We start from the raw sequence: 52,986 nt of genomic DNA, 5'->3' as shown, positions 1-52,986 counted from the left end.
AACTTGCACGTACGGTTTGGGACAGGGGAAAAGACGGAGGCGCACATGCCAAAGTTTTACCTATTGTCATCAAATGGTGTAGCGGTCGCAACTTTTACGATCGCAATCAACCGCCCACGAACCAATCAAGCTGGTGAACGAGAAGCTGACTTCATTAATATTGTAGCATGGCAGAAGCTTGCAGATCTATGTGCATCTTACCTACGAAAGGGTAGGCAAGCTGCTATTGAAGGAAGGCTTCAGACAAGATCTTATGATAACAAAGAGGGAAAGCGAGTTTTCGTTACTGAGGTGGTTGCTGAGAATGTTCAGTTCTTAGGTGGTAGAAGAGAACAGGACAACCCTACTTCGAATAACGGCGGAAATCCTGGTTCAGGATCTTCTGATAGCGGGTTCGATCCATTCGAAAATGGGAAACCAATTAACATTTCAGACGTCGACTTGCCATTTTGAGCAATGAACCAATGGGGCGAATGTGGTGAGAGAGTCAGTTTTTACTTAGACAACCACATTTAAAGCAGCATAAGCTACTTCATTTCAGCCCTGACAGGGGGCTCTTTTTGCACATCCCCCTGTCGATAGGGATGTGGGAAGGGTGCTGTAACCATGAAAAATCAGAAACAAATGAGTGCGAATGAAATGCTCCAAGATTTTGTTCAAGAGGCAATACAGATCTACGATGTTGAAAGTATTACAAATGACTTTTTAACTATTACCGACCTACCTCGATTTTTCAACAGGGATTATATCCAGTCAAATTTTTCTCTGTTTATTACGATTGATAGTGAAGAGGAGTCATACGAGAGCATGGATTCAAAGTTTGTTCTCTTTCATGAAGAAAAGCCAGTATGGTCGTGTGATTTTCGAGATCTGATTCTGGACAATGGAAAAATGTATGGTGGTTGGAAAGAATCAGGCTTACTTGCACTATTCCAGGCAATCAAGACTTTTGAGTAAGCAATAAATAAGACGAATATGTTCGTTTCCCCCTGAGCCTTCAGGGGGATTAATTATTGTTGAGGCGGGATGATGATGGATTTTGTAAAAGATCGCACTCTACAGGCTAATCAAAAGGTAAAAGTGTACCTGAACTTGAACATGATGGGCCGTTTTTCGATTCAAGACTACAAGTCCGGATTAGTGGTAGGATACGCAGATTCTGTTTTGCTAAAGGATGTTGAAATGAAAATTAGCTTAAGTGGACAAAAAAGAGCTCGTGATGAAAAAAGGCGAAATGTACATGCCGTGGCGGTTGGGAATTTCATTTCTGCCGATATCGATCGTCCGGAAGATCTAAAGAACCGTGGGTACTATAACCCGTTTATGGTAGACACCTTTGTAGATGAAGAGACCCAGCAACCAATTTTCATGGCCGGTATGGTTTATTGCGGGGAGAGACGTATTTTTTATAGAAGAGCTGGTGCCCTTATTGAAAATGAGCAGTTGGTCATTGGGCTTTAACTTTCCAACGATCGGGATCATAAGTTTTATTAAAACAATCATCCATAAATATTGATTTAATTGTGGCCTCAGCTAGGAAAAAAGCGGGGGCCTTTTATATTTGTGGCGTTAACAAAGTTGATTTAGTTTCGAACTCGAACCTGATCGAGTATCGGCAGCTGAACGCATTTATACAGCTGCTCAAAGAGCAAAATGGAAGCCGGGCCAACCTAAGGATGAGCATGCCCGAGCCAGCACTTGGTCGCATGTCACCTCTTTGACGAGCTCTTTCATATCCCCGACATCACGCGAAAGAACAGATCCTTGGCAGGCCACGTGGAGCAATAATGTCTTCTTGGTTTAAATTCCAAATTACTCTATAATTGGGACATCCATTTCATCAGATACTTGGAGGATGTACGACTATGCGGAAATTTTTAGTAACGATCCTAGCTATGATTCTGGCGTGTCTTAGCCTTGCTGGTGTATCCGCACAAGGAGCAGGCGAACCTAACCAGCAGCTGTACCCACTGAGAAAACCTACCGGGGATCAATGGGCTTTGAGTGATCGTAAGGGCAAGATTCATGCGAGATTTACCTTGCCAAAAAACGGTACGATACAGGAATTCAAAGATGGCCTCGGCCGTGTAAGGAGCATAAGAAAATGGGGGGTGATCGACCATACTGGCAAGCTCATTGTTCCCTATAAATACACCTATATTTCCAGTTTCTCCGAAGGGCTTGCAAGCTTTAAGATAGGGGAAAGCAGCGGGGTGATCAACCGGGCAGGGAAAGAAGTCATCCCTCCAAAGTTTGAACGTATAGATGGTTTCCGTTTTGGACGATCAGCTGCTTCTGTGAATAAAAAATGGGGACTCATCGGCACGAAGGGGAATTGGATCGTGCAGCCTACCTTCGATTACGTAGGCTACATTCCCGAACGCCAGCAGTATTCCAATGATCCGATCCTCATCAAGCATGGTCCTTACTACGGATATATGGATGCGAAAGGAACCATATTGGTCCCCCCTAAGTATGTCTTGGCGAGAGAATTTTCTGATGGATTGGCCGCCGTCCAAGAAAAGGACAAGCAGATTGGATTTATCAACAGCAAAGGCGAGTACATCATCGCACCGATCTATTATTTTACCGTTCCCTTCAAGAATGGAATAGCCTATGCATCGAGCTGGAAAGCGGACGGAAAATCGCTTGGAGGAGGATTGATCAATAAAAAAGGCGAATGGATCATCCCGCCAGGCGAATTTACTCCTTTTGGAGGATCATCGGATGTAGAGGAAGGCATTTTCAGCTACTACACTTATAAAGAAGACGCATCAGCTTACGCGGGTGCTGTTACTCTGACAGGAGAGGTCATTCTCGAACCGAAATACTCAGCTATAGGCAGATTTTATAACGGTATTGCCATGGTTCGCCTGCACGACGGCAGGGAGGGCTTTATCAATCGCAAGGGAGAGTATCTTGTAAACCCGCGTTATTTTGGTACCTATCAAAGTCCGTATGGCTCTCTTGTGGATCGTAACGGTCTGTATGCCATCAATTGGGGTCTCGATGGCTATTTGGATTATACCGGGAAGCTGGTCATCCCGCCCTATCGATAAAATATAGATGAAGGAGCCTTTCGCGTCACTAGAGTCGGTGTGTAGCTGCTGATGAGCACAGTTTTCGTCCTGATGGTCATGAAGCCGTTATAAACTCCTCCATTGGTTAACGAACGTTCTAGAAATCTCTATATTGATATAGTGATAAAATCCTCATCATAATAATATGATGAGGATTTTTTTAATTCTACCTCTATTATTTCATCCATAATCCGTTAACTTTGTAGTAGTTGATCCAATGCCATAAGAAATTATGAGCTGCCGCAATTCCCAACTTGTAATCCGTTACTCTGTCTCTAATTTTCGCGCTGTAAAGCTTAACGCAAATATCGTTCATTAAAACGTAGGATACTCGGCTGAATCATGATTTAATACGATATCGGTGAGACCTAACTCTTTGAGTGCGTGAGCAATATGGTGATCTATGACCATGAATTTATCTAAGTGGGCCGCGGCAAGCAGCTGAGAGATGAAAAAGATATTTCCGCCTTTAATCTTCATTGCCGGGGTAAGTAAAGGCTGAATTTCACTAAGCGTATTACTTTTGATGTTTTTTATATAGTACAAATTTTTTGGTTTTTTGAAAATCATCATCGATAGCTTTATTGATTAATGGGCGATTTGCAGGAAAGGTATCTAAGTTTGTTTTAAGGCTGTCTTTTAATTGATCTGGTGTTAGTGTATCTAAGCAATCAAATACAGTAACGGACAGTTCTTTGGTTTGGTCGTCATGCTCTTTTGTATTATCTAAGAATGGTTTGTCTTGTGCCAAAGCATTCAAGAACAGTTCGACCAAGTGGTTCACTGTTGCCGAAAAAGGAGGGTGGTCTGTTTTCAAATACTGACCGGTGGGTATAGGGGGCTTTCCAATCAAGTGAACGTGTTTCCCTTGAGATGGACCAGTTTGATACCACTCATAATTGTTTCCATCGGTCACCCCAAAATAAGGGGCGCGAATTTGTAGCGCATACGACTCAGCCTGACCTACGGCAGTGTGGAGATCCTGAGAGGATGTCTTAACCTCGATCAATACCCAAGGACGTTTCTCGATATGATCCGAGATGTAACAAACGATATCTCCCCATTTGACAGTAGAACCCATTTGGATTGGTACTCGCCCATATGGTGAGATGAGTTCCTTTGGCCATCCAAATCTTTGGATTAAATAAGGGATTACCAAGTTTTCTGCAATTTGAATTTCGTTCACGTTCATCACTCCTTGTGGTTCTATTATACGTGAACATGCACAAATTTTCTGATTGGAACCCAACTACCTGAGCGTTTATAGGATGAATGAATTAGGACGACGTGCTACTATTAGACTAAAAGATTTGGCAAGGTGTGGTATGAATATGACAGTAAATTACAGACAGTTTGCTCTGGAAGTATTGAATAGAACTAAGTATCACAGTGATGAAGAAGAGATCCAAAAATTAGAGCAACAGATGCAGCTTATTTCAGAACACGGCATGGATGATTTGAATCAAGTATTGCTGAGTAACGCAAGAGGTAGTAGTCGTAAGGTGCTGGATTTCATAGCTGAACATAACTTTGCTGCCGATCTAATCCGTTTTGATCCCGAAAGTACTTTACTGTACGAACCATCGTGCTATTCATCTCGTCCTACTGATTTTGTGAGATGTCATGCCAGCTCATTAGGTTTTATGCAAATGAAGCGGCTAAACGAAAGTGAATCAGATAATCGACGAAAGAAAATGCTGGATCGACTTGTGACTAATTTTCAGAGCATACCAGTTGGTAAATTCATTGTGTTGAATTTATCTGAGGATTTCAAAGAAGTGGAAGTCCAGCCACTAACAAACTTCATTGCATCGTCTGTTCAAAGCGCTGTTGATCGTGAGACATTGTACTATCCTACCGAGGAAGACCCTATTGCAACGTTTTCCTTTTACCCTCCAAACAGGCTTCAATTAAAGCATCTAACCCTTGCAGCTGCATCGGACTCTGAGTTTGTAGATATTACTGGGGTAGCGGAGACACAAGTAAAGGCGAGCCTGGAAAAAGCTGCGGGTGCCTTTGAATGGGACAATTCCCATCAAAGGATAAATTTGATAGTTATGGAAGCGGAAAACTACGAGGATATTGATATATCTCAGGCAGTATTTGGAACTGAGATATATGTAATTCAAGGATCTACAGTTCAACCTGGCAGAGATGCTGATGGTTTTTTTCATGATCCTAGTTACTGCAATAGATTGTGTGGAGTGATCGCTCTAAGAAGAGTGGATGGTGGACTCATTACGAGTTATAGGAAGACCCTGTTTATCAATGAACGATTCTTACCAATGGTAGATCAAGTCAGGCAAATGGTCGATATCGAAGAAGTGATTACCACTAACGATTGGCCGTAGTAAGTGTTGTTAGCTTACATCGTTGGATTCGATATTAAAATACGCGCTTACTCCCTTCTTCGTAAAGTTGGAAAAAATATGAGTTGTATTTATTTAAAATGCTCTTAAGGGTGATGCAAATGATCAAAAACCTAACGATCTTTGATAAATATACTGAGACGGAAAATAATGCTACAAAAGCTCTGATTGACTTATTACGTCACTCTGAGGTCCTGCTTACCGAGCTATTCATCAATCAATTCTTAGGAATTAACCAATTGAATCAAGGTGCTGTGCTTTCGCGATCGTATGATATTCAAGTCGGCAGACAACTCACGCACAAATCCGGAATAGGCTGCGTTATTGCTATCAGTGACGAATCTAAGAATAAAGAAAATAAGCGAGTTAAAAACCAGAGAGAGAAGGAAACGATTCCTGATGCATTAATCCAACTCAATAATGTGACTCTCTTGGTTGAAGCTAAAATAGGTGGGGGCAAAGTCGATACGCAGCAACTCAAGGATCACCAGAAGAAATTTGCACAAGATGAAGTGATCCTGGCTCCAATCTTTGTATCGTGGCAAAAGATTCATGCCTTTTTTGAGGACATAGTATCCTCCAACCAACCTTGGAACGAACTTACTCAATTTTTACTACAGCAATTCCTTGCCTACTGTGAACACATGGGATTCACATATGTGAAAAAAGAAAGCTACATACTAACTCATTTTATTAACCGGCCCAGAGTTTTGGAGGTCCTCGTGGAAGCGGATCAATACCTGAAAAGCTTCAGTGATGTTCATCGTAATGAACCAATTACCGATTGTTTCGGTTACACAATTATTAAGGATAGAAGCGAAGATCATCTATCTACAACTCGCAAGTTTTTTACATCAACTCTATTTAATAAAGGCACCTACGTCCTGCATTTACTTGCGGAGGAAAAGGCCACAGAATTGCAATCGCAAGTTGATTCCGTGTTTAAAGGAAATCAAAAGAAGAATAAGAACGCGCCTAGGGAGGTCCACATTCATATGGATCTAGTACAAGAGTTCGCACAGATTAAGCCATACATTGATATCGCCTATCAAGATAGAAGGCAATCTATCGGCATGTAATCGTTCACGCTATAGGAAAAAGTTGCTTGATTACCTTCCAGCTCATTACTTTTCCTGCTATAATAAACCACATATTCACACTTTTTGTTTTACCTTTTTAGAGCAGAAGCTCCTGCTCAGTAATTCCGATTATTCGGGACATGTAGACACAAGCCTGTAGGCTAGAATGGACTTTCCGTCTTTTCTATGCCTACAGGCTTTTTTTGTTGAAAAGGAGGCGTGGAGACGATATTAAGCGTGTAATAGCTGTTCAATCAACAACCTGACAATTGAATTTAGGTTGAAACATTATGCTGGGGAATCATTACTCCTCAGCTTTTCTATTTCAAGGAGGAATGTTTTATGCCGTACTTCAGCTTCGAGTATAAGGTATCTCAGCGAACGATCGATCGTGCATATGAAGACAATCCAATTGGAACGAATGCTGATGGTACGATTGATTACTACCAATCAGTAATGGGCCAATGGGACTCATTCGCAGGTCGTAATATAGGTACGCTAGACCAGGCTGTACTCGTATTTCAAACTGATTTCCCAACCATATATCGAGAAGAAGAGACGCGTCTCGTTAACCAGGATACTGGTGAAGTCTACGAATTGGTGGGAAAAGCGATGAAATCTGAAAAAAACATCGCTGCTCGTATCATAAGCGAGAATAGTACCGCCAAGCATGTTCAGGAAATTTGCGAAAGAGTGAGTCTATGGCCCGATCGAATAGCGGGCACTCATTACGGATGTATTGTAGTGCGTTTCACAAAACATAACGTGCAGCCTGGAAGTGGTTTGCACTTCAAAAAGGATGAGATCTTAACTGTTAACCCTAGAAACTGGGATAACCGGACAGAAGAAACATTCATGTATGCGGGTAAACCAATCGAACTGTCGGCTGTGGAATTTGTTGCTGATCAGCGTATCCCCGCTCATTTGAAAGTCAGCAAATAGCGTAACTCAGGAGGGACGTCTTATGAACATTCTTTTAAGAGAAGCAGTCGATTTGCTTAACAAAACTCGGTTAGGTTATCGAACCGATGACCGTTTATACCCCGTATTCTCATGCATTAAAAGAAAAGCTTATCTTACGGTTAATGGCGATTCCGATGCAAGCTTTTGTGTCCCAACCTTTAAAGATTGGCGCGATAATACGTTTTGCGTTTACCGGCCAGAAGATCTAACACAATGCAACTACAACGACATTGACGAAGCTACACGTGATTGGTAGCTTTCAACAGATGGAACAGCAATTCTTCAATACAGTAGCGCGGGCAGGGGGCATATTTATCATATCCCCCTGTCGAAACGGGCTGTGGAGAGGGGCTTCACGTTGTATTCCATTCGGAAGTTCTGAATGATAGCGTGTATGAGGAGCAGTACATGTCGATTTCAATGTGAATTCACGGAACTAATAAGACCAATACCATGACATTTCATCAAACTGGGGAAGCATCCGCTCCCCAGTTTTTATTTGGATTACCATATTTTGTAGGAGTGAAGTAATGTGGTTGAGTTGAGATGCCAGTTTTGCGAGTCCGAACATGAGCCAGAAGAAGCAGAGATAGATCCATTACAACAAGGCTTCTGGTGTCAGTTCTGTGATGGTTATACGTATTTTGAAAATGATAGAGAGGACAGGCATCGATTTACACTCATCTTAGAGGATAAGAAAGAAAGCAACCCTATACCATCCTCCTCGATCCATGTTTCCTTTAATAAGAGAATCTCACCGCTTCGTTACGCCGGAGGCAAAAGCAAAGTCATTCCTTACGTTTTTTCCAAACTCCAATCCAATTCAACTAGAACTTTGGTATCACCGTTTTCAGGTGGAGCAAGTGTTGAACTAGCGTTATTGGATTCCGGGGTAATCGAGCACCTGATTCTGAATGATCTTGACTTTGGTGTATACGCATTATTCTGGACAGTCTTACACGCTCCAGACGAGCTGTACTATCGTTTGCAGCATGCTAATCCGTCTCACAAGGATTACTTTCAGGCACAAGGTATCGTCAAATCAGATTATCTCTCGTGCAACATGATAGACGCAGCCTGGTCCATGCTACTGGTGAATCGATTAGCATATTCCGGAATTTACAGTGCGAATCCTTTGGGTGGCCGAAATGGGAATAAAGCAGATCTTCTCTCGCGCTGGAACCCCATCGACTTGCAGAAACGGATGAAACGTATCCACCAGATGGGTGATAAAATAACCCTTCACAATATGGATGCTTGCACACTAATCGAGGAGGAATATTGGAGACCTCATACGACCATTTTTCTGGATCCACCGTATGTCAAAAAAGGTAAGCAGCTGTATCGCTGTTATTACCATAAGGATGATCATATCCAATTGAATCTTCTTTTGGACAGCTTATATCACGGAATGCCAGGTGCAGATATTATCCTGATGTATGATAATGACCCATTAATTGAAGAGATCTATATGTATCCGACTGTTGAAAAAGTTGGAAGAGTATATTCTATATAGGGGGAGGCGCCGTTGTTGCTTAATATCAAAAGTGTTATAATGGTGCCAATCGGAAATGAAGCAGTTTGATGTTGAATTTTATTATGATGCCTCAGAAAGAAGTCCTGTTGCCGATTGGATCGATGATTTAGGTGCCAATGATCACAAGAAAAACGAGAGAATCCTACTCCAGAGAATCCGGCACATGTTCAACTTAGTTCAAACTTTCGGATCTGCTTTATCATTGCCAGATGGAAGAAAATTGACTGGTGTTGCAGAACCGCCAATTTGGGAGATTAGAATTAAGACTCAAAATTACTACCGTATATTTTGGACTCTTTGGCAAGGAAATGCTCTGATGCTGCATTGGATTCAAAAAGATACAGATAAAACACCACCTCGTGACATCGCGAAAGCACAAAGTAATTATTGGGACTGGGTGCGTCGTTTTGGCATATGAGTAAAAAATGTTAGAGGGTGTGTTTCGATGAGAAAGAAGATCTCATGGAATGATAAGAAAGCAGAAATGGACTCGCGATTTACTCAAGAGGAACTTGAGCTAATGGAGTACAAGGAGCACATCGCGAAAATCATCGTGGCCAACCGTTTGGAGCGGAATTGGTCGCAAGCTGAATTAGCACAAAAAGCTGGTTTGCATCAATCTCAAATCGCACGCATTGAAAACGGCGAACAACTTCCAAATTCACAGACGCTTGGTAAAATCGCGAAAGCTTTTCAACTGTCAGTTGGGTTTGTTCCCATTGACGAAGAAGCTGCGACATCAGCGCAATATGCTTAATTATTAAAGGCACACGTCACTTCATTGTGAGTGTGCCTTTTCGTTACTCCAGACAAAGAGCGGTTTCCTCTTATCGTATGACAAGAAAAAGTAACCATGGTAAAATGTGTTCATAGTTATTGTTTTTGCAGTACCTTTTTGAAGGCAAAGCAACCTTGCCAGTCTACCGAACGAATTCGGTTAACATGATTCGACCAGATGGTCGCATGAGGGGTTTATTCCGTCATGCCTCCAGCTGGTCGTTTTTTTGTGGCCGGAGAAATGTTAAAGGAGGAGAAGGAAATAACCGGTTAATCATGAAACCATTAATGTACAAAGATGTGGAGGTCACAGCATGGAAAAGAATCCTGTAGAAGATAAGGACCTGGAAAGTCGTGAATCGGATCTCTATCACAGCTTGCTCATCAGTATTGCAGAGCGATTTGACCCCGCTCTCGATACGGTTAGAACCGCTTTTTACGAACAGCATCTTCGCTCATTTGTTCTGGAGCTGTTGGTTGCCCCTTTCAAGAACGTTGCTGTTCTAGTGAAGTCAGCAAAAGCGAAAGGGATACTCACGGTAGCTACGGTAATTGGCGGAGGGTATATTCTTACGACGATCGACACCATCAAAGACTTTGTGTTAACTCATAAGATTGGTGTTGGGCTCACGGTATTCTTTCTCTGGTATGGAGTTAGTGCATTTCTGCATTTCCTCAACATGGCCAAACTCGATCGAAAAGACGTGTTTCATATCGTCGCGTTTCGAGCACTACGGAAAGCCGAATACAATCTCTTTGAACCGTTTGTTAAGCAGAAAACCCAAATTGATATGCAGGCCGTTGTTCAGTGGTTCTATAAGGAGCTAAGAAACAATCACTTAAGCGACGAACTACATAATGTCCGAAAAGAAAGGGACAGCTATTTAGAGAGCTTGGTGCAGCTCAATGAAGAATTAACCAGCACTCTTATGAAAGCCAAAGAAGAAGACAATAAGTTTCTTCAAAGGACAGACTATTTATACGGGATTATTGAGGGCATTAGTCGTAATATTGCTCGAATATCCAATAACCTCTTTAACATCAAATCTCTTAACTTTATCGCTCCCTTTACCCTATATCGTCTAGAAGAGAATGTACTAACCTATGTAGATGAAGATGGAACTTCTGGAAACTCACCTCTTTCAATCGACATAACAGATGAGGCAAACCAGAGCTACTCTGCGGTCATGGCAGTAAAATCACCAAGTTGTTTTGCTCAAGTTGATGCTGGGCCTTTACAAAGTCGTAAGATTGCTTCTTTCTTTATTAAATTGCCAACGGGCAATAATTATGTGGTGAACTTCCATATGGATTCTGCCAATCTTTTCTTCCAAGAAGACGTAGGCCGTAGTATAATAAACTTGTGGTCCATCTATGAAGTAGTCGAAGCACACTGCCTGCTGATGGACAAGCTGTTAACGGATTCGTCTTTGAACCGGAAGGGAGAGATCAGGCATGAATACGGCCCTGAAGCCAAATAGTATAAAGTTGCCTCACTACAAGGAAACCCTTGCGAAAGAAGCACAACGTAATTTGGAATTCTTCCAAGAACGTGAAAAGCGTGCAGCTGAGATCATGGCAAGAGCAGGATTATCTGTAAAATCGAGCAAATAAACTGTATAGAATATACAAAAGAGACCTAGGATCCTATTGATCTTGGTCTCTTTTTTTTGTTCTTTTCATTATTTCTTCCGCGCGACGCAGAACATCATCATAGAATTGTTGGTTTCTCTTACTCTCAGCTCTAAGGAGCTCAGAATAATGAGTGAGCTGGGGTTTTGAAGGAAATTGAATGACTTTCTTCTTATTCTTCATAGAATCGAACCTCCTCCTGCTACCAGTATTACCAAGGAAGTAGTGAAAGAGACATGTTACTAGCAAAACTTTGAGAAATAGGATTACTCAAATTCATCGGATGCATCAGAGTAAGTGAATTACTGCCTTTTGAGCGAATGAACCATATTTTCACTTTTTTACATAAGTGGTATACTATAAGTGTTCAAGCATTTTGATTCCTTTTTTGATGAACTTTGTCTTTTATTCCGGGAGTTCTCGGATCACTATGAATCGACCAGTTGGGTCGCAGATGGTTTCTTTCATCATGCAACCTAACCTGGTCGATTTTTTTTGTCTGCGAATGTTCCTAAAAGAACGAATGTATTTAAAAAGGGATCCGGATTCTGTAGAAAATCACGAATGGAAAGAAAGGATGGATGCTCGATGTGGACATTCGAAGCGAAGCAGCTATGCAGTGGTTGTGGTGCAGAATTCTCCCTTATGTATTACCGTGATAACGGGAGCTATTCCTATGTCACAGATCCATGTGAATGTAAGGTTTCATTTACACCTTCCCAAGGTGTACCGAGCCTCTCCCAGTGGATGGAGCATATGGAACGCAGCTCCCTTCTCCCCGAGACCATTGCTGAATTCGTCTTGCGAAAGGATCACATTAGTTTGGTACCCGGGATGATTTCAATCACGTATCAAGATCGTTATGGCAATGCTTATCAAGCATTCTCTGAACGTACAGAGTACCTGGATCCAGATGAAGACTGCATTATGATTCGTTTCTCCAGTCCAGGCTGTGAGGACGACGTTGAAGCTGTAGAACAAATTGAGGAGGCTCTTTTAGCCCTCACTGCTTATTGCGCTACTCATCACGCAGCGTAATGAAGGAATATTCCTTTTCATGCCCAACGACGGGGCAGCAAGTATCCACTCCCCGTCGTGAGAGGGAGTGGTAAGGAGAGAATATCATGAAACTGATGAACGTTAATGAATATGAAGAACTTCCAACAGAAGCCGCAAAGCACAATGCGAGAGAATGGTACAGGTATAACATTCAACCTAATAGGTATGATTGGAGCATTATCACAGAGATGTTCCAAGATGAATTGGTTGATGCTGGTTACCTGGAAACGAAAGTCAGTTGGAGCCTAAGTTATTGCCAAGGGGATGGAGTGGCCTTTTACGGCAAAATGTCCTTCAGGCAATTAGATTCACTCATTGCCCGCTTATCGAATGGTAACAAAGAAATGAGGCATCTTTGGTTCAAGAAAATTAAGAAGTGGAGTGACTATTGCTCCATTGATATTCGGATTGAAAGAAATGCATTTGGGCACCGCTATTCCCACTTCAATACCATGGATGTTTCTGCTGATACAGCGGTGTATGGGCTCAACAAGGCGCAAGAGAACAATCTCATTCGTTTTGCTACTTGGCTTGAGGCTGTTGTGCAAAATGATGTGCGAAGTATATCCAGACAACTGGAACAGCTAGGTTACAAGGAAATCGAATATATCAAATCTGATCCCTTCATCGCAGAAGAGCTTATGGCCGGAGGATATTACTTTAACGCAGATGGCCGGACTTCAATCGCTGTTTAACCGGCAGTCTTTAATGGTTGCACGGTATTAAGTAGAATGCGAGTTGCGGTGTTGATCATGAAAGAGTACCTCTCGATTTGAGTGGTACTCTTTTTACATTTTTATTGGGAGCGTGCACATCGTGGAGTATTATTGGGTGTTTATTAAAAATGGAATGTACCTAGTTATGTCAGACGAAGAATTAGGGGATGGTGAGACTTTAATTCGCTTTCCCTTAGAAGAAGATGGATTTGAGCTCGTTTGGGATAGTGCCTTCACTAAAGTTGAGGCAGAACGATACGCTAGGGAGTTTTACTGTGCACGGAAGTTTGAAGCCATTCCGGTCCCCATCACTTTAAAAGAAGCATGTGCTTTCATCAACGAACATCATCGTCACCACGTAGCTCCACAGGGCCACAAGTTTTCATTGGCCATTGGGGATGGTCATGATGTTATTGGAGTTGCGATCGCAGGCAGGCCAGTATCGCGGTATCAAGACGATGGGACGACCTTGGAAATAACCAGATGCTGCGTGAAAACTCAATACCGGAATCGGCACGTATGCAGTCAGTTATATGCAGCTGTCCGAAGGATCGCCAAGGAAATGGGGTACCATCGAGTCATCACTTATACGTTAGAGAGTGAGTCCGGGGGCTCTTTAAAAGCTTGTGGCTTTCACTTGAAAGGGATAAGTGATGGTGGTAGTTGGAACAGCCGATCTCGAAAGCGAGTCGATAAACATCCGGTAGGGGAAAAGAAAGTATGGGAAATGCAAATTAGTTTGTAATCCCGAGACGATAGTGGAGCCACTTTTATCGAACGTCGGAATGTATAATTGTGGTAAATTGGATAGTATAGAAGGTTCATATTAGGAATAAAGACCATTACTGAGCAAATAGATAAAATGAGTTATAGAAGGAATGGTGACCATGTTTTTCTGTAGAACTGAAAAGAAACGTGAAGAGCTCATAAAACTTTACGACATCAGTCCTGTTTCTCACGTTAAACTGTTGAATGGCCAAGTTAAGAGAAGTTGCACGGGAGACCAGCTGACTGGCAGTTACTATTGCTTTTCATACAAGGAAAAGGGAACCGATAAATACAGTACTTTTTTATGCGGAGTTCACGCGGCTGAGCACTTTTTGGATTTACTCAAACTCCCTATGATACCAATGTTTAATCCATTGTCATCCGCATCTTCCACGAGTGGCCAAACCTCTGTGGGGACGTTTTCAGGTTCGAAGAGTTCTCAATCTAGAAAATGGCACCCAGCTGCCGAGCAGTTATATACAGCAATCAATCTATTGATTGTTTGTTGGGATACCGTTCCAGGAAATGCGTTGAAAGACATCAAAGAAAAGGTAGAAAAGTACCATTATAAAGAACCTTTCCCATCTCATGTAAAAGGAATCAATAAAGTCATTTCGTATGATTCAAAAGGAAGAACTCTTCAGCAGATGATCGATGAATTAAGAGGTCAGGGGAACAGCGTTCGAAATTTCCGCTTTAATCTTCTGAATGATATTCTTGCGAATGAAAAAATTGAATCACTCTATGAGTAATGCATGCTGAATTAGGAAGGCACTAGCAGCCTTCGCTAGGGAGGATACATGAAACAGTTATCTAAATTAGAGGTTAATAGCGTAGTTTCCTATATAGGGGTAAGCGATGGTTACCTGGGGAATTTTTCATATGCATCTCATGCTGATTTCTATCCATCCTATTGCGGGCTGGATATTGATCCGTACGCCTATTCAGGTACCACTAGGGAACGGTTTATCGCCATTCTGTCCAGTCAAGATGGAAGAGACCAAGTGAAAATATTACACGGTGTTATTGAAAAGTACCTGCGGTGTACGCCATACGTGGTGGTGCGGGCCATGCATGGCAGTTCTTTAGCGGACAAGCCACCACACCGATGTGTGAGCTGGGCTGGAAGTCGATGGGGGTTCTGGAGCTCACCGCGTTGCCTAGCATCGATGAAGAGCTTTGGGTTCCTATGATCAAGGAGACTGACGTTCTACTAGTAAATGGCGGTGACCCCTTGTATCTGTGTTACTGGATGCGGCAGTCCGGACTGGCAGACCTCTTGCCGTCGCTGAACTTAGTCTATGTGGGACTGAGTGCCGGGAGCATGGTGATGGCACCTAACATCGGGAATTTCTTCGTTGGGTGGACTCCACCCAACGGTGGCGATGAAACGCTAAGACTGGTTGATTTTGCAATATTTCCGCATCTGGATCACGAGATGCTGCCGAGAAACACCATGGCTGATGCAGAGAGATGGGCCGCCGGGATGCAAGGTCCAGCGTATGCGATTGATGATCAGACCGCCATCAAAGTGATCGACGGAGCGGTCGAAGTTGTCTCCGAAGGGCATTGGAAACTGTTTTCGCCCTGATATTACTCCGCTGTTTACATATAATTGGTGGAACCTTAGTGGTAATTATTACGGTCGGTTTAGAGGTGCGTTAGTCGAAAGTAAATGTTGATTACTTTATTAAGCTAAACGGGTACGATAGCTCAATAACAAGAGGCAGTCTACGACTTTATTTTCCAAGTCTTCAGACTGCCTTTCATAATAGTGAAGTTTAGTCTAATACTTATTTCTTAGGATCTGCCGATGCTCTACTCCTAAAAACCGCGTCAAATCAACGACTCCAGTCTAAGACTTCATTTTCATACGACATTAGTGGGGGCGGGTTGCTACGTACATTCTGACCTAATGTCACTGATCGTTAAAAGTTCGCATAACTCCAGTTCAGCGTATAATTTGTAGCAGGGGAGCCTTAGGCATTTGCCTCGGTTGCAGCTGAATGGAAAGGTTTGTATTGCCTTCTTACCGAAAATGTAAGGATGACCCATTGCTCAAAATGGTCAATTGACAGTAAAGGATTACACCTGCTACTAATGGGTTTTTTAAAGGGGCGCTAATGGCTTATCAAATTTTGTTATCCTCAGATCATACTCTGAGTCTTTTGGAATTAATTCAAATTCTGGTTTGAAGTGGGACAGCACAGGCATTCCATTGTAATAATCCTTTATTTCTGCAATCCTTACGATGAATTTATTTTCGTATTCTCCCACTACGATCTTCATTTCTTTTCTATCGACTATCAATCCATTATCTTTTAGTTCCTTTTGAAGCTCTTCAACTGTTTGATCACTGGTTTCCTTTTGTACAATTTTGATCGATTCAGTTTTATTCTCTATTTTTTTCTCAATTGTAGTGTTCTTTTCAATGATTTCAATGTGCTTTACATTAAAAAATAGTGAGTATGACATGAGACTAAAAGAGATAAAGGGGAGTAATAAAAGAATAAAGATGACCAAATACCAATTTCCCAGGTATTCTTGAAGCTTTTCGAAGGGTTCAGAAAGCCTTTTTTTATTTACATCTAGCACAATAATTAATGCGCTGCATACAATCGCAATGATGCCTACGATGGAGAGCTTAATATCAAGATAACCATAAAAGCCAATCAGCAGTATCAGCCAACAAAAAATGTGAAGTGTCGCATGGTTCATGATAGTCTTAAGCCCTGAAGAGCTACCTAATTTACTCCATAATCTTTGAATTACGTAGGCAATGAAAACTGTAGCAAATCCAGTCCAATAATAGATACTGGCTGTATCAATTACTTTATTAAAGGTTACTTCAATAAATTCCCTAGGAATATTAAAATGTTTATACGTTGTAAATAATCTAAAATAGGTTATTACATAACCAGCTACTGAGAGTATCGCAAGTATTAGAGTGGCATCGAGAAGGGAAGGTAGCTTGAATTTTCTTTTGCTACTTGAACTGGTTTTGTTAAGGTGGTTCATTTTCTTTAACTCACTCCGATCAATTCGAAAGGATATGGGAAAGCGATAAATACGGGTTTACTTGTAGTGTTAAATCTTTCCCATTAACTTTCGTAGCTTTATGATGGCTGGTACTCACTTATCATTCCTCGGATGATTGCACCCGTTATCTACAAGACTATTTATGACTCATTGCTCTCTGGGTTAACACGGGATCTGTACCTATTTATTAGAATTCAGACCCGAATGAATGTAGAAATTTGTGTTCTGACAGGTTTAATAGAAACATTCTCAACCATTTTTTGATCAGAGATTAACCTTTGTTGGATAATTAGTCTTGAAGCTCCTTAAGTAATTCATCCACGCTAATCCCCAACTTAGCAGCCAATTTGCTATACTTGCCTGAAGGTTGTACATCTTTTTTCTCGTAATCAAATTTTTGCATTGACCAGTCCACACGAGCTTGGTCCGGATCAGCATAAAACTTACGAGTAGTCTCAGCAGAAGAATGTCCTAGTACTTGAGCGGTTAGATACATATCCTCATAGGTATTATAGTGGTTGGTCCCGAATGTACGCCTGAAAACGTGAGGAGTAATTTTCGTATCAATCTTGCTACGTTTACGATATTTTTCAAGCATTTGCCTGACAGTCCTTGCATCTATTCTTTTCTTTTGGAGGGAAAGGAATAATGCGTTCTCATGACCTTTGGTGACGCTTTCTTGTTGCTTTCTGGCCTCAATATAATCGGAGATATCTTCAACAATTCGAGATGGGAGTGTAATTAATTCTTCTTTCCCACCTTTACGCAGAACTTTTATTTGTTCCTTTTGGAGGTAGATGTCACCTACATCTAGTTGAATTAGCTCACTAACACGTATTCCGGTATACGCCAACAAAAGAGACATAATATAATCGCGCATACGAAGCTTTTCGTGATAGGCCATTTGATGTTCGCCTTTAACCTCGATGTCATCCATAATCGTTTGGAAGAAGCGCGTCATTTCATCAGGAGTGAGTCTGTCATTGATGGTAGCTTTCTTCTTCACGCTTATTTCTATATTAGGAGTAACATCCCTGGAAATAAGCTTTTTCTTAAATAAATAAGAAAAAAATTGGCGTAATGTGGCTAATTTTCTTGACCTACTGCTATTTTCGTTGGTAATTATTTTAGAAACTACTTTATTTTTTGTAGTATAGGTAAGGGTATAAGACTTGAGATGATCGAAAAAGTCACGAATATCATTCTCTTCTAATTTGTCCAAGTCGGTAGGGAGTAAGGCAATCGTGTTATCCCGGTCGCACTTACTGGAGGAGAGTAAGAATTCAAAGAACATGAGGATATCTTTTGCGTACTCAAACCTAGTTTGAAGTTGTTTTGTATCTTCAATGCTTCTAAAGAAGTCCATCACAAATTCAGGGAGGCGCAGCAACTTTTGGCGAAGTTTTTCCTCGATGGCCAGTTCGATGTTTTTCTTCAAGAGGGAAACACCATCCTTTATAATCAGAACAAACGTTCGTAATTATTCCGAAAATGAAGTTTTTCGGAATTGTTAAACTTAGTATGATTTAAATGAAAATCTATAAGAGAAGGGGAATAGACAAGCTATTTTTTACTTTTATTTTTCTCTTTTGCACCTGAGGATGGAGGTAAGTTGAGTCGAACCATCGCCCATACCTGCATTAAGCACAATATTAGTAAAGCAATGAGGAAAAAAGTGAGCTCTTGAATTTCGGGTGCACGTTCGATGTTAACGTAACCACCAATGGATGTAGCACATAAAAGCCAGGAGATTATTCGGTATCTATAATCAAATGCACCTAATATAGCATTACCAAAATTGATTATAATCAACAAAATAAATACACTCCGTATAGGGCCATCTATCGTAAATGTACCTGACTCTAAAAAACCCGTTTCAAAAACCTTTACTGAAGACATGTACAATGAGATCAGCATACCAGCTGCAAAATTAAGATACACAGTATGAAACGATACAATTTCCACACTAAATCTATCTCTATCATTCGTTCTTGAAAAATTGAAATGCTCACGCCTTAATGTGAATACAACAAACACAAGTCCAAGCAATGTGGCAAAAATTGCAGCATAACCTAAAAAGATTGATACTATCATCGAGATAACATCTTGATTGATTGTCTTCATCTTTTTCCTCCATATTCGTTACCTGCGGACTGCGAATGTTTGTTCTTACCAAATATTCTACCATACTTTTCTAATTCCGTCACCAACTATTCCGAAAAGTTATCTTTTCGGAATAGTTGGTTGGGGATTGTATTCCCCTTTTAATAAAAAACGCCTCAGTACAACTACACAAAATTGCTTCCTTAATCTGCATCGCTGAGACACAATTAGCTTAATAAAGTGCACAAAAATAGCCCCCGATCTTAACTGGCAAAGAAAAAGACGACACCACTATAAGTGATGCCGACAGAGTTGATAAAACCCTCTTTTTCAAACCAGTCCCTCCTTTGCATATATTTAGCGGCAACTGGTAATTATCATTTACTTAACTACGTTCTTGCCAACAGTGTTGCTACCAACACCGATCGCCTTTTCGTTTCTTCTTCAATATTATTGCGCAACCATACTTTTACTGCAGCTATATCCAGCTAAAGAATGGTTGCTGTAGGAATAATCACCTGGAAAGACTGTTTTCTCCATGATTACCGTCCCATTAGGCAACATCCGATACGGAATCAGATTTATATAAGCATTGTCCCTGAGTCTTGTATTGTTTTGAATGTGTAGAATGTCGCCCTGCGAATCCATGATGGCGAGAGATCCACCCAAATTGTGATCTAAGGTAAAGAGCAAATTTCCATCAGGAAGTACACTATACAAAGCGGCAATATCAATTTGTTTCATCCATTTTACTTTTCCAGTTTCCGCTTCCAAAGCGTATACTTTTGCATTCTCCAACTTTGTAGTACGATTTCTGACAAAGTACATTGTCTTTTCATCGTTTGATAAAGCAAGGAAATTTCTATCCATCAGACTAATTCTTTTGGAGAAGGACAAATCGCTATCTTGCAGATCCACTTCCCATTTTTTTGTCCCATCTGGATTCAATGCAATCATACCTTCGTACGTACCAAAATATATCGTGTGATCTTTCGCTATTAGAGGCTCTCCTTCTGTTGGCATACCGTACTCCGAATCAATCATGTACTCCCAAAGGATCTTTCCGTCCTTTGCCACTGCACGTAACGCTGAAGCTGCCCATTCTTGAATTCCTATCGATTTGTGTTTTTGGTGAACTCGAATGAACGACCATTGCTCGGCTTCTTGTGGGGGTACCGCCAGCAAAACGCGTATTTACAACGTTAAGGAGTTTTGAACACAAAAAAAGCCAGTTTTCACAAGGTAGACTTTCAGGGCTATTGGCATTAAGAAGCAAAAGAAATCCGGATCAATCTGGACTCTACTGTGTATGTGAGTGTACACATACCCCCGATCCACTCTTTTACTCCCGGAAACATTCAAGGTGCATCGTCTCCTTTATATCGGAGAATCCGCCGGTGTACGTAATCGTATGATGAATCACGAGAAACTTCCAGATTGGAAGAAGCAAGTCCGTCCAGGAATAACAAGTACAAGGGTTATGTTCAGACTTAAAAACTTCCGGATATAATTAAACGTCCTTTTGAACATAATAATTTTAACGAAAGAACTATTGGCAAAATAATTGTAGAGGAGTTCCTTAATTTCAATGGTTACGAATATATTGATTGCATTTGTTATTCCGTGGATTTTTGGTTATTGGCTTTATAAAAATGAGCCGATAATTGTACTAACAATTGCACCATTTTCAGCCGTGATCTCGTACGTTATGAATTGTGCTGGATTTTATTTTGGTTTATGGGATATATACCCCTTCGGTCAGGAACAAGACTTCTCAGGCTTACCATTTGATTTGGGGAGTTTCGCAGTGATTGGCTGTTTTTTTGTCAAACTGGCTAGAGAGAGGAAAAGAAATATTGTGTTTTTAATGGTAGGTTTTACAGGCCTTCTCACGGGGATTGAGTTGATATGGCTTGCTCTCGGAAGAATTCACTACCACACTGGTTGGAATATATACTGGACTACACTCTCCTACTTCCTATCAGTGTTAGTCGGTTATCGATATTACCAGTTATTGAAAAAACACGGTGTCTTATAGGTTCCACAGGGTTGAATTGCACTATCTCCCTCTCACAGTTCCGAAAAGATGGTGTGATGCCTCGGTCATAGGTAGATTCATTGCGAATACTTCCATGGGCATGATGGAGTCCCATAATGTTTGTTCTAATGAACTTTAATAGAACATCAGTTTCCCTTCTTTACGATGTTTTGTAAGAGGAAATTAGATGCATTTTGATCCAGTCACTCCATCATGGCTATGGTGATAGCAAAAAATCATTGATGGTCTCCTTAATCATCATTACGTTTTACATTTTAATACTGATCTTCTAAATACCCATCAAAAAGAAGACCTAGATAGTAAGAAAATCATTCGACTACTGCTTCTCCGTGGACTCATTTTCTTCATACCATGGGTTTATATGAACCAGTACCTCATCTACATCTTTGTGATATTCCATTATTCTCTGTTTAATTAGCCGACTAATATCATGACCTTCCTTAACGGTCAGTGCTCCTGAAACACTTGCTCGCACGTCCACAAGAATATAATGTCCGTGTTCTCTAGCTCGTAAACGATCAATTCTCATCACTTCTGGAACTGAGAAAATCAACTCGGTAAATTCCTGTATCTTCGATGAATCAACTGTTTTCTCCATAAGAGTGTCAATTGATTCTCTCCCCATTTTGTATGCCAGTTTTAATACGATCAGAGAAACAACAATGCCTGCAAACGGGTCACCATATGCTAATAAAGGTATATTCTTAAGTTCACCAATATAACCAAGACCAATCCCTATAACCGCTGCTTGAGAGGCATAAACATCAGCAAGGTGGTCATAAGCAGTAGCAATTAACCCTTTACTATTTTGCTCTTTTCCGATTTTTATAGTGTATTTAAACAAAATTTGTTTCCAAATTAATGAAACCAAGGCAGCGATCAGTGCAATTACATTTGCTCCCGGAGCAGGGCTAAACAATGTATGTACAGAGTGATAAGCGATTACAATAGCAGCTACTGCGAGTACGACTGCAACGATGCCCGATGCAATCACTTCAGCTTTGCCGTGACCGTAGGGATGTTTTTCATCAGCTGGTTTTTTGGATATTCTCATGGCACTAAACGCAGCAACAGAGGCAAACACGTCACCAGCATTATGTATTCCATCCGCCAATAAAACCTTACTTCCGTAATACAAGCCAACAAAAAGTTTTATCACCGTTAAAATAATGTTGCTAATTAATCCAGCCCATGCAGCGATTATTGCAGAATTTGTTGGTTTTCCCATATCCACTCTCCATACAACCGTAAGGATTATTTCCCATATGTAATGTTTTCCTTTATAGCGCAAAAATATGTAGAGACTTTAATAAAAGACTTACTCCATTTGATCAACCGAGTAATGTTTGGAACAATAAGAAAATGGCAGTGGCTTTGGGTTAATTGGTGCAATGGAACCTTGTTAATCCTCATATAAAACAACAGCTTTTTTTATGTATAGCCAACTATATGCTGTAATCTTAACTCGAAAAGTGAAAGTCCTTATTTATCAAGGGCTTCCACTTTGTTTATTTGTATTCAATGTAAAAAACTGTTCCCAATAGAGTCAGTAACGGAACAAAATCAAGGATTACAATGCTTTTTCACCTGATTGTTTGGGTTTTATAGCATGTCGAAGTTCTAAGTTCCGATTCCTAAAATAAATTCGGAACATCCTTAAATCCTTGTGATTTCAGCTTTTGTGAGATTATTTCCATATTTTTAGGGGTACAGCCGAGATACGTGTAAAAATGGGTCATGGTCTTATTTCCATACCATGACCCATTCTCTTAATCCTGATTACGCCGCCATTTTCCGGCATTCCTCAGCACATTTCCTGCAAGCCTCGGCGCAGCGTTTGCAGTGTTCGTCGTTAAAGCTCTCGCACTCTGCTGCGCATGCTTCGCAAACTTGGGCGCAGAGTTCACAAAGCGCTTTGGCGTAGCTACTTCCCCTTGCCATGAACTGAATAGACAAGAGGCAAAGCTGGGAGCAATCGAAACAAATTTGAATGCACTTTTGCCGATTTTGTGCGTCTGGTTCGCCTACACATGCGGTAGCACAGTGATGGCATTCGACTGCACACTTAAGGCATGCATCGATACAAGATTGGTGAACAGCGTGCAATTCCCTCATCTCCCTCTTCATACAGATCAGGATTAGTATTCCCGACATTAGGATTTTAATCAGGGCATGTAATCAAATAGTGATTGGCCGGTGTATATACAACCAAGTACCTGGTATTATCCGTCATCTCAATCGATGCCGCCGATGCGACAGGAAATGATGATGCCCGAAGACATGAGACGAATGATGGACCTGATGAGACAGCACATGATTACGACAAATGAAATTAAACAAACGGTAGATATCATTAACGAAAGATGTAGGCGTTTAGAAGAGCAAATGAAGCGTATGGAAGGAACAATGATGTAGGTGTACGGCGCCAACATCCGCATTTTGTACGCAGATCTCTATTTGACAGAAAAATTGCCGGTATCTTTTCGCAAAGGACTATCGGCATTACAATTGAGAATCAGTTAACAATTTAACAATCTGGAAAAATTTTGTTCATGAGGACATATAGTGTAACAAACAAGTGGTTCATGATGGAGGAACTTTATGCACCTTATTCAAGACATGTACATAAATTTTCCCTTTATCGGCGCTTTCCTCCTGGGTATCATTGGTGCATTGGAACCATGCCAATTTTCTAATAATCTAGCGACCTTTATGCTTAATCAAAAAGATATCACAACAAAAAAAATACCAAAATCTGAATTCGCAGCTTTTGCTTTTGGCAAAATAACAGTTTACTGGATATTAGGGTTCCTCATCCTAACGTTTGGACAGGGGTTATCGAGTGAGGCCCATCCCTTGTTTGAATGGCCCCATAAGTTACTCGCACCTTTATTTATAGTTGTAGGTTTATATATGCTTAACATCATCCATCTTCCGGGAAAAAGCCCCAAAATTGTATCAGTGTTAATACCAAAACTAGTTAACCAGCTCCAGGAGACAGGCTTTTACCCATTTGGTTTGGGGGTTGCTGTTGCTCTTGCTTTTTGCCCTACCATGTTCTGGTTGTTCTTTGGTCTGTTAGCTCCGACGATGATCTTAAATCCTGTTGGGATATTGTTGCCGCCAATCTTCGGAATCGGTACAGTTGTACCGCTACTGCTTGTCGTTCTTGTTATATCACTTTTAGGTCAGTATTCGTCTTTTGTGCAACGCGCAAAAAAAGGGGGAGCCCTCATTCAACGAGTTACGGGATTCATCTTCATAATAATTGGATTCAACGAGTTAATTGAATACTGGATTTCGTAGCTATAAATATCTTACCTAGAATCAAGAAACTAAGAACGGAAATCGACGACTTCCCCAAGAAATACAGCCCTGTCATAAGCAATCGAGTGGTTATTCTCCGCGAGTAATAAATTCTTTGCATTTGTAGTCGGAAGTCTCGTCGTTCATGACTTTAGAAAAAGCATGAGTGTATTTATTCAATTTCATCATAAATAATACGCAATGACTTCTAGAGAAAATAAAAAACCTTAGTCTAATTGAATATCGGACTAAGGCTGATGTGACTATACAGGTTAAGCTTTTTTCGCAACAGTCAATTTATTACCCAAGCTCTCTTTGATTGACTCCCTGCCTTGTAATGAAAGGGACGGCCAAGCTAAACCTCAGTGTAATCCACGAAGTGATCACGGGTGACATAGATACCCTCTTCCTTCAGGGGCTCGAACACTCTAAATTTGCGTAACTGCTTTCCATAAACATGGATAGTGATAGCGATTTGATCCCCCACTGCCTCAAGGATGTGGCAGTCAGCCGGGGGTAAGAGCTGACCCGTGCACTGTGCATTAACGATCACTGTACCGGTTTTTACGAGTCTCACGACATCTCCAGAGATCACATCAGCCTGAATAAAGTTGGTCACTTTGATTCGGCCAACCAGTACCCCTTCCGCTCCCCATGTGCCGTCGTGATCATGCAGAGGTGTACATTGACCGGGCTGCCAGACCAGTGCCATCACCTCGAATCTATTCTTTGGGTCGACAAAAAGCGTATGACGAGCGTAGATTTCGGCTTTAGGATTCTGTTTCTCTGGTGGAAGCCACGATATCCCGCGGACCAGCTTACCTACAAGTCGTTCAGCTTCGGTAACCAGCTTGTCATCTTCATTGTACTGCTCTACCGCCATGGTCATATCCCTTACAAAGTCATCGAGAACATAGTCGTCCGCCTGATCTGTGACAATGGACAACTGTTCTTCCGAATTAAAATGGACTGGATTTTCCCTATTGTATGCCAAGTTACATACCCTCCCTGACAGAATATGAAACTTGTATTAAGCAAGAAATACGCCAAACAAATCGCATACTTTTTTCAAATGGGTACCCTCCGGTAAAGCTGGGTTTCTCTAGGGAAGAAGCCAGCAGAAGCTGTAATTTCTTGCCGTCAATAAGTAAGGAGTCAGGAAGAGATCCAGGGTATGAATCACTCATTCCAACAGATTTGAATCTCAAATTGAGAGGCCCTCTCAATCTGAAACAACAGTACCGGGGGATGAGTTAACGCCCGGAAACAAACCGTATTCGTTCAGGCGACGGTAAGCCGTGGATCGGCTAATTCCAAGTTCAAGCGCGATTCGGATAATGGCCTTCTCACCAGTTCCGTACAACTTAATCCCCCGTTGAATCTCCCTCCGCTCGATGTCTTTCAGAGGGATTAAGCCAGATACTTTGTCGGGAGTCCTGTGTGAAGGAACAGCATCGAAGACTCTGTTTGGCAGAGAGCTTACCCCAATCAGGGGATCTGAGGACATAGTAATAGCGTATTCGACTACGTTCTCCAATTCGCGAACGTTGCCCGGCCAGTGATATTGCACCAACACCTGTTCCGTCTCCGGGTCGAACGAGACCGTCTGTTTGTCCATCAATCCAGCCTTTTTCAAACGAAAGTAATCCGCGAGCAACAGGATGTCTTCAGGTCGTTCACGAAGAGGCGGAATTTCAATCGGAATCACATTAAGCCGAAAGTACAAGTCTTCACGGAATTCCTTTCGTTCTATAAGCTTCTCCAGATTATGGTGGGTCGCTGCAATGATACGCACCTCTAATCTGGTACTCTTTGTGTCTCCAACACGGGTTACCTCCGACTCCTGGATTACGCGCAGCAATTTAGCTTGCAGACGTAACGACATGTCTCCAATCTCATCCAAGAAGATAGTCCCGCGGTTCGCCAGCTCAAACTTGCCCGGTTTCCCGCCCTTGTGGGCACCAGTAAACGCCCCGGCTGCGTAGCCGAACAACTCGCTTTCCAACAACTCCTCAGGAATGGCGGCGCAGTTAATGGCTATAAACGGTCCTTCCCGCCTCGGACTTCCATCGTGGATCGCCCGTGCAAACAACTCTTTACCTGTACCGCTTTCTCCTCGGATTAAGACCGTTGATTGGCTCACTGCGACACGCTTAGCTCGTTCGACCGTACGAGCCATGGCCGAACTCCGATAAATGATCCGGTCAAAACCGTAAAAGTGCTGTTCTCCGTTGATGTGATTGACCAGTTCATACACCTCTTGGATGTCGCGTAAGCTGGCTACGACACCCTTCACGGAACCTTTCACCCGAATTGGTTGAATATTGCCCAATACGGTAACAGAGCCCTGAGTAGTGGCAACGGTGAACTCACGATTGGTTAATCCCTTCCCATTGTCCAGCACTTCCCGGACGTGAGAGTCAAGGCCAGGTAAATCTGTGATGACAGATGGTAACTTACCAGCTGTCAGCCGGAGAAGCTGTCGCGCGGGTCCATTAAGGTAAGTTACGGAACCTTGCTCGTCTGCCGCCACCAATCCTTCCGTTACCGAATCGGTAACAGCCTGCAGGTAACCCTGGGTATGCAATAGAGCCCCGATGGTTTTCTCCTCTTTCATCTTGCTGGCAATCAGTTCGGAAATCTTGGAGAGAAAGCCTACATAACCATCCAAACCGTACATCAGTCGCTCCCTCTGATTATCCGTAAAGGCAATGAGACCAAGAACTCCAATCGGCTTCTCCCCGAGAATCGGGCTTGCAATATGCGCTGTCTCGTTACAGGAGAAACGAGCTCCGCATCCCTGACAGAACTCATCAACACGTGGATCGGCCAACCGCACAGGCGATCCAGACCTTAACGCATGTCCGAAGGCAGAGTCAGGGTGTACACTCTCCCCAATGCGATGCCAGTATGGGCCAGTCCCTGCGATTCGGACCATCTCATCATTAACTAGTGTGGCCTCCAATTTCAACACATCCGAAACGGCTTCAAGAATTTGCTGAAAGTCTGGCAAGTAACGATTTGTATGATCCATTTAGATTACTCCCTACCAAATAGCGGATCATCTTAACCCGCTGCTACTTATGTTACGTTTACTGTTCCTATACTGATTCGGTTAACAGAAGCATTCTCGACAGATTATGATTAAATACCCCTTGATAAGGATGACGGGCCATTTTCCCAGAAGGTTTCAACGAAATGACTATAACCACACGTACAGTAAAGAAAGCAATTTAAGGTAGGATTACATAGTTCCCTCCTAGAACCCTGTAAACCCCCCGTACAAACGAATAAGAAACACGGTGATATCCGTCATTTTATCCGTGTATAGTAGAACACCAAATAAAACCATCATGGTTCCCCCTATCTTCATAAGCCGATCTGAGTATTTTACAATGGCTTTTACTTTGCTTATGAAGAACGTCATAAGGAAAAACGGGATGGCAAATCCAAGTGTATACGCAAGCGTATAGTATAGAGCGTTTTCTGGATTTGTTACCCCAAGGACAATGATTGCGGATAAAATAGGCCCAACACAAGGGGTCCAACCTGCGGCATAGGTTATTCCTATAACCACTGATCCAAGATAACCCAACGGCCGGTTTTTTAACTCGATCTTCCAACTTTTCATCAAGATTTCCGTTTTGAATAGGCCAACCATTATGAGTCCCAACAAGACTAAAACAATTCCGCCAACTTGCCTTAGTAAATCTTGATAAGCCGAAAACAGGCTACCGAGTAACGAAGTGGATAACCCAAGCGCAAGAAATATAATAGAGAATCCTATGATAAAAAACAGGGTATGGAACATGGCCTGACGTCGGAATACCATCTGCCCTTTTTTTACCTCTTCGGCTGTAATTCCTGTGATGTACGATAAGAAAGATGGATATAGGGGTAGACAGCAGGGTGAAATAAAAGACAGCAAGCCCGCCCCGAACGCAAGTAGTAACGTTATATTTGATTCCACTTCAAACCCTCCAGTATGTACAATCCTCTATCATTCGGAACTAAAGTTTAATTTGATACCTAGTCGTTAACATGAAATTTTACTCCTTCTTTACCTTAAGGTTTTTAACAATTGTGACTATCAATTTAATAACAGGCAATAAGACTAGAAAAGCAAAGAAAAACGCAAGGATAGCTGGGGAAATTTCCTGTCGTCCGGCAAGTATAACTTGGTCCTTTTTGGTTTCAGTGGGAATGGTTTCTCTCTTAACTGTTCCGCTTATCATTGGTTTACTTTGAGCAGATGAGGGATCAGCTTGTAAAGACATTGGCGAAATTAGTTGTAAGAGGGAGACGATGAAAATACATACTATATGAATAAACCTATCCACGATTTTCCCCCTCGTACACCATTTTTGTATGATTACAATATACCTGTCCTGTTTTATGGTAAAATCTTTTGTATTTTGTTATACATAATCGTCTCGGTCATTTCTCCGATATACGTATCACGGATGATCCCATCTTTATCAATAAAAAAAGTGTGTGGAATCGGGCTAATTCTATATAATTGCGTTACGATTCGTTCACTGTCCAACCAGATCGGAAACGTTACCCCAACGGATTGCACAAATGGTTCAACTACGATTGGAGATTCTCCGATATTAATTCCAACGATAACCAACCCCTTATCCTTAAATCGCTGATATTGTCTCTCTAATGCAGGCATCTCCGTTTTACATGGTACACACCAAGATCCCCAAAAATTTAGAACAACTGCTTTCCCCCGATAATCGGAGAGCTTTTTAAATGTGCTATCGTCAAATTGTTTTAGGCTAAAATTTGGCGCAGCTTTTCCAACTTCCGGCCCCTTTTCTTTAAAAACACTAGAGTATACTGCGAATGCAAGCGCAAGTAATAATAAAGCCAAAATTCCGGAACGAACAAATAAACGTACACTTCCCGACATCTTGTTCCTCCTAATTAATTCCTCTTGTATTTCGATTCAACTTGTCTTCTTTCCAGCTAGCCAGAGCGAGAACAATTCCCCCGATAACAATGGCTGTATCTGCGGTGTTAAAAATGGGGTAGTTGATAATACGGAAATCAAAAAAGTCCACAACTTCTCCGTATAAGACCCGGTCAACTACATTCCCAAGCGCCCCTCCAAGAAACAGCCCTAGTCCGAGCTTCTGGATTCGATTTGTGATCTTTTTTGCATAGAAGGATCCTACTAAGACCACTACCACGGCAATGGTTATAAGGAGCCATCTTTGCCCAGCCAATATCCCCCAAGCAGCTCCGGGATTCCGATGGGATGTCAGATGAAATACATCCTGAATAAGCGGAATGCTTTCCCCAAGTTCCATAAAAGTTTTCACAATAAATTTTGCTATTTGATCAACACTAACAGCTACTATCATCCAAAAATAGACCATATGACACCTCATTGTTTTTTTACTCCTACCACTGATTCTGCAGGTGAAGGAAATCTTTCAGAAAACTTCACTAAACTGGAATATACCAGGGAAATATGGCAACCTGCCCTCCTCCCTGGTATAGGTTGTCTATTCCTTTACACGTAACAACCGAAGTCCATTCAAGGTAACAAGTAACGTTGCCCCTAAGTCTGCGAAGATCGCCATCCATAAGGTTAACCAACCGGGAACAATGAATGCCAGCGCGAGGGCTTTTATACCCAGGGCGAACACAATGTTCTGTTTTATGATCCGCAACGTGCTGCGGCTAAGTTTAATCGTAAACGGCAGTTTCGTCAGATCATCTGCCATTAAGGCAATATCTGCCGTTTCCAATGCGGTATCTGTTCCCGCCCCCCCCATCGCAATACCTACGTTGGACGTTGCAAGGGCAGGGGCATCGTTTACACCATCCCCGACCATCGCTACTTTTCCGTGCTCTTTCAACTGCTTGATGGCTTCCAACTTATGCTGCGGCATGAGCTCCGCTTTTACTTCGTGGATGTCTACCTGTTTGCCGATTGCTTCCCCTGTTGCACGGTTGTCGCCTGTAAGCATAACCGTCTTCTCGATACCCAAATCACGTAGTTTGCGAATGACTGCTTTGCTGCTTTCCCGCACTTCATCAGCAACGGCGATTAGCGCCTGAACTTCCTGTTCCGTACCCAGGATCATAACCGTTTTGCCTTGGTGTTGAAGGGTTTGGATCTTGTCCCGTAATCCCTGTTCGATTCCGCCGGGCAGAAGTTCTTCAAACAGGCGGGGACTGCCAATGTAATACAATTGTCCATTAACCGTTGCTTTTGCACCTTTACCAGTAATGGATTGGAAGTCGTCTGCCTTCCATGCCTCGAAATCAACTTTATGGTTATCTGCTTTGCGGACGATCGCAGAAGCAAGAGGATGTTGCGACCATTTTTCGATGGCACCGGATATTGCCAGCAGGTCTTTATCTTCCGGACCTTGAACACGCAAGAAGTCGGTTACTTCCGGCACGCCTTTCGTTAACGTACCCGTTTTATCAAAAGCAATCACTTTCAGTCCGCCGGCTTCTTCGAGGTGTACACCACCCTTAATCAGTACGCCGTTTTTTGCCGCATTCCCGATAGCCGTTACAATGGATACCGGAGTTGAGATCACCAGAGCGCAAGGACAACCGACTACAAGAAGAGCTAATCCGCGATAAATCCAGTCTCCCCACGCCCCGCCAAATAAAAGTGGAGGGACTAGCGCAATACCCAAGGCCAGAATCATAATTCCTGGAGTGTAATATTGGGCGAAGCGATCGACGAACGCTTGGGATGGAGCGCGCTCTGCTTGTGCCTCCTCGACCAAGTGGATAATTTTTGCGATCGTGGTATCTTCTACTCGTTTCGTGATTTCTACTTCCAGTACTCCCTCTTCATTAAGGGTACCGGCAAATACTTCTTCCCCAACTGTTTTTTCAACAGGAACAGATTCGCCGGTAATGGCTGCCTGATTGACGGCCGATCTTCCTTTGATTACGGTACCGTCCATGGCAATTTTCTGTCCCGGTTTGACAATCATGATATCCCCTACTTGGATATCGTCCACGGGTACCTGGATTTCCTGAGTACCTCGACGAATGGTTGCCTCCTTGGGGGCCACATCCATCAAGGAACGGATGGATTGTCGGGCTTTTTCCATCGAGAAGGTTTCGAGTGCTTCACTGACGGCAAACAAGAGTACAACGGTAGCACCTTCACCCCACTCGCCGATTGCCGCTGCGCCAATAATCGCCACAGTCATCAGGGTGTTCATATTGAAATTAAAGCGGACAAGCCCTTTTAATCCTTTTATAAATAACTCATAACCACCAATGAGGACGGATGCCGCATAGAGAAGAACCGACGGAAGACTTCCCTCACCATACTGCTCCCCGAGGAACCAACCTACCACCAAAAGGACTGCGGAGATTGCGGTGAGAATCGTTGATTTCTTTTTCCAGAACGGTTCTTTTTCAATTGCCCGCTGTTGTTTTTCGGGATATACCTTCAGTCCTTCAAAGGAACCTGCTTTTTCCAGTTCTTCGATTGATGTTTCACCATAAACGGTGACCTTGGATGCACCAAAGTTCACTTGCGCGTCTTGAACCTGTGGCAACTGTTTGACGTTCTTTTCAAATATCGACGCGCAGTTGGTGCAAGTAAATCCCTGCACGCGATAAATACTTTTTTTGGCTGCACTATCAGCCATGGTTTTTTCCCTCCTTGTAATGCACCATAGTCAGGTGGATCATCTGTTTTACATGATCATCGTCCAAAGAATAAAAAATCAATTTCCCCTCTTTTCGGTGCCTGGCCAATCCGCTGTTTTTTAACAGCCGCAAATGATGCGAAGTATTGGCAACGGTAGACCCGATAATATTAGCAACGTCACACACACAAAGCTCTTCTTCCTGGCATAAGGCATAAGCGATTTTCATTCTTGTTTCGTCTGCCAATGCCTTAAATATCCTCGCCATCCCTCGTACATCGTTTGTAGCAAGCAACTCTTTTCCGTGGGCAACTTTTTGCTCATCATAGCAGTAAATGTCGCAAGCTTCTTGTGTCATACAACCACCACACATTCCAATCCTCATTTGAGTGTTATTGTAAAACGATGTGAATCAAACAGTCAAGCCAATATTTGAACAAATTGAGTGAATCAATTCAAGTGAAAAATACAAATAATATTCATGGGTTAGTATCTGCATCTACAAAAGGAGATTATGACCGTTGAAAACTGGTAAATGGTTGCTTATCTTGGGGATTGGCATCGTAGTCATCGGGGCTGTGAGTTTGTTGAACAGATCGTTTGAATACGGCTATGTTCCCCCACAGAGTAAAATCCTGACGATTGGAACAGATAAGGTACAAACGCTGTCAACCAAACAGCAGCAGTTTGATGTGTGGGGACGATCTGTGTCACGGGAAGAAGCTGAGGACTTGAAGAAAACATCCGAAGGCCGCAAACTCCTCTCGTCGGATAACGGTGCAATTGAAGTGACCAACGAACTCCTTACTTTGGGACGGGAAGCGTTTTACAAAGAAACGTTTGGTAACGAAGTGTTTCTAACAGACATTCTCGGAATTGTAAATGGTCCGCTCACTCTCTCCAATTTTGCGAAAGCAATTATGGAACTAAAGGGGGAGGGTACCACTAACCTTCGTGTGGAGTTGGCACAGACCGTTACGGTCGGCGGAAAAAACTTTAAGAAAGGAGAAAAGATCGACACCGGGCTCGATGTTCCAAAAGGAGCGTATGCTCCACTAGGTATGCCCGTGAGCTATGCAGAAGGACGACCCAAAGTGGGTATCAGTTGCGCTGCCTGCCATGCAACTGTGGATCGGAAAACGAAAATGGTTGTCGAGGGGGTGCCAAATACGGATTTAAACGCAGGCTTGCTTTTGGCATTAGCAACGAATTCCACAGCGTATTTTACACATGCCCAAATTGACGATCTAAAGAAATATTTGAACAATTTGGATGGGACTGTAAAAGATTCGAAGGGAAAAGAATCTCCTTTACCTAATCCGAAGGTACTAGAAGATGCGGTTGATTCAACCTTCCTGAAATGGGCTCCTGGCAATTTTGATTCAACTATCGATCTCAAAAGTAACCCAAGTCAGATTCCAGATTCGTTTACATCGGGGGATCACCCGTATGGATGGAGCGGTTTTGCAGCTGCAGGCCCATTTAAGGGGTTAAGCGTGTTCAGCAACAATGTTCATGCCCAAAATTCAGATTCCCTCTCACAGTCAGAAATTAGCGGTCCCCTGTTCGGCATCGACAAAGAAGTGTATTTGGGAACGATTTTACGAAACGCAGCCAATCCAAAGTACCGTTTTACTCCCGAACGCGGGATGAAACCATCTCAGTTTTTTGCTGCTGTCGACCCGACACCCGGTGTTCCCGGTGTTAACGAGATGGTAAAACCACCTACGTTTCCAAACGTTTCAGTAATGGCTCCAGATGGGTTGTATCTTAGTTCACCAGGGTATCGTGTGGCGGAACAGGTTAACGGCATGGCTGCATGGCAAAACACGCTTGTACCACCTCAACGACTAGAAAAAGCCCCATCGAAGGAAACGGTTGAAATGGGCACAAACGTATTTCAGCGGGCAGGGTGTATAACGTGTCACGCGGGAAGTGCCTACACGAATCATCGAGTGATCTCAGAAAATGTCATCAGAACCGACCCGTCCCGTGCGAAAGCGTTAAAGAAAACGAAAAAAATATTTGTCGACCCGGTCTTCTATCCACCAAACACGCCCGTGCCGGTACCGCCAGGCTCCCGTACCATTCAAGTTCCTACTCAACATTTAGTAAGGAACAGATTGATCTGGGATTCGCGCACGGCAAATCCCCGGGTGGCTACAAAGTCCCCAGTTTGATCGGACTTTACTGGTCAGCGCCTTATTTGCACGATGGCGGAGTCGCTATTGGACCTAATGTAAACCGTGACGTGGGAATGGGAGGCACATTACTCCGAGGTGTAGAATCAGACCCAACCAACAGCCTACGGGCATTGGTAGATAAGCAGTTGAGAAAAAAAGTAATCATTGCCAATCAAGCTTCGAAGGACCTTCAATTTACACATACAAAAGGTATTGGGCACGAATTTTGGGTTGATGCTTCAACCGGATTTACTCGTGAAGAGCAGGACGCGCTAATCGAATATCTGCTTTCTTTGGACGGCAGGTCTACCCCATAACTGACAATACAAAAAAAGACCGTCTCACAAACGGTCTTTTTTGTCTACCTTGTTCCCAGCGCTTTTTTTACGAAATGAGTGACATCTGCTATATAGTCTTCAACCGAAATATCACGACGATAAATATAACAGTCTTCTACCGCTTGTTCCACCATCGACACGATAAGTCTTGCCGCCAAGCTCGGGTTTAGTAACGAATCCACTGATCCCACGCTTTGCCACTGAGAAAGTACGTGTTCAATCAAGTTATATAATGGTTCAAATAACTTTTCCCACTCTAATGGGTCTTCTACTACTCCTCCACCGTTGTTTAGGATCGCATAAACATCACGATACTCCCCCATTTGATAGCAGGCGGCTGAAATCCCCTTTGAAACCACATCCTCAAAGGTCTGAAGCCCCTCCGTTTCCCTCCGGACAGCGACCAAAACACTTTCCAGCATTTCTTGTGCGAGAGCAATGATCATGGAGTTTTTGGAGGGAAAGTACAAATAAAAGGTTCCCTGGGCCACGCCTGCTCGTTTTACAATTTCAGAAACTTTAGTGGCCTCCAGTCCCTTCTCAGCCAAAACTTCTCGTGCAGCTATCAGTATTTCTTTGCGACGATCATGTTTCATTATGTGTAAGCCCAAACTCCTTTAACATTGACATTACCTCATACGCAGCATCATTTGAATCCCATCTTTCGGTCGTAACGTAATGGAGGGCTCTAGAATCACGGGGTGATCCTTAACCTGTTCCAATTGGAAGCTTTGTGCAATGGTTGTAACAAGCAATACAGCTTCCATCATGGCGAACTGGTTGCCAATACATACCCGAGGTCCTCCGCCGAACGGAAAATATGCGTATTTGGGAAGATGCTTTTCTTCATTATCATCCCACCGCTCTGGCTTAAATGTCAACGGATCCTCAAAATATTGAGGATCATGATGCATAACCCACTGGCTCATGCCTATTTCAGATCCAGCAGGAATGTGGAACCCACCTATCTCACAATCTTGATTAGCCTCCCGGGAGATCCACCAAACAGGTGGTCGAAGCCTCATAACTTCTTTTATCACCTGCTCAACGTATTTTAATCGAGGCAGATCATCAAAAGTGGGTAACCTCCCTTCAAGAACTTGTTTAATTTCCGAAATTACTTTTTGTTCGACGTAAGGATGCTGTGCAAGGAAGTGCCATGTCCAAGACAATGTATTGGCAGTTGTTTCATGGCCTGCCAAAAACAGTGACATGACTTCATCCCGAAGTTGTTTGTCTGTCATGCGTGTACCGTCATCCTCATCATGTGCTTCTATCAACATCGAGAGCAGATCTCCTCGATCCCCGGGAATCGTTCTTCTTTCCCTGATAATGTTATAGATGATCGAGTCAAGCTTTTTAACAGCTGAATGCAGGCGGGTATCACCGGGGGTAGGCAATTTCCCAAGACCCAGCAGACTTAGAATTCGTTTGAACACACTGGTCATCTGGACGTTATATTCCTGCATAAGCGTTTCGATCGAATGACTGATGCTTTCTGACCCTTCACGAAGGTCAACATGAAACAAGGTTTTAGAAACGATTTCCATGGTAAGACGCATCATGTCTTCATGACTATTACGGACCTCATTATTTTTCCAACTGGATATCATTCGTCTGGTAAATTCAACCATAATGTCAGCGTAACCAGCAATTCGCTTGTGGTGAAACGCGGGTTGTGATAGCCGACGCTGTCTCATCCAGAACTCGCCCTCACTGGTAATTAACCCGTTTCCGAGGACAAGACGCATGACTGGATCCCGGTGATATCCTTTCGAGAATATTCGGTTTGTATTCGCTAACACATACTCAATGTGACTGGGGGTGTTGATCAAATAGGTATCCCGATCTTTCTCAATCCTGAGTTTTACAACATCACCATATTCTTTGGCACACATCGATACAAATCCAAGCGGATCACGTCCAAATTCTGCTAAGTTTCCTACTAATGGTGTAGCCTTGGGACCCGGGGGAACAGGATAACTACTCATAATTACCACTCTCCTTGAAATTTATGACTGACTGTCAGTCATAAATTTATTTTATTGGCCATCGTTTGTCAAGAATAATATGGAAATTAAAAAAGAGCGCATGCAAAAACAAAAGCTAGGAGTTCATGACCCCTAGCTGCATTAACGTTCATGATGAAATTTACGAAGTGTTTTCAGTGGATCTTGATCGTAAACATCGTGAGAAAAGGTGCTGTTTACGATTTTCCTCTTACTCTTTCACTCGCATTAATCGTAATCCATTTAACGCTACCAGAAGAGTTGCCCCCATATCCGAAAGGATGGCAATCCAAAGCGTTAACCAACCCGGGATGACTAACAGCAACGCAATGAATTTAATGGCTAGTGCAAAGGTAATGTTTTGCTTAATTATATTCAAAGCTTTTCGACTTAATTTTATAGCGAATGGAAGTTTTCTTAAATCGTCTCCCATCAATGCAACGTCTGCCGTTTCCAGTGCTGTATCTGTACCGGCTCCTCCCATTGCGATCCCAACCGTAGAAGCCGCTAATGCAGGGGCATCATTAACACCGTCTCCAACCATGCCTACGTTGCCGTATTCGGATCTCAACTGTTTAATAAAGTCTAATTTGTCCTGTGGCAACAGTTCTGCCTGAACATCCGATACTCCAACTTGTTCGCCGATGGCATTTGCGGTACCTAAGTTATCGCCGGTAAGCATAATGGTTTTTTTGACTCCAAGTTGATGTAACTTTTGAATGATTTCCTTACTGGATTCCCGGACCTCATCGGCTACCGCAATAACCGCGAGTATCCATTTTTCAGTTCCAACAACCATAGCTGTTTTACCTTGGTTTTGAAGTAACTTAACCAGTTGCTCTTGTTCATTATTGAAATCAACCGTTGGTAATTCTTTAAAGAGCTTTGGATTTCCAATATAATACGTTGTTCCGTTTACAATTCCCTTAATTCCTTTACCTGTGATAGATGAAAAATCATCTACCATTACATCAGAATACGATATTTTTTCCTGTTCCGCTTTCTTCATGATGGCTGATGCAAGGGGATGTTGGGAACGATATTCCAATGCAGTGATGATAGACAACAATTCTTTTTCATTCACTGTATCTTCCAACAGCTTGAAATCAGTTACAACTGGTACGCCTTTTGTTAAGGTACCCGTTTTATCAAACGCGATGGCTTTTAAGGCACCCATTTCTTCTAGGTAAATACCGCCTTTCACAAGAACGCCATTTTTTGCTGCATTTCCGATTGCTGACACAATGGAAATCGGAGTGGAAATAACCAGTGCACAAGGACAACCGACAACAAGAACAGATAAACCTTGATAAACCCACGTTGCCCAACTTCCATCAAAGAACAGTGGGGGAATAACAGCAACTAATCCTGCAATGACCATAATGATCGGTGTGTAATATTTTGCAAACTTATCGACAAAGGCTTGTGATGGAGCTCGTTCTCCCTGTGCTTCCTCTACAAGGTGAATAATCTTTGCTATAGTGGTGTCATCTACCAGCTTCGTTACTTTGACTTCAAGCAAGCCTTCCTCATTTAAAGTTCCTGCAAAAACCTCATCATCAATTGTTTTGCCAACTGGAACTGACTCACCTGTAATCGCTGCCTGATTAACGGCAGAGTAACCACTAACAACTACACCGTCCATGGCAATCTTTTGACCGGGTTTTACAATCATGATATCGCCAACGGCAATGTCATCCACATGGATCATCATTTCTTGCCCATTCCGTCTAACCAGGGCTTCTTTTGGGGCAATATCCATTAATGAACGAATGGATTGTCTTGCTCTATCCATAGAGAATCGTTCTAATGCTTCACTGATCGCAAAGAGAATGACAACAATCGCACCTTCTGCCCATTCCCCAATGATCGCAGCACCTATAATAGCCACTGTCATGAGGGTCTTCATGTCGAATTCAAATCGTATTAAATTCTGGAAACCAACTTTAAAGAGTGAGAATCCTCCAATCACAATGGAGGCTGCAAATAACAAGGAAGTGATGAGGTTTTCTTCCCCATTTATATTCTGGGAAAGATAACCGAAAACCAGTAATAATGTTGCATGTAGTAAAGTGCTGTGCTTTTTATAAAACGGATCTTTTACTTCTTTTTTGACCTCTTGTTTCGCTTCCCGTACTGGTTTTTCCGGGGTCACTTTCAGATTTTCAAAAGCCCCCGCTTTCTCAAGTTCTTCAATTGTTGCATGACCATATACGGCAATTTTAGAAGCGCCAAAATTGACTTTTGCGTCTCGAACTCCCGGAAGTTGCTTAACATTATTCTCAAACTTCCCTGCACAATTCGCGCATGTAAATCCCTCAACGTTGAATACGTTTTTGTCTTCTTTTACTTCCTGTTTAGCTACCCGTACAGGTTTATCGGGGATGACTTTAAGATTCTCAAAAGCACCCGCTTTCTCAAGTTCTTCAATCGTCGCATCACCGTAAACGGAAATTTTAGAAGCGCCAAAATTCACTTTTGCATCTTGAACTCCCGGAAGTTGCTTAACATTGTTCTCAAATTTGCCTGCACAATTGGCGCATGTAAATCCTTCAACGCGATAAACGTTTTTGCTCTCCAATGGTTCTGCTACTTTACTCAACTCCGACAACCTCCTTTTGATGTTCTATGGCTAAACTGATCATTTGTTTGAGTTGCTCATCTTCCAATGAATAAAAAACAAGTTTACCTTCCTTGCGATACCTGGCAATCCCCATGTTCCGCAGCAGCCGTAAATGATGGGAAGCAGTAGCCATGGTGGAACCAATTATATTAGCCACATCGCAAACGCATAATTCGTCCTCATCACACAGTGCATAGGCAACCTTGAGACGTGTATGGTCTGCTAGCACCTTGAATATTTGTGCCATATCATGAATATCATTTTTACTTAGTCGTTCCCTGACACGATTGACCTTTGCCTCGTCATAACAAAAGATATCGCATGTATCTCCGCGTTCCATTTTGAAAACACCTCACTCTAATATTCATTTGATTATTATATTATTCCTGATTTACTTGATTGTCAAAGACAAAATACAATTAAATATGAATGGGATGGCCAAGGGCAACTTCAGCAGCTTCAGCGGATAACTCCCCAAGCGTAGGATGAGCATGAATTGTTAGCGCAATATCTTCCATTGTCGTTCCCATTTCGATCGCTAAAGCAATTTCGGGAATCAAATCAGATGCTAACGCGTTACCTAAACAGCCTCATTAGATATTCAAATGAATCACCATGCAGCATGATCGAAATACCTAACGCGATGAAAACCAGCGGAACAATAACATTACCGTATTTCTCCAGAACTCTTAAGATGGCTGGGAAGTTTGCCAGACGATAAGCTAGGAAACACCATACTGCGACCATCAAAAGGAAAACCATCGCGATATATAAAAGTGACGCGTTCCCCTGGGCCGTGAAATATGGGATATAAATCCCTAAGTTATCACCTCCGTTGGCAAAGGTAATCGCAGCGACCTTTCCGGTCAATGGCCCAAAAAAACGGTTGTTCGAAGCACGGTTTTTTAGATCCCCTAATTTCTCAAGTGCTTCTTGCGCCTCATCTTCTTCCTCCTTTTTAAGGAACATTCGTATACCGAGAAAAATGGGTATCAAACCTAGAAAACCAGACCACTCAGGCGGCAAAAATGTAAAGCCGAAAGCGCCTAGCAAGCTCAGAATAACCAATAGACCGAATCCCAGGTATTGGCCTAGAACAACTTGTGTGTGACGCGCTTTCTCGATCTGCGCAAAAAAGATCATGAGCACAAAGATATCGTCAATATTTGTGACAATGAAAGTCGCAATAGCCGTAAGAATCAATGTGATCGACATTATGATTTACTCCATCCCTTTGTGTATTTGTTTATGCATTTATTACTTATTCTTATAGACAAATAAACATTTGAATAAATAATTGATTTAGTTGATTTTTTATAATAACCACCTCACTCTGTTGAACAGGATAATGTTTCAAAGATAAAAACATCAATCAAACTGTAGTTTGATTATTATCATAAAGCAGACTCTGAAAATAATCAAACACTTATTTGAATATGCAATAAGAAGGTTATTTCTGGAAATTGTGAACCGTCTATTTGGATGTTCCCTTTTGTGACTACTGTCAAAAAGCATACTTTATGAAACGTTAGAATACAGGTAGTATTCTATATGTCATAAAGTATGTTTTTTTATTTCGCAACATTTCAACTAACTGATATACTTTTTGACATGGATAATAGAAAGGAGTTGACCTTTTTGAAACTAGGGTACGCTCGCGTTTCTGCCAAGGATCAAAATCCAGAACGGCAGATTAAAAAAATGCGTGAACTTGGTATTGAAGAGCGTTACATTTTCGTTGACAAGCAAAGTGGTAAGGATTTTAATCGTCCACAGTATCAAGCGATGCGTTTAATTATCCGCGAAGGGGATTTGCTATATCTTGATGCACTAGACCGATTAGGTCGAGATTATGATGGGATCATTCGAGAATGGAAGTATATTACAAGAGAGCTAAATGCAGATATTGTTGTACTAGAAAATGAGACTTTATTTGATAGTAGGAAATTTCGAAGTATGGGCGATCTAGGAAAGCTAATGGAAGATCAATTTTTAAGTTTGCTTTCTTATGTGGCCGAGCAAGAACGTAAAAAAAATAAGCAACGGCAGGCCGAGGGAATAGAGGTGGCAAAAAATAACGGAGTGAGATTCGGACGACGTAAGTACGAGATAACACCGGAGTTTATTCAGGTGTATGATGAATGGAGATCTGGATTGATTACCGCAACGGAAGGAATGAAGCGTCTTGAATTAAAGCCAAATACTTTTTACCGACGTGTAAAGGAATATGAAAATCAACGAAAGGTGCGAGTAGCTTGCGCGGAAAAGAGCTCCTTACAATAGACCAGCGATTAGAATGGATGAGCCCTCCCAATGGTGAATGGGAACTTGCTACTTACTACACTTTCTCACAACATGATTTGGATATAATTAATCGCCACCGGCGAGACTACAACCGGTTAGGTTTTGCTGTCCAATTAGCATTACTCCGTTACCCAGGATGGAGCATAACTGATATAAAAGAGGTACCTGACTTCTTGCTTGAATACTTGGCTAAACAACTAGATATTGAGCCAGGAGTTTTTTCCTTATATGCCCGAAGGGAGAATACACTATGGGATCATCTGAAAGAAATACGTGACGAATATGGCTTTACTACGTTTACAACGAACAATTATCGTAGGCTGTTGAAGTTTTTATTTCAGCAGGCACTAGAAAACGGGAATGCTGTCCATTTAATTCGTGTGGCATTAGACGAGCTTCGTCGTTCAAAAATAATTCTACCAGCTATTACGACGATTGAGAGGGTCGTATGGGAAGCTCGGCATCGTGCCGAAGAACGGATTTATCGGCAAATCCATGAAGCTCTAACCTCATCGCAAAAACAGAAACTAGACAAGCTTATCGAACCTGTGATTGGTACCGGAAAAACAACTCTTGGTTGGCTTAAAGAGACAACAGGACAATTCTCCCCTGAAGCCTTTTTAAAGGTTATCGAACGTTTGGAATACATACGAAGTTTGCAGCTAAATATCGATACGAAAGCGATCCACCCCAATCGTTTAAGGCAGCTCTCGCGTTTGGGTGCGCGATACGAGCCGCAATCCTTTCGGCGCTTCCATGAAGCAAAGCGATATACAGTAATGGTGGCTTACCTTTTGGATCTTAGTCAAGATTTGGTTGACCAGGCATTTGAAATCCACGATAAGCAAATTTTAACCTTGCAATCAAAAGGCCGGAAGCAACAAGAGGAACTCCAGAGACAAAACGGTAAAGCCGTAAATGAAAAAGTAATCCATTATGCTGACTTAGGAGCTGCTCTTATCAATGCACGGGATGAGGGCATTGATCCTTTTGTTATGCTTGAAACGGTCATGCCGTGGGAAAAATTCGTTGAATCTGTAGAAGAAGCCAAGAAACTATCGCGACCACTTGATTATGACTATTTGGATCTTTTAGAAAGTCGCTTTAATTATCTTCGTAAATATACTCCGACCCTTTTAAGCGCATTGGAGTTCCGTTCAACGAAGTCAGCTGAACCGTTGATGAGAGCACTCGATACTATTCGAGAGATGAACGATACTGGTAAACGAAAAGTACCCGAAGATGCTCCTTTAGATTTCGTATCGAACCGATGGCAAAAGCATGTGTTTGATGAGGATGGGACTATTAACCGGCATTACTATGAGATGGCAGCTCTTACGGAATTACGAAACTATGTGAGATCCGGAGATGTTTCCATTGTCGGAAGTAGACAGCATAAAGACTTCGACGAGTATCTTGTATCAAAAAACGAATGGAAATCCACTCAGTCAACCGGTACCAAATTAGCCGTGAGTCTCAATGTAGAAGACTACTTAGAGGAAAGAACTACGTCTCTCCTCCGTCGATTACAGTGGATTGGTGACAACATCGATGCGCTTGAAGGAGTAAACGTTGAAAAAGGTAGACTACATGTTAATCGGCTTGAAAAAGATGTTCCAGAAGAGGCGAAACAATATAGCGCTGCTCTTTATGCCATGTTGCCACGGGTAAAGCTGACAGACCTACTTTTAGAAGTAGCAAGTTGGACTGGGTTTGACGAGCAATTCATTCATGCTTCAACCAATCGTCAACCTAAATCCGAAGAAAAATCGATTGTTCTGGCATCGCTCATGGCTATGGGTACCAATATCGGCTTAACAAAAATGGCTGATGCAACGCCCGGTATCTCATATCATCAAATGGCCAATGCTGCTCAGTGGAGAATGTACGATGATGCAATGAACAGAGCACAAGCAACACTTGTGAATTTTCATCATCGCCGTTCTTTAGCGTCCTATTGGGGTGATGGAAGCACATCTTCATCAGATGGAATGCGTGTGCAAGTAGGCGTTTCATCTCTCAGTGCCGATCCTAACCCACATTACGGATCAGGCAGAGGGGCTACTATTTATCGATTCGTCAGTGATCAATTTTCATCGTTCTATACGAAAGTTATCAATACAAACGCTCGTGATGCTGTACATGTCATTGACGGTCTATTGCACCATGAATCGGACTTATCAATTGAGGAACATTATACGGATACAGCCGGTTATACAGATCAGGTCTTTGGATTAACTCATTTGCTTGGTTTTCGATTTGCCCCACGTCTTCGCGATTTGTCTGACGCAAAACTTTATGCGATCGGAAAACCCAGTGAATTCCCGAAACTGGAGAATCTTCTCCGCGGTCAAATTGATATGAAGGTCATTCGTGAAAACTATGATGATGTTTTACGTCTGGCTCATTCTATTCGGGAAGGTAAAGTGTCTGGCGCACTTATTATGGGTAAGCTTGGTTCCTATGCTCGCCAGAACAAGGTCGCCAAAGCACTTCGAGAGATGGGGCGAATTGAAAAGACGATTTTTATCATGGACTACATCTCAAGCGAATCGATGCGCCGCCGTATCCAACGCGGATTAAATAAAGGAGAAGCAATGAATGCCCTGGCACGAGCCATTTTCTTTGGAAAACACGGAGAGCTGAGAGAGCGTGCTTTGCAAGATCAGTTGCAGCGTGCGAGCGCTTTAAACATTCTAATCAATGCAATTAGCGTCTGGAATACGGTTTATCTAGGAAAAGCTACGGATATACTTCGGAGTAAAGGAATTTTACGAGAGGACTTATTAAAACATATGTCTCCATTGGGATGGGAGCATATCAACTTTCTTGGTGAGTATCGCTTTGATCCTAAAGGAGTTACCACCTTAGAATCATTACGTCCGCTGAACCAAGGATAGCATAAAAGCCGGTTACACCCTTAGCGTGGTGAAAACCGGCTATTTTTGTACTCATAATTCCTTAGCGTTGTAAATCTGCGTTTTGCTGGCGGTACCCCTTGTGAAGAAATGTTCTCATCTATGGTTTCTTCGAGTTTGTTTTCAGCTTCCCTACTACCATTCGAATCGGTTGTATATAGCTTGTTATCAAGATCAAGGAAATAAATATGACTGTTTATATCCGGTAATATGGTGGGAGCAATGTTTGAATCAGCTTCCTTTTTCCAATTAATTTTGCCATTTTGGTCGATTGAATAAATATCCGGTTTTCTAACTACCGTCATTTCTGTTCCTGTTGGAGTATTTTTTTGTGTGATTTTACTATAAGTCGTAAAGTATAACGTGCCGTCATTCGCAACAAAAATTTTGCCGTCTACTGGGGAATCAATGGTTAGGGACCAATTCTTTTTTCCCTCAGGAGAAATGGAATATACTTTACCCTGTGCACTTGGTTCCCACTCGTTTGTTTTTCTCCCGCTTGTGCCAAAATAAAACCTACCGTCAGATGCAACAGCAATTGACTTTTGTAAAACAGCATGATCCGGATCATCTAAAATAAGCTCCCATGATGCATTTCCCGAGTAACAAGGGCTCATTTTTTGCACCGGCACTTTTGAACCTGGTTGTGCTGCTTGAACGGGTATAGTTCCTATCAGGATTGTTATACCTAGCATCATAAGAAGTACCTTTTTCAAATAACATTCTCCTCATTGTGTAAGTAATATTGCGGTATAAAGGTTCATTCTGTTTAACCGAACTTCCTCTGCACTCCCTGCTTGATATAAGTACCCTAATTTTTTCCTATTAAAACTTCAATTTTCTAAATTACTCAACATTAAATACGTTCAAATTGACGCAACACTGTAGCAGAGCCACTATCTGTTTTATCTAATGAAGCATACTCACGGTAAAAATGAAGAGTAGTGGGTTCTCTTTAAAATGGTCATCTGAAAGATAATGAACAAGGAGTACAACCTGCTTCATTCAGAATAGGTTGTACCCCAAACTTTTAGCCCCCTGAAGCGCGTATGAACCGATCGTAACTTACTATATTTTTCCATTTTCGGCTTCATCCTTCACTCTATTCCATTCATTTTTTTAATATTTCAGAGATTCTGGGCTTTCATTTTCCTAACAGGGGTATTTTAAACGGTGTTTACATGCTAAACAGAGAAATGATTAGGTTATTGCTTGGTCGAGGTCGTTCCGAGAAAATTCACTTGTTTGAGATGAACGGCATGTTTTCTAACATGACAACTATTCAATCCATAATCACAATGGGAAACCCAATAAATACGATGGTTTCTTCTCCATTACTGCTCATATGGGTATTAATTTGAACATTCACCTTTTTCCCCTTGCTACCTACAAATCTGGAAAGTTTCCCAGAATATCCTGTAACACTAACAGATGACTCTCCCCAAATTCCCTCCACTACAGTCCCGTTAAACTTATTCAGGAGAGAGGTGATGAACGATTTTTGAGTTGTAACATCCATTCTTGCAGGGTAAACCCCTTTTAACGAAACATTGATGACTGGCTGAATACCCGCGGATCTAAGCAACTCAGACAGTTGTTTGAAGTTTATTTCTAATTGTTGCTCTTCTTTCATTTGTCCAATTATTTCAACTACAATGAATGTTTTATAAATAATCTCGTTCGAAGTAACCCTCTCTCTTTCCCCTCCCCACACGAGGCGAAGCATTTGACCATCGGAGAGCTGTTTTTGTCCCTGAAATTTTATGAGATGTTCTCTCTGTTGTGCATCAGTGAGTTCTTGCAACGAAAGAGAAAAGGTTTTCTCCAATTTTCCCTTCATGGAGAGGACATTGGCGAGACTTTGGTTTCCCTTTAAAAAATTGCTGTGCTGCAAAGCCATTTTCTCCACTTTGACTTGGGAACCGGTGAATAATTGGTACAAAAAACGGGCGTCCTTTAATCCTCCTTCCTCAACTCCATGTACTGTTTTGACAGCAACAAACATTCCGGAAAGAAAGATTAGCCCAAATATTATGATAAACAACTTTTTTACATTTCCTTTGTACTTAATCCCCATATTAAACCCCTCCCTCCATACCAGTATGGCCCTATTAATCAACAGTTATTCTTACCAACAAAGAACCACGAACCTGTTTATACAACCATTTTTCGACAAGTCTACGTAGCATTTAGGCAAAAAAGCACAAAAAGCTACCCTGTATACAGAGTAGCTCTTAGGGCTAGATATTCAACTTAGACACGTTGTGGTCTCCAGCGTCGTAAAAACAACGTATTCAAGACCACAGATACGGAACTGAAAGCCATCGCAGCTCCAGCGAGGTTTTGAAACAATCTCCTACACACAAAAACCCAGTGCTCTCACACTAGGTTTAATTCTATACTTATGATTTAATTCGGAATTGCTTCAATTGCTCCTTCGTCAGTTCTGAAGGCTTAAGATTGTGTTCTGCACAATATTTATCTATCGCTCTGACATTGTATTTTATTCCTGTGTCAGTTGGGATAGCATAAACACCATCTGAAGAACCTCTCTCGAAATACTCACTTGTACTAATGAATGTTGCACTTAATCCTCGACTTGTAGACTTTACGATAACTTGTTTTTGGTGGGCCATACTTACACCCCCTATAATCTTATATAAGTTTGTACTAACTTTAAAGCAGCCTGGGTATTGAAATAAACTTCCGTTCCGTGAAGTACAATTGCACCTATCTTTTCGTAATAAGGAAGCATGCTGGACTTAGATTTAAGATACACATAACCGTCTAATTCATAAGTAAAACTTAAATAACATGCATAAGCAATCAAATGGAGTCCAACACCAGAATAACCTCTTGAAGGATAGTTTGATTTATTATGCGGAGCAGCTTCTACTAATTGTACGTGAACTAACTGATATGCTGGATCGAAATTTGGTTTTAAGGCGATAACTCCCTGAACTTTGTCTAAATCATTTTGTGCAAAAAGTCCATGTAATTCATAACCTTCTCGAATTGGATCTCGCCAGTTAAACAACCAACCGTTCGATTTTGTTATTTTATATCGACTGATGTCCATTGAAGATAATTTTTGAAATAAGACAGGGACCTTTTTGCCGGAATGACAATCAGTTAACATACTTTTTTCCCTTTAGACATTTTTTATATACTCATTATACCAAAGAAATGCACAGGAGTCGCGTCACCATTAATTTCAGAATTATTTCGAGCTACATTCTTACTAGGAATGTTCTTCGCCTAATTTATTTGTTCTCTCACCTGCTTTGTAAGGCTGATCTTTAATCCTGGTATTCCATCGAATTGCTGCCATTTCGTTAAAGACATAAATAAACCCATAATCCATTAACGAATTACGGGTTACGAACGAAATCGAAATCAAATGTCCTAACAAATTGAGTATGGCTTAACCAGCCGTAGGTTCATAGGAAAGACATCTGCAAATTTCGTATTTATTATCAGTTTGTACAATATTAATAATTTTATACATTAGTTTTTTTCCCAATCGCAACGGGCAGTAAACCAATTACCTGTCTTATTCATCCCAATGCTAACAGTATTGGGGTTACATATGTTCATATTAAGCCGTCCGGATTTTTGTCTAATAGTGAAAAAGGCACAAGCCTGCATCAGAGATGATGTAGGCTTAGACATTATAATTCAGAACATGAAATGGCCCTTTTATGAACTGAAATGAATAATGCATCCTGTAGTTTACATAATATCGGGCGAACTTATAGGATCGTTGTGAATACCTCCTTATTGTCGTTTTATTCTTATTCTCTTAACCTGGATAATTAAATTTTGTAATTACGTGTGCTTCCCCGGTCATTAGAATTTCCTTCCGTACTTGTTTTAGCAGATTGACGAACTACTTTAGCCCTTCCCTTCGTTGCTTCCAATTGAACTGCGGATACACCCAAACTATTTCTGAACCAGCCTTTAAATAATACTGAGAAAAAAATAGCTGCCCTATTGGCAGCTCATTTCGTTGATAGCTCGCTTTCTGTGACCCATTTGTGATTTTTTACCATTTCCCCACCGGTGGTTGGCATATAATCAACCATATAAACCGTAGTAGGTTGTGCTGAATCAATCGTAGCCGTTACACCATTCATTCCTTTCATATGTTCAGCCTGGACTATAACTTCCGCTCCTGGTTTATATGGCTCTGCGCCTGCATCTTTAATCTCTTCATGAATGATCCATTTATGATTTGTTACTCTAGGTCCGCCTGTTGTAGGAGTATATGAGATAGCATAGGCTGTGGTATCATAAGCACCTACAATTGTTGCTGTAGCACCGTTCATGCCTTCCATATGGTCAGTTTTCATAATAACTTGACTTCCAACTTTGTATGTTGGATTGCTTGCCTCTTTTAACCCATTTGGAATAGCTCCTGAACTGGAATGATCCATGTTCGCATGATCCATATTCCCGTGATTCATTCCTTGATCAACTGTTTCCTGGTTTTGATTAGGTTGATTATTTGGAGCTGCATTATTTCCGCATCCGCTTACAATCATAATTGAAGCGACACTAAGAATAGCTAACTGTTTTTTCACCTGAGAAACTCACCTCAATTTTTGGTTATTAATTAGCATTATACCTTCTGGGGGTATTTATTCATAACAAATATTGGGTATTTATTGCAATAAAAAAACCAACCCCATTATTTCGAAGTTGGCAAAAGAATGATAATTGAGATCAGACCTTATCGTGCTTGATTGACTGTATTTCATTGATCAAATTTCGATTTTGTTCCGAAAGCTCCGTTACTTTATTTTTAAGTTGCTGAATATCATCCGAAACGATCTCTTGTTTTCCATGTGCTGTATGGCAGCCCTTCTTGGAGAACATTCCCTTCATGCAAAGTAACATCATTAGCGGACAAGCAAGTAACGCTACGATCTGTAACCAAGTCATCGTTCCCTTTTTCCTCCTTTAATCTATAACCATAGTATAAAGCTGGAATTGTCATGAAAATTTGGTGAAATCCATGATAAAAGAAGGACCAGTACTTCCTATTTAGTACTGGTCGTATAACAATGCATTAATTAGATGATTGATTTTCATCTTGCGGGTTATTGGACTCCATAAATTTGCTACAGTTTTTCATCATTGCTTGTCCTTCAGGGGAGTTCATTTCATTCATCATTTTCATCATAGCTGGATTTTCCATCATCTTCATCATGTTAGACATGCCATCCATCATTGGTGGGTTATCCTGAGTGGTCTCGGCTGCATAAGAGACCTGACCAACTATTAAAAGTGCCAGTGTAGACAAACCAGCAATCAACTTTGTGCTTCTTTTCATGAGTAATTCCTCCTGTTTCATACTAATTAGTTGCTACACGATTAGTATAGAAAATGGTTGTGTTCAATCCTTGAGGAATCTTTGAAGAAACTTTGAAGTTAAGGAAATTCTAGTCGTCTTTTTTTTGTCTGATTTTCAGAAATTTATATATCACGGCTACAATCAACGCTGGTACACCCGTCCACAGACATATCTTTAAGAAGTTATGAAGATAAACGGACATCGAATCGTGGTCCATCATCCACGTAGCAGACATAGTCAAACAAGATAGGCCGGTGACAATCAATAACGCTACAATTAGCCAGTCACCCCATCTCATTTGTCTTCCTCCCACTATAAATTAATGTTTTCTCGCGTTTACTCACTCGTTCTTAGATTTTCAGCCATCAACATTCCAGAGAAGTGGGCGAATCATGTAATTATGGAATATTTTTCTGAATGAGCCGGTGGCGGGAATAGAGATTCGAATCCTTTTTCCAATCTGTGGGTGAATCGTATGACCGCACATTTGGATATCCACTCCATTCCCCTGACGGCTTACCCTCCCATGTCACGCTGGGTCTTCGCCCTTACATTCCTTCGTTCTGCCTCTCAAGAGGTGGACGCCGCTTCTTGCTCCTTTACTGGGTCGTTGCCCTTACGGAATAGATCCTGCGGCTGCTCCGTGCTTCTGTTGTTGGTTTATTTCCAAGCTCTAGTGAGAAACGGAAAAATGGTTTGAATTAAGCTGCCATCTGTAATTGGGACTGGCGCACAGGTCCTAAAACGTCGGACGCATTGTAGGGGATGCACTTCGTGCCTAATGTATAAAGTACACGGATGAGCTTCCCGCAGAGCGCCACGATGGACTGCTTCTTCTTAAGCGGATTGTGACTTCGCTTCGTAAAGTAATGATGCAAGGCCTTGAATTCAGCGTTTTTGGCGACCATTGGCATCATCGCCCGAAATAGCAAGGCTCTTAGTCGGGATCGTCCACGCTTGGTAATCGTGGACTTGCCCTTCTTTTTGCCGGAGCTGTTCTCTTTGAGATTAAATCCAGCAAGTCGGATAATCTGCTGCCCATGGTCGTAACCGCTAAGATCGCCAACTTCAGCCAAGAAGCCCGCCAGCGTAACAACCCCGATTCCTGGTATTGTCAGCATCTCTTTTGTACCTGGAATTTGTGCAAGCAACTCCTCCACTTGTACCATGATTTCTTCAAGCTGTCTGGAGAATAGCTCATATTGTTCCAGTAAGGCCCTAAGCTCGATCTTCGCCGCCGTCAGCCCTTCGGTAAGCCCAATCGAGTTTGCGGCAGCCTGAAGGAGTTGCGCTGCCCGCTTGGAGCCAATCGCTCGCTTCACGTCTTCCTTCCATCGACGGACGATTGCGTCAGCACCAAGTGATACAATCTCCTGCGGCGTCGGAAATTCGCTAAGCGTGATAAGCGAAGCCTTTCCTTCCCAATCCTTAAACACACGACTGTACTCCGGAAAGAAGCGATCAAGCCAGTTCTGGATACGTCGCTGGACTTGCCCGAAGTTCACCATCACCTTCTCACGAAGGTTCATGAGAATGCGAAGGTCGGCATAAACGCTCGTGGGCAATTGAGGCTCACTGTACTTGCCATTGCGGACTAAATCGGCAATGAGTCTAGCATCCTTGTAATCATTCTTCGTCGGTGAATTGTCTTCCAATTCTTTGCTTTTATTGACGTGATGCGGATTCACGATAACGACTTTGACGTTCTCCCGATGCAGAAATTCGGCCAGTGGAAACCAGTAGTGTCCGGTTGGCTCGATGCCCAAGGTAATGTCCGTCTTGGCGTATTGCCGCTGAAGCTCCTTCATCCACGAAACGAGTTTCGTCAGGCCAGAATGGTCATTGCTGAACACGCAGTCCTTGCCAAGCTCGATTCCGCGGAAATCGACAGCTCTGGCAACATGCGTTTTCTTCGCAATATCTGCACCGACAACAAGGGTTAATTCGGTAATTTGTTGAATCCGTTGATTCTGCTTTTTCGATTGCTTATACTTCATAGTGGAGTACCTCCTGTACGGGTAATTGTTCTTTGGGTGGAACGTTTCCCAGTTTACAGAAGGTGCTTTTTTCATTCAAACCCCAAATTCATTCATTACAGGAATGGCTCCTCTTTTGAATTTGAGAAAATAAAAATAGCCCTCTTCCTTATGGGAGAGTAGCTATAGATCATATCTTCCAATATCTTTCTTCTCGCTCGTCCAGAATGAATGCTCCCGTTTTTATGTCCACTCGGAGAAATGGAACGAACGGAACCTCCTCGCTGACTTTTGTTGATCTCTGCTTCCGGGTTGTTGGCTTCTTGGTTGCCACCATCCGTTGCTTGTTGACAGCCGCTTGTCTTGCCATGTCATACTCCACCTTTACCAAATATGCTGGAAGCCCCCGCTAGGAGAACGCTTCCCAAATGGTTAAACCCAATCCTATCGTGATTCCTGCCACAACCAGGGTCCAAAATCGCCCTTTCACCCTATGGACACCCCACTTCTTTAACCCGATTTCCGTTTGGCTTTTCGTAACGTAAACCATTTCTCTTCTCCCAAAAGATTGGGCTCTTCCGGAAACACTATTGTGATCTTTTTTCTCGACTGATCACCCCCCTCATGTGAAATTGCTGCTTCCTCCTCTGATTTGCACGTAGCACCTGTCGAATTCATCTCCTCATTCCGTTTTCTCTTCACTGTTTCTAACCACGCGAATGGTCTCCGTTTATCTTCCTTCCCCTCCGGTATTCGAACCAGTTCCCCCTTTACGAGTTTGGGTACCTGTAATTGCCCGTTCTTCACAAGCCTGGCGACAAAGTGATAGGCCGGCAATTCCATGAGCTGTGTCGGGGTAAACCGCGGTACTTCCTTTTCCGTCTGCGTAACTTTGTCCGCCGTGAATGCTTTTATTCCCATATGGGTGTCGTACATTTTCGTCTGGTTGACGCGTTTTTCTGTCCCGAATAACGCGCTAAACTTCTTTGCATCCGCTTCGTGTTCGCAGGCGAAAATCAATTTGTTCCGGCAGTTGGTCATAATGGTATCCTCCAAGCCGGGATATCCGTCTACCTTCAGCTGGGAAATATTTTGGATGGCGATTGTACACGCGTTTCGATATTTCCGCCCCAACGTCAATAGTCGGCG

Annotated in this window: 56 protein-coding genes and 2 pseudogenes; 25 read left to right on the top strand and 33 right to left on the bottom strand. The window is 42.1% G+C overall.

Going from position 1 to position 52,986, the window contains the following annotated elements; genetic code table 11:
- Positions 1–45: 45 nt before the first annotated feature.
- The 4 genes from AB1L17_RS27660 to AB1L17_RS27645 all read left to right on the top strand — a co-directional run bounded on the left by AB1L17_RS27660 (position 46) and on the right by AB1L17_RS27645 (position 3,059).
- Positions 46–453 carry a single-stranded DNA-binding protein gene (locus AB1L17_RS27660; protein WP_412848137.1) on the top strand — a complete coding sequence of 136 codons (408 nt, stop codon included), beginning with the start codon at positions 46–48 and terminating at the stop codon, positions 451–453.
- A 153-nt stretch (positions 454–606) separates the two neighbouring features.
- Positions 607–957, top strand: coding sequence for a hypothetical protein (locus AB1L17_RS27655; RefSeq protein ID WP_412848134.1), 351 nt, complete (start codon positions 607–609; stop codon positions 955–957).
- 75 nt (positions 958–1,032) lie between these two features.
- Positions 1,033–1,461 (top strand): L5-gp82 domain-containing phage-derived protein, encoded by a 429-nt coding sequence (locus AB1L17_RS27650; RefSeq protein ID WP_412848133.1) that lies wholly within the window; start codon positions 1,033–1,035, stop codon positions 1,459–1,461.
- A gap of 404 nt (positions 1,462–1,865) precedes the next feature.
- Positions 1,866–3,059 (top strand): WG repeat-containing protein, encoded by a 1,194-nt coding sequence (locus tag AB1L17_RS27645; protein WP_412848132.1) that lies wholly within the window; start codon positions 1,866–1,868, stop codon positions 3,057–3,059.
- 538 nt (positions 3,060–3,597) lie between these two features.
- On the opposite strand, the gene AB1L17_RS27640 is transcribed toward AB1L17_RS27645, so the two are convergent.
- Positions 3,598–4,266, bottom strand: a complete 669-nt coding sequence (locus AB1L17_RS27640) for a type I restriction enzyme HsdR N-terminal domain-containing protein (protein WP_412848131.1) — start codon at positions 4,264–4,266, stop codon at positions 3,598–3,600.
- Positions 4,267–4,411: 145 nt separating this feature from the next.
- On the opposite strand from AB1L17_RS27640, the gene AB1L17_RS27635 reads away from it, so the two are divergent.
- The 9 genes from AB1L17_RS27635 (at position 4,412) to AB1L17_RS27595 (ending at position 11,419) form a co-directional block, all read left to right on the top strand.
- Entirely contained in the window at positions 4,412–5,431 is a 1,020-nt protein-coding gene (locus AB1L17_RS27635; RefSeq protein WP_412848130.1) for a hypothetical protein, read from the top strand.
- 119 nt (positions 5,432–5,550) lie between these two features.
- Entirely contained in the window at positions 5,551–6,528 is a 978-nt protein-coding gene (locus AB1L17_RS27630; RefSeq protein WP_412848129.1) for a hypothetical protein, read from the top strand.
- A 342-nt stretch (positions 6,529–6,870) separates the two neighbouring features.
- Entirely contained in the window at positions 6,871–7,470 is a 600-nt protein-coding gene (locus AB1L17_RS27625; protein WP_412848128.1) for a hypothetical protein, read from the top strand.
- A 22-nt stretch (positions 7,471–7,492) separates the two neighbouring features.
- Entirely contained in the window at positions 7,493–7,747 is a 255-nt protein-coding gene (locus AB1L17_RS27620) for a hypothetical protein (protein ID WP_412848127.1), read from the top strand.
- A 276-nt stretch (positions 7,748–8,023) separates the two neighbouring features.
- The gene (locus AB1L17_RS27615) at positions 8,024–9,007 is read left to right on the top strand and encodes a DNA adenine methylase (protein ID WP_412848126.1); all 984 of its coding nucleotides are present in this window, start codon (positions 8,024–8,026) and stop codon (positions 9,005–9,007) included.
- 55 nt (positions 9,008–9,062) lie between these two features.
- Entirely contained in the window at positions 9,063–9,446 is a 384-nt protein-coding gene (locus AB1L17_RS27610; protein ID WP_411504780.1) for a type II toxin-antitoxin system RelE/ParE family toxin, read from the top strand.
- Positions 9,447–9,473: 27 nt separating this feature from the next.
- Positions 9,474–9,785, top strand: coding sequence for a helix-turn-helix domain-containing protein (locus AB1L17_RS27605; protein ID WP_411504781.1), 312 nt, complete (start codon positions 9,474–9,476; stop codon positions 9,783–9,785).
- Between the two features lie 334 nt (positions 9,786–10,119).
- Positions 10,120–11,286: a hypothetical protein gene (locus AB1L17_RS27600; RefSeq protein WP_411504782.1), complete on the top strand. Its 1,167-nt coding sequence runs from the start codon at positions 10,120–10,122 to the stop codon at positions 11,284–11,286.
- Entirely contained in the window at positions 11,261–11,419 is a 159-nt protein-coding gene (locus tag AB1L17_RS27595; protein ID WP_170184471.1) for a hypothetical protein, read from the top strand. Before AB1L17_RS27600 ends, AB1L17_RS27595 begins: the two co-directional genes overlap by 26 nt.
- Before the next feature lie 33 nt (positions 11,420–11,452).
- On the opposite strand, the gene AB1L17_RS27590 is transcribed toward AB1L17_RS27595, so the two are convergent.
- Positions 11,453–11,620: a hypothetical protein gene (locus AB1L17_RS27590; RefSeq protein WP_411504783.1), complete on the bottom strand. Its 168-nt coding sequence runs from the start codon at positions 11,618–11,620 to the stop codon at positions 11,453–11,455.
- Positions 11,621–12,025: 405 nt separating this feature from the next.
- Between AB1L17_RS27590 and AB1L17_RS27585 the strand changes: the two genes are divergently transcribed.
- The 6 genes from AB1L17_RS27585 to AB1L17_RS27560 all read left to right on the top strand — a co-directional run bounded on the left by AB1L17_RS27585 (position 12,026) and on the right by AB1L17_RS27560 (position 15,571).
- Positions 12,026–12,475: a hypothetical protein gene (locus AB1L17_RS27585; RefSeq protein WP_412848125.1), complete on the top strand. Its 450-nt coding sequence runs from the start codon at positions 12,026–12,028 to the stop codon at positions 12,473–12,475.
- An 86-nt stretch (positions 12,476–12,561) separates the two neighbouring features.
- Positions 12,562–13,191: a DUF8835 domain-containing pootine gene (locus AB1L17_RS27580; protein ID WP_411504785.1), complete on the top strand. Its 630-nt coding sequence runs from the start codon at positions 12,562–12,564 to the stop codon at positions 13,189–13,191.
- Positions 13,192–13,312: 121 nt separating this feature from the next.
- Positions 13,313–13,957: an XF1762 family protein gene (locus tag AB1L17_RS27575; protein WP_411504786.1), complete on the top strand. Its 645-nt coding sequence runs from the start codon at positions 13,313–13,315 to the stop codon at positions 13,955–13,957.
- A gap of 133 nt (positions 13,958–14,090) precedes the next feature.
- Positions 14,091–14,732 (top strand): UCP028583 family protein, encoded by a 642-nt coding sequence (locus AB1L17_RS27570; protein ID WP_411504787.1) that lies wholly within the window; start codon positions 14,091–14,093, stop codon positions 14,730–14,732.
- Positions 14,733–14,838: 106 nt separating this feature from the next.
- Entirely contained in the window at positions 14,839–14,988 is a 150-nt protein-coding gene (locus AB1L17_RS27565) for a hypothetical protein (protein WP_412848124.1), read from the top strand.
- A gap of 43 nt (positions 14,989–15,031) precedes the next feature.
- Complete coding sequence (locus AB1L17_RS27560) at positions 15,032–15,571, top strand: Type 1 glutamine amidotransferase-like domain-containing protein (protein ID WP_412848136.1); 540 nt, start codon at positions 15,032–15,034, stop codon at positions 15,569–15,571.
- A 518-nt stretch (positions 15,572–16,089) separates the two neighbouring features.
- Here AB1L17_RS27560 and AB1L17_RS27555 read toward each other — a convergent pair.
- The 4 genes from AB1L17_RS27555 to AB1L17_RS27540 form a co-directional block, all read right to left on the bottom strand.
- Entirely contained in the window at positions 16,090–16,998 is a 909-nt protein-coding gene (locus AB1L17_RS27555) for a hypothetical protein (protein ID WP_411504788.1), read from the bottom strand.
- Between the two features lie 310 nt (positions 16,999–17,308).
- On the bottom strand, positions 17,309–18,457 hold the full coding sequence (locus AB1L17_RS27550) for a tyrosine-type recombinase/integrase (protein WP_411504789.1): 1,149 nt from the start codon (positions 18,455–18,457) through the stop codon (positions 17,309–17,311).
- Positions 18,458–18,582: 125 nt separating this feature from the next.
- Positions 18,583–19,143: a hypothetical protein gene (locus tag AB1L17_RS27545; protein ID WP_411504790.1), complete on the bottom strand. Its 561-nt coding sequence runs from the start codon at positions 19,141–19,143 to the stop codon at positions 18,583–18,585.
- A 429-nt stretch (positions 19,144–19,572) separates the two neighbouring features.
- On the bottom strand, positions 19,573–20,166 hold the full coding sequence (locus tag AB1L17_RS27540) for an outer membrane protein assembly factor BamB family protein (RefSeq protein ID WP_411504791.1): 594 nt from the start codon (positions 20,164–20,166) through the stop codon (positions 19,573–19,575).
- Between the two features lie 544 nt (positions 20,167–20,710).
- Here AB1L17_RS27540 and AB1L17_RS27535 point away from each other — a divergent pair.
- Positions 20,711–21,160: a CBO0543 family protein gene (locus AB1L17_RS27535; protein ID WP_411504792.1), complete on the top strand. Its 450-nt coding sequence runs from the start codon at positions 20,711–20,713 to the stop codon at positions 21,158–21,160.
- Positions 21,161–21,497: 337 nt separating this feature from the next.
- Here AB1L17_RS27535 and AB1L17_RS27530 read toward each other — a convergent pair whose 3' ends face one another.
- Positions 21,498–22,409, bottom strand: a complete 912-nt coding sequence (locus AB1L17_RS27530; protein WP_411504793.1) for a cation diffusion facilitator family transporter — start codon at positions 22,407–22,409, stop codon at positions 21,498–21,500.
- Positions 22,410–22,960: 551 nt separating this feature from the next.
- A complete protein-coding gene (locus AB1L17_RS27525) occupies positions 22,961–23,296 on the bottom strand; it encodes a four-helix bundle copper-binding protein (RefSeq protein ID WP_412848123.1) in 336 nt (111 codons plus the stop codon).
- A gap of 165 nt (positions 23,297–23,461) precedes the next feature.
- Here AB1L17_RS27525 and AB1L17_RS27520 point away from each other — a divergent pair, with 165 nt between their 5' ends.
- Together AB1L17_RS27520 and AB1L17_RS27515 are read left to right on the top strand one after the other, a co-directional pair.
- Entirely contained in the window at positions 23,462–23,596 is a 135-nt protein-coding gene (locus AB1L17_RS27520) for a hypothetical protein (RefSeq protein ID WP_412848122.1), read from the top strand.
- Between the two features lie 186 nt (positions 23,597–23,782).
- Positions 23,783–24,487: an urease accessory protein UreH domain-containing protein gene (locus tag AB1L17_RS27515; protein ID WP_411504795.1), complete on the top strand. Its 705-nt coding sequence runs from the start codon at positions 23,783–23,785 to the stop codon at positions 24,485–24,487.
- Between the two features lie 355 nt (positions 24,488–24,842).
- Here the strand turns inward: AB1L17_RS27515 and AB1L17_RS27510 are convergent, their stop codons facing one another.
- From AB1L17_RS27510 to AB1L17_RS27475, 8 genes are all read right to left on the bottom strand, one after another.
- Positions 24,843–25,481: a cysteine dioxygenase family protein gene (locus AB1L17_RS27510; protein WP_411504796.1), complete on the bottom strand. Its 639-nt coding sequence runs from the start codon at positions 25,479–25,481 to the stop codon at positions 24,843–24,845.
- 228 nt (positions 25,482–25,709) lie between these two features.
- A complete protein-coding gene (locus tag AB1L17_RS27505) occupies positions 25,710–27,521 on the bottom strand; it encodes a sigma-54 interaction domain-containing protein (protein WP_411504797.1) in 1,812 nt (603 codons plus the stop codon).
- Between the two features lie 225 nt (positions 27,522–27,746).
- The gene (locus AB1L17_RS27500; RefSeq protein ID WP_411504798.1) at positions 27,747–28,457 is read right to left on the bottom strand and encodes a cytochrome c biogenesis CcdA family protein; all 711 of its coding nucleotides are present in this window, start codon (positions 28,455–28,457) and stop codon (positions 27,747–27,749) included.
- 79 nt (positions 28,458–28,536) lie between these two features.
- A complete protein-coding gene (locus AB1L17_RS27495) occupies positions 28,537–28,827 on the bottom strand; it encodes a hypothetical protein (protein WP_411504799.1) in 291 nt (96 codons plus the stop codon).
- A gap of 53 nt (positions 28,828–28,880) precedes the next feature.
- Positions 28,881–29,405, bottom strand: a complete 525-nt coding sequence (gene resA / locus AB1L17_RS27490) for a thiol-disulfide oxidoreductase ResA (RefSeq protein ID WP_411504800.1) — start codon at positions 29,403–29,405, stop codon at positions 28,881–28,883.
- Positions 29,406–29,415: 10 nt separating this feature from the next.
- Positions 29,416–29,874, bottom strand: coding sequence for a signal peptidase II (lspA, locus tag AB1L17_RS27485; protein ID WP_411504801.1), 459 nt, complete (start codon positions 29,872–29,874; stop codon positions 29,416–29,418).
- A gap of 129 nt (positions 29,875–30,003) precedes the next feature.
- On the bottom strand, positions 30,004–32,130 hold the full coding sequence (locus AB1L17_RS27480) for a heavy metal translocating P-type ATPase (RefSeq protein ID WP_411504802.1): 2,127 nt from the start codon (positions 32,128–32,130) through the stop codon (positions 30,004–30,006).
- Positions 32,123–32,488, bottom strand: coding sequence for an ArsR/SmtB family transcription factor (locus tag AB1L17_RS27475; protein WP_411504803.1), 366 nt, complete (start codon positions 32,486–32,488; stop codon positions 32,123–32,125). Before AB1L17_RS27475 ends, AB1L17_RS27480 begins: the two co-directional genes overlap by 8 nt.
- Before the next feature lie 163 nt (positions 32,489–32,651).
- On the opposite strand from AB1L17_RS27475, the pseudogene AB1L17_RS27470 reads away from it, so the two are divergent.
- A pseudogene (locus AB1L17_RS27470) lies at positions 32,652–34,630 on the top strand (electron transport protein).
- Between the two features lie 44 nt (positions 34,631–34,674).
- Here the strand turns inward: AB1L17_RS27470 and AB1L17_RS27465 are convergent.
- The 6 genes and pseudogenes from AB1L17_RS27465 to AB1L17_RS27440 form a co-directional block, all read right to left on the bottom strand.
- Entirely contained in the window at positions 34,675–35,247 is a 573-nt protein-coding gene (locus tag AB1L17_RS27465; RefSeq protein WP_412848121.1) for a TetR/AcrR family transcriptional regulator, read from the bottom strand.
- Positions 35,248–35,280: 33 nt separating this feature from the next.
- A complete protein-coding gene (locus AB1L17_RS27460) occupies positions 35,281–36,642 on the bottom strand; it encodes a cytochrome P450 (protein WP_411504806.1) in 1,362 nt (453 codons plus the stop codon).
- Positions 36,643–36,871: 229 nt separating this feature from the next.
- The gene (locus AB1L17_RS27455) at positions 36,872–39,262 is read right to left on the bottom strand and encodes a heavy metal translocating P-type ATPase (protein WP_411504807.1); all 2,391 of its coding nucleotides are present in this window, start codon (positions 39,260–39,262) and stop codon (positions 36,872–36,874) included.
- Positions 39,255–39,623 (bottom strand): ArsR/SmtB family transcription factor, encoded by a 369-nt coding sequence (locus tag AB1L17_RS27450; RefSeq protein ID WP_411504808.1) that lies wholly within the window; start codon positions 39,621–39,623, stop codon positions 39,255–39,257. The genes AB1L17_RS27455 and AB1L17_RS27450 overlap by 8 nt, the downstream gene beginning before the upstream one ends.
- Positions 39,624–39,702: 79 nt before the next feature.
- A pseudogene (locus AB1L17_RS27445) lies at positions 39,703–39,852 on the bottom strand (dihydrolipoyl dehydrogenase); the annotation flags it as partial.
- Positions 39,853–39,859: 7 nt separating this feature from the next.
- Positions 39,860–40,498, bottom strand: coding sequence for a cadmium resistance transporter (locus AB1L17_RS27440; protein WP_411504809.1), 639 nt, complete (start codon positions 40,496–40,498; stop codon positions 39,860–39,862).
- 423 nt (positions 40,499–40,921) lie between these two features.
- On the opposite strand from AB1L17_RS27440, the gene AB1L17_RS27435 reads away from it, so the two are divergent.
- Together AB1L17_RS27435 and AB1L17_RS27430 are read left to right on the top strand one after the other, a co-directional pair.
- A complete protein-coding gene (locus AB1L17_RS27435; protein WP_411504810.1) occupies positions 40,922–41,566 on the top strand; it encodes a recombinase family protein in 645 nt (214 codons plus the stop codon).
- Positions 41,539–44,487: a Tn3 family transposase gene (locus AB1L17_RS27430; RefSeq protein WP_411504811.1), complete on the top strand. Its 2,949-nt coding sequence runs from the start codon at positions 41,539–41,541 to the stop codon at positions 44,485–44,487. Before AB1L17_RS27435 ends, AB1L17_RS27430 begins: the two co-directional genes overlap by 28 nt.
- Before the next feature lie 20 nt (positions 44,488–44,507).
- Here the strand turns inward: AB1L17_RS27430 and AB1L17_RS27425 are convergent, their stop codons facing one another.
- From AB1L17_RS27425 to AB1L17_RS27375, 11 genes are all read right to left on the bottom strand, one after another.
- Positions 44,508–45,221 (bottom strand): SMP-30/gluconolactonase/LRE family protein, encoded by a 714-nt coding sequence (locus tag AB1L17_RS27425; RefSeq protein ID WP_411504812.1) that lies wholly within the window; start codon positions 45,219–45,221, stop codon positions 44,508–44,510.
- Between the two features lie 566 nt (positions 45,222–45,787).
- On the bottom strand, positions 45,788–46,582 hold the full coding sequence (locus AB1L17_RS27420; RefSeq protein ID WP_411504813.1) for a YwmB family TATA-box binding protein: 795 nt from the start codon (positions 46,580–46,582) through the stop codon (positions 45,788–45,790).
- Positions 46,583–46,907: 325 nt separating this feature from the next.
- Entirely contained in the window at positions 46,908–47,141 is a 234-nt protein-coding gene (locus AB1L17_RS27415; protein ID WP_411504814.1) for a hypothetical protein, read from the bottom strand.
- An 11-nt stretch (positions 47,142–47,152) separates the two neighbouring features.
- Positions 47,153–47,644 (bottom strand): hypothetical protein, encoded by a 492-nt coding sequence (locus AB1L17_RS27410; protein ID WP_411504815.1) that lies wholly within the window; start codon positions 47,642–47,644, stop codon positions 47,153–47,155.
- A gap of 862 nt (positions 47,645–48,506) precedes the next feature.
- Positions 48,507–49,088, bottom strand: coding sequence for a YdhK family protein (locus AB1L17_RS27405; protein ID WP_411504816.1), 582 nt, complete (start codon positions 49,086–49,088; stop codon positions 48,507–48,509).
- A 142-nt stretch (positions 49,089–49,230) separates the two neighbouring features.
- Positions 49,231–49,449: a hypothetical protein gene (locus AB1L17_RS27400; RefSeq protein WP_411504817.1), complete on the bottom strand. Its 219-nt coding sequence runs from the start codon at positions 49,447–49,449 to the stop codon at positions 49,231–49,233.
- 127 nt (positions 49,450–49,576) lie between these two features.
- Entirely contained in the window at positions 49,577–49,840 is a 264-nt protein-coding gene (locus AB1L17_RS27395; RefSeq protein ID WP_411504818.1) for a hypothetical protein, read from the bottom strand.
- A 109-nt stretch (positions 49,841–49,949) separates the two neighbouring features.
- Complete coding sequence (locus tag AB1L17_RS27390) at positions 49,950–50,159, bottom strand: hypothetical protein (RefSeq protein ID WP_412848120.1); 210 nt, start codon at positions 50,157–50,159, stop codon at positions 49,950–49,952.
- Between the two features lie 403 nt (positions 50,160–50,562).
- Positions 50,563–51,858 (bottom strand): IS110 family RNA-guided transposase, encoded by a 1,296-nt coding sequence (locus AB1L17_RS27385; protein ID WP_007780180.1) that lies wholly within the window; start codon positions 51,856–51,858, stop codon positions 50,563–50,565.
- Between the two features lie 169 nt (positions 51,859–52,027).
- Positions 52,028–52,207 carry a hypothetical protein gene (locus tag AB1L17_RS27380; RefSeq protein WP_412848119.1) on the bottom strand — a complete coding sequence of 60 codons (180 nt, stop codon included), beginning with the start codon at positions 52,205–52,207 and terminating at the stop codon, positions 52,028–52,030.
- Between the two features lie 140 nt (positions 52,208–52,347).
- On the bottom strand, positions 52,348–52,986 hold a 639-nt coding region (locus AB1L17_RS27375), incomplete at its 5' end, for a TraM recognition domain-containing protein (RefSeq protein WP_412848893.1).

Source organism: Brevibacillus jepli, from assembly GCF_047229145.1.
In the GTDB taxonomy this organism is placed as follows: Bacteria; Bacillota; Bacilli; order Brevibacillales; family Brevibacillaceae; genus Brevibacillus.
The sequence above is the reverse complement of the archived record's forward strand: the minus strand, read 5'-3'. Positions and strand labels throughout refer to the sequence as shown.

Coding starts and splice junctions, on each gene's coding strand:
- AB1L17_RS27660 (WP_412848137.1), top strand. CDS start 46: ATGCCAAAGTTTTACCTATTGTCATCAAATGGTGTAGCGGTCGCAACT.
- AB1L17_RS27655 (WP_412848134.1), top strand. CDS start 607: ATGAAAAATCAGAAACAAATGAGTGCGAATGAAATGCTCCAAGATTTT.
- AB1L17_RS27650 (WP_412848133.1), top strand. CDS start 1,033: ATGGATTTTGTAAAAGATCGCACTCTACAGGCTAATCAAAAGGTAAAA.
- AB1L17_RS27645 (WP_412848132.1), top strand. CDS start 1,866: ATGCGGAAATTTTTAGTAACGATCCTAGCTATGATTCTGGCGTGTCTT.
- AB1L17_RS27635 (WP_412848130.1), top strand. CDS start 4,412: ATGACAGTAAATTACAGACAGTTTGCTCTGGAAGTATTGAATAGAACT.
- AB1L17_RS27630 (WP_412848129.1), top strand. CDS start 5,551: ATGATCAAAAACCTAACGATCTTTGATAAATATACTGAGACGGAAAAT.
- AB1L17_RS27625 (WP_412848128.1), top strand. CDS start 6,871: ATGCCGTACTTCAGCTTCGAGTATAAGGTATCTCAGCGAACGATCGAT.
- AB1L17_RS27620 (WP_412848127.1), top strand. CDS start 7,493: ATGAACATTCTTTTAAGAGAAGCAGTCGATTTGCTTAACAAAACTCGG.
- AB1L17_RS27610 (WP_411504780.1), top strand. CDS start 9,063: ATGAAGCAGTTTGATGTTGAATTTTATTATGATGCCTCAGAAAGAAGT.
- AB1L17_RS27605 (WP_411504781.1), top strand. CDS start 9,474: ATGAGAAAGAAGATCTCATGGAATGATAAGAAAGCAGAAATGGACTCG.
- AB1L17_RS27600 (WP_411504782.1), top strand. CDS start 10,120: ATGGAAAAGAATCCTGTAGAAGATAAGGACCTGGAAAGTCGTGAATCG.
- AB1L17_RS27595 (WP_170184471.1), top strand. CDS start 11,261: ATGAATACGGCCCTGAAGCCAAATAGTATAAAGTTGCCTCACTACAAG.
- AB1L17_RS27590 (WP_411504783.1), bottom strand. CDS start 11,620: ATGAAGAATAAGAAGAAAGTCATTCAATTTCCTTCAAAACCCCAGCTC.
- AB1L17_RS27585 (WP_412848125.1), top strand. CDS start 12,026: ATGTGGACATTCGAAGCGAAGCAGCTATGCAGTGGTTGTGGTGCAGAA.
- AB1L17_RS27580 (WP_411504785.1), top strand. CDS start 12,562: ATGAAACTGATGAACGTTAATGAATATGAAGAACTTCCAACAGAAGCC.
- AB1L17_RS27570 (WP_411504787.1), top strand. CDS start 14,091: ATGGTGACCATGTTTTTCTGTAGAACTGAAAAGAAACGTGAAGAGCTC.
- AB1L17_RS27565 (WP_412848124.1), top strand. CDS start 14,839: ATGGTTACCTGGGGAATTTTTCATATGCATCTCATGCTGATTTCTATC.
- AB1L17_RS27555 (WP_411504788.1), bottom strand. CDS start 16,998: ATGAACCACCTTAACAAAACCAGTTCAAGTAGCAAAAGAAAATTCAAG.
- AB1L17_RS27545 (WP_411504790.1), bottom strand. CDS start 19,143: ATGAAGACAATCAATCAAGATGTTATCTCGATGATAGTATCAATCTTT.
- AB1L17_RS27540 (WP_411504791.1), bottom strand. CDS start 20,166: ATGATTGATTCGGAGTACGGTATGCCAACAGAAGGAGAGCCTCTAATA.
- AB1L17_RS27535 (WP_411504792.1), top strand. CDS start 20,711: ATGGTTACGAATATATTGATTGCATTTGTTATTCCGTGGATTTTTGGT.
- AB1L17_RS27530 (WP_411504793.1), bottom strand. CDS start 22,409: ATGGGAAAACCAACAAATTCTGCAATAATCGCTGCATGGGCTGGATTA.
- AB1L17_RS27525 (WP_412848123.1), bottom strand. CDS start 23,296: ATGAGGGAATTGCACGCTGTTCACCAATCTTGTATCGATGCATGCCTT.
- AB1L17_RS27520 (WP_412848122.1), top strand. CDS start 23,462: ATGAGACGAATGATGGACCTGATGAGACAGCACATGATTACGACAAAT.
- AB1L17_RS27515 (WP_411504795.1), top strand. CDS start 23,783: ATGCACCTTATTCAAGACATGTACATAAATTTTCCCTTTATCGGCGCT.
- AB1L17_RS27505 (WP_411504797.1), bottom strand. CDS start 27,521: ATGGATCATACAAATCGTTACTTGCCAGACTTTCAGCAAATTCTTGAA.
- resA (WP_411504800.1), bottom strand. CDS start 29,405: ATGTCGGGAAGTGTACGTTTATTTGTTCGTTCCGGAATTTTGGCTTTA.
- lspA (WP_411504801.1), bottom strand. CDS start 29,874: ATGGTCTATTTTTGGATGATAGTAGCTGTTAGTGTTGATCAAATAGCA.
- AB1L17_RS27480 (WP_411504802.1), bottom strand. CDS start 32,130: ATGGCTGATAGTGCAGCCAAAAAAAGTATTTATCGCGTGCAGGGATTT.
- AB1L17_RS27475 (WP_411504803.1), bottom strand. CDS start 32,488: ATGACACAAGAAGCTTGCGACATTTACTGCTATGATGAGCAAAAAGTT.
- AB1L17_RS27465 (WP_412848121.1), bottom strand. CDS start 35,247: ATGAAACATGATCGTCGCAAAGAAATACTGATAGCTGCACGAGAAGTT.
- AB1L17_RS27460 (WP_411504806.1), bottom strand. CDS start 36,642: ATGAGTAGTTATCCTGTTCCCCCGGGTCCCAAGGCTACACCATTAGTA.
- AB1L17_RS27450 (WP_411504808.1), bottom strand. CDS start 39,623: ATGGAACGCGGAGATACATGCGATATCTTTTGTTATGACGAGGCAAAG.
- AB1L17_RS27440 (WP_411504809.1), bottom strand. CDS start 40,498: ATGTCGATCACATTGATTCTTACGGCTATTGCGACTTTCATTGTCACA.
- AB1L17_RS27420 (WP_411504813.1), bottom strand. CDS start 46,582: ATGGGGATTAAGTACAAAGGAAATGTAAAAAAGTTGTTTATCATAATA.
- AB1L17_RS27415 (WP_411504814.1), bottom strand. CDS start 47,141: ATGGCCCACCAAAAACAAGTTATCGTAAAGTCTACAAGTCGAGGATTA.
- AB1L17_RS27410 (WP_411504815.1), bottom strand. CDS start 47,644: ATGTTAACTGATTGTCATTCCGGCAAAAAGGTCCCTGTCTTATTTCAA.
- AB1L17_RS27400 (WP_411504817.1), bottom strand. CDS start 49,449: ATGACTTGGTTACAGATCGTAGCGTTACTTGCTTGTCCGCTAATGATG.
- AB1L17_RS27395 (WP_411504818.1), bottom strand. CDS start 49,840: ATGAAAAGAAGCACAAAGTTGATTGCTGGTTTGTCTACACTGGCACTT.
- AB1L17_RS27390 (WP_412848120.1), bottom strand. CDS start 50,159: ATGAGATGGGGTGACTGGCTAATTGTAGCGTTATTGATTGTCACCGGC.
- AB1L17_RS27385 (WP_007780180.1), bottom strand. CDS start 51,858: ATGAAGTATAAGCAATCGAAAAAGCAGAATCAACGGATTCAACAAATT.
- AB1L17_RS27380 (WP_412848119.1), bottom strand. CDS start 52,207: ATGGCAAGACAAGCGGCTGTCAACAAGCAACGGATGGTGGCAACCAAG.